The organism is Thermobacillus sp. (genome assembly GCF_003390775.1).
GTDB lineage: Bacteria > Bacillota > Bacilli > Paenibacillales > Paenibacillaceae > Thermobacillus > Thermobacillus xylanilyticus.
On sequence record NZ_QEWA01000038.1, the window covers coordinates 1 to 56,600 of the forward strand.

The following is a 56,600-nucleotide window of genomic DNA, read 5'->3' on the forward strand; positions in this document are numbered from 1 at the left end:
CCAGTTCCTTTTTCGTGACGTCGGCAAACACACGGCTGAGTGTGGAGATGGATGGAGCTTCCCGATCAAGCGAAAGTCCGCACTGATAGCGGAACCGAAGGTCCGTGCTCAACCGATGATGCAAAGCCGTTAAGGTAGCGATTCCTTCAAGAGGGGCGGCCAGAAGCGCACGTAAAATGCCCTGTCTGCAATGTCCGTCGGCGCCTCGGGGTGAACGGCTTCTTAATTCCTTGGCATAGGGTCTGAGATCCAGTGAGCTAAAGAAGATTGGCAATCGCTCTTTTGACTGCATTTTTAGCAATTCCTCGAAGGAAAACAAGTTTTCTTGGAGAATATACATCGTGACTTCACTCCTTAAGTTTTCTTGTTTGGTCACTTGAAAACTTCTCCAAGTTGGGGTGAAGTCCCTTTTTTATGTCCGAAAATCCTTACAAATCAAGGCCTTGGATTATTGCAAAACGCTCAAACTGAAAAAATGTCCGTACTATATATAAGCATTTTAAAGATCGGGTTTATTACTTGAGGTTGTTACACGATTGATCACACGATGCGGGAGTTGATCGATTGTGGGTTCCATGTCAGCGAAGGCCGGGCACGGCGAAGCGGGCCGAAGGGTTGCCGGCTCGCTGCTGCGCTGGGTCCGGCGCTACACGCCGTATTATGTCGCCACGGCGCTGATCGTCAGCGCCGCTTCCTTTGTTCCGGTCGGTCAGGCGGAGGCGCTGCGCCGACTGTTCGACGCGGTGTACGAAGGATCCGTGCCGCAGCTTCGGCAGGCGGCGGCATTCTATGGCGCCGTGTTTTTCGGCGGCCTGATCGTGCAGGTCGCACGCACCTGGCTGTCGCAACGACTGTACAACCGGTCGACGCTCGAACTTCAGCGGGAGGTGCTGCGCCGCATGTTCCGGCTTGATCTGAGGTTGCTGAACCGCTGGCACGTCGGCGACCAGATCCAGCGGATCGGCGACTCCGCCGTGGCGGCGCAGGACGGGGTGAACCGGCAAATTCCGGCGCTCATCGAGCGGCTGCTGTCGGTCATCCTGCTGTTTGTCTACCTCACGGTGCAATCCTGGCTGCTGATGGCCGGGGCGATCGCCGTGGCGCTGCTGATGCCGCTGGTCTCCAACCTGCTGGCCAAGCCGATTTACCGCGAGCAACAGCGGGCGAACGAAGCTCAGGCCGCGCAGGATGCGCTGCTGCAGGACCAGATGCAGGGCGCCGAGACCGTCCGCGCGTTTCAATTGCGAGAACGGTTCAACTTCCGCTGGCGCGAAGCCGTTCGGCGGACCTTTCGGCATCGCCTGCGCGGCCATCTCTGGACCGCGGCTTCCGGCATCTCGATTTTCCTCGGCTACTGGCTCGGCATCGCGTATATTTTCATCGCCGGCGCGTTGCTATTTGCGGACGGCGCGATCGAGATCGGCGTCATTGCGGCATTCGTCATTTCCTATGAGCATCTGGTTCGACCGCTCTCCCATCTGATGAACATCTGGGCGGCCGTGCAGAATGCGTTGGCCCACGCGACCCGCGTGTTCGAACTGGCCGATCCGACCGAACGGATCGAGAAGCTGCCTGCGGAGACCCGCATGCTGCCGGATGAAGGGGATCTGGTCATTGAAGGGGTTACGTTCGGCTACGATCCCGTGCAGCCGGTACTGCGCGATTTGAACCTTACGGTTCGCCGGGGAACCGTGACGGCGCTCGTTGGTCCGAGCGGCCAAGGCAAGAGCACCTTGCTCAAGCTGATCATGGGACTATACGCGCCGAACGCCGGCCGGATCATGCTGGGTGGCGTGCCGATCGATGGCAGCACAAATGCTGATTGGAGACGCCGGGCGGCCTATGTGCCGCAGGACATCGGCCTGTTCGACGCGTCGGTCGCCGACAATATCCGGGCCGGGTTGACGCATCTGGCGACTGAAGACCTGGAGGAAGCGGCGAGGCTCGCACGGGCCGACGGCTTCATCGGGAAGCTGCCGCACGGATATGAGACCCGGCTGGGAGAACGCGGACAGACGCTGTCCGGCGGCGAGCGGCAGCGACTCGCCATCGCGCGCGCCTATGCGCGGAACCCCGAATTTCTGCTGCTCGACGAGCCGACGTCCGCCCTCGACGGAGATAACGAGCGCCTGATGCAGGAGACATTGCGCAGTCTGATGGCGGGGCGGACGGTGATCGTCGCGGCCCATCGGTTGTCGACGGTCCGGCATGCGGACCAGATCGTCGTTATCGACGAAGGCCGGGTCGTCGAGACCGGGACGCACGATGAACTGATGGCGCTCGGCGGTCGCTATGCCGAACTGGTGCGGGTCGGAACATGGGCGGACCTGGACGAGACGCATGCGCCGGAGGAGGGGATTGAACCGTGAGCAAGCCGGCAACTGCACAACCGGGATTGTCCGATATTTGGGCGCTGACATGGCGGGGGCTCGGCCCGCGCAAGCTGGCCTATATCGCCGGACTCATCCTCAGCCTGTCGCAGTCTCTCATCATGATGCTGGATCCGCTCATTGTCAATCTCGTGTTCAACGCGCTGGAAGCCCGGGATTTCGCGGATGTCAGGCTCATCGTCGCGGCCGGGACGGCGGTCTTTTTCTTCCTGATCGGAACCTTCCTCGTCGGCGAATATTTGAAGCAGCACGCGATGAACGAACTGAGCGCCAACCTGATGGCGCGGGCGGCGGACGAAGCGCAGCGGCTGCCGCTCGAGCACGCGCAATCGGTCCATTCATCCGATCTGGTGCAGCGGACGGAGCACGATACCCAACGGATGGTGGGCATCCTGAATCTCCTCCTCGACCGGATGGCGGACCAGGCCGCGATGTTCGTGATGGCCGCCGCCTATCTGCTCGTGATCAACTGGCGGATCGCGCTGCCGCTGCTGGCGGTATCGCCGTTGATTCTGGCCGCCGGTCATCTGATCCGCAAGCGGCTCAAGGCCATCGGAAACGAAGTTGCCTGGCAGGAAGCGGCCGTCCGCCAATGCCTGCAGGACGTGTTGCAGAATATGGAAATCGTTCGCGCGCTTGGTGCGGAGGACTGGATGATGGAGCGGTTCGTGCGGGAGAGGACCCGCCTGAACCGGCTCTACGCGCGCCGGACCTGGTGGCAGCAGGCCGTCATGCTGACGACGACCTCCCTCTCGAATCTGATTATTCTGGTCACCATTCTGATCGTCGGTTGGCTGGCCATCCGGGGAGAAATGGCGCTCGGCTCGCTGATGGTCTATTTCACACTCGTCTGGCGGATCAACAGCCCGCTGGAGAGCATCGGCCAGCTCTGGGGACAGGCGCAGGAGCAGATCGGCGCTTCCGGTCGCGTGTTCCGTCTGCTGGAGGCCGAGAAGGAGCCGGGCCCCACGGCCGGCAAAACGCACGCGCCATCCCCCGCGCAAGGCGGATTGACCATGAAAGGCGTTTCGTTCCGATACCGGCGGTTTGCGGAATCGCTGCTTCCCGTCGAGTCGCCGGCGGAGGATGACGAATGGACGGTTCGCTCCATCGACCTGGAGCTCAAGCCCGGCACGTTCACGGCGCTCGTCGGGCCGAGCGGCTCGGGCAAATCGACCGCGGCGAAGGCGGCCGCCGGCCTCCTGTTTCCGCAATCGGGGCAGATCCGCGTCTTCGGACTTGATCCCCGTGAAAATGCCGATGCGGCCCGCTCGCTTGTCGCCTACGTTCCGCAGACGCCGCACATGTTCAGCGGGACGATCCGCGACAATATCGCGATCGGCCGGCCCGGCGCGTCCGATGATGAAGTGACGGAAGCCGCCCGGACGGCCATGGCCCATTCGTTCATCGTGAATCTCCCGGACGGTTACGAAACGGTCATTCGCGAGCACGGACGGACGCTGTCCGGCGGACAGAAGCAACGGATCGCCCTGGCGCGCGCCATATTGTCCGGCCGGCCGGTCTGGATTCTGGACGAGGCGACTTCCGCGCTTGACGCGGAGACGGAGCGCGAAATCGTCGGGATGCTGCACCGGTTCAAGGCGCAGGGACATGCGATTCTGTTCATCGCGCACCGGCTCACCGCCGTGACCGGCGCCGACGAGATCATTGTCATGCGGGAGGGCGCCGTCGCGCAGCGCGGCACGCATGAACAACTGCTGCGGGACCCGAACGGTCTGTACCGGCGGCTGTGGGAGAGCTTCGAACCGACAGCGGCCGCTTCGCCTTGACCCTCCGCCTTGCAAGAAACCGCCGGTTCAATCCGAACCGGCGGTTGTTCTCACGTCCGTATTTTGACCCGGAACTTGTTCACAAGGCCGGGGAGATGGCCGAAGCTCGCATAACCGGTCCTTGCGGAACGGACAGGCGTTATTTCGCCGTGACGCCGCCCGGTGAATCGCTGACGGAACCGAGCGCTCTTATTCGTCACCGGCAAGCGGTTGACAACCCGTTTCGACGCAAATAGCGTCCCCCGATTCCGTTGCAATTCCGACAAGCCTTCATTGATCACAAATTAAGCCTGTCTGTTCCGTTGCAGACCGACTCCTCCGACTCCCTTGCCCCTTGCCTCCGAAGCACGTGCATGACGCGGCCGCCCGGAGCGGTACAATCGTCTCAGTATGCCCTAAAATCCGCGATTCCACCGGGGACGATGGCGTTGTCCGCCGCGCAACCCGGCTTACGAGCCGAACGACTTATCCGCGGCATTCTTCCTCCCCCCGCGCTTTCTCCGCCATTTCCAACCGATGTAGCCCGCCGTCAGAAGGATGAACGCCGCCAGGACGTACGCCTGGTACTCCTCGATCGCGTCCATCGCCGCATCCCGGTCGCCGGGGTAAAATTTGCCCACGCTGAGCAGCACGAACGTGGACGGTGCGATGCCGAGCATCGTGAGCAGCGTGTACAGATGCAGCTTCATTCTGGACATGCCGGCGATGAACGGCACCGCGTTGCCCAGATGAAGCGGGCTGGCAATCGCGACGCTCCAGATGCCATATTTGCTGAAGGCGGCGGACACCTGCTCCAGCTGCTGCCGGCGGGCCGGGCTGAGCCGCTTCATGATGCCGCTTCCCAGCGCATACCCGATGAAATAGGGGATATAACTGCCAATGGCGTACAGGGCGCTTCCCAACGCGGAGATCCAGGCGATCTCCAGCCACGTCAGATCCATCACAAACCCGACCGTCACGATGAAAAACGTCCCGATAAACGGAAACGCGCTTCCCTCGATGAACAGCGAAGCGAGCACGCCCCATACGCCCCAATCATTGAGCCATTCCAGCAATAACTCTGCCACGCGCGTTCAACCTTTCTTGTCGGACCTTGAGTCCGGCGCGGAATTTCACCCATTCATTATAGTACAGCGCGGCGCGGACCGCATCAGCCGCCGGTCCAGGCCGGCACGCGGACGATGAAGCGGGTGCCGGCGCCATGCTCGCTCTCGGCTTCGATCGTGCCGCCGTGCGCCTGCACGAACGCTTTCGCGATCGATAGGCCGAGCCCCATGCCGCCCGTGTCCCGCGACCGGTCATCGCCCGCGCGGTAGAACCGGTCGAAGATGTGCGGCAGATGCTCCGGGTCGATGCCCGGGCCTTCGTCGGCGATCTTCGCGCGCAGCATGCGGCTTGCTCCGCCGGCGGCGGGTTCGCCCTGCAATGCGATGATGATCGTGCCGCCGTCCGGCGAATGGCGCACGGCGTTCATGACGATGTTGAGGAACACCTGCGTCATCCGGTGCGGGTCGACATGCGCGTCGGGCAGATCCGGCGCCGCATTCACCCGGATTCCGATGCCGCGCGCCGCCGCTTCCGTCCCGGCCCGATCCGCGACCCGCCGGAGCAGATCGGCCAGGTCGATCCGCTTCCGGTCCAGCCGCAGCTTGTTCGCTTCGGCCAGCGACAGATGATGCAGATCATCGACCAGCCGGGTAAGGCGGATCAGCTCGTCCTGCTAGGGGAGGAGCGTCTCGGGACGGACCGCTTCGTCGCGCAGCTGCAGCTCTTCGAGCTGCCCCCGCATGATCGCGAGCGGCGTGCGCAGCTCGTGCGCGATGATCGCCGACGCCGAGCTGAATGATCTTCAGTCTCGCGGCTTCTTCATCATAGTAGTATAAGTCGCCGATTCGCACGCCATCCCGCTCGACCCGTTCGTGCACGCCGAACCGCCGGATCATCCCGGCGCTCTCGTCGCCGGCATGCAGAACGACGCTGCCGTCCGCCGAGACCAGCAGCACGCTGCTGTCCTGCCGTTCGCCGAGGATGGCGGCCTCCAGCCGGCGGCCTTGCGCGGCACGAAGCCACGAATTCCCGTGTTCGGCATAAGCGTTTGCGGCCTGCTCCGCGATCGCCCGCACCTCTTCGCTCCGGTCCGCGATCGGGATATGGATGATGACGCCGCGCACGACGGTCAGCGTCAGCAAGGCGAAATGAGCCCCATCAGCGCGATCAGGCCGGCCATGGCGAGAAACAGTCGTCTCCGGATCGTCATGCGCCGCCTCCGAACCGATAGCCGAATCCGTATACGGTCTGGATGAATGCCGGTTTCGACGGATCGTCCTCGATTTTCTTCCTCAGCTTGCTGATATGGGCGTCGACGGTTCGCTCATCGTTCAGGTAATCGTCCTCCATCGCGGCCTGCAGCAGTTGAAGCCGGCTGTAGACGATGCCCGGTCTGGCCGCCAGCGCGGTGAGCAGCCGGAATTCGGTCGGCGTCAGGGCAATTTCGACCCCGCGCTTCCAGACGCGCATCTGCGACTCCGAGATCGTGAGGTCGCCCCGCTTGAGCAGCTTGTCCTGCGGCTCGCCGCGCCCTTCCAGCCGCCGGATCAGCGAGCGGACGCGGGCGTGCAGCTCGCGCAGCGAGAACGGCTTCGTCACATAATCGTCGGCGCCGACTTCCAGGCCGATGATTTTGTCCGTCTCATCGGCCCGCGCCGTCACCATGACGATGCCCGCGTTGCTTGTGCGGCGCAGCTCGCGGCAGACGTCGATGCCGCTCATCTTCAACATTTCCGCATCCGTTCTTCATATTTTCGCAACAATCATTTGCTACGTTAACGGCAATCCATGCGGAAAGGAAGATGTGCAAGATGAATAACGAGAAAAGGACGCGCGTTATGCGCAGCGGCTTTGCCGCCCTCGCCTGGCTGCTGACGGCCTGCATCGCCGTCCAGACGCTGCTGGCCGGAGCGGCGGTCTTCGTCGATCCGGCGTACTGGCGGAGCCACGTTGTATTCGTCCGCATCCTGGAATGGCTGCCGGTCCTCTTGCTGATCCTCGCGTTCCCGGGCAGATTCGCCGCCGCAATCAAATGGCGGGCTGCGGCGCTGTTCGGCCTCGTGATCCTGCAATACATGACGGCCAACATTCCGGGGATCGGCCTGTTGCATCCGGTCATCGCGCTGTTCATGTTCATGCTGGCCTGGCGGACGGCCGTGGCCGCGATGCGTCCGTAATCCGCATGCTTAGGATTCCCTCGTTCCGCTCTTGCGGCGGTGCTTCGGCAGAGTTATTGCAGCGGATCTTCGGAAAAAACCGTAAGGAATAATGTCAAATTCGTATAGGTTTGCGCCGAATAACCCACTATAATGGATAATGTAACCGATTACGAGGCATGAGAGGGAGAGAAGACTGTGAGGATGACGTTTCGCTGGTACGGCGAAGGCAACGACACGGTCACGCTGAGACAGATCCGTCAGATCCCCGGCGTCGAAGGCATCGTCTGGATGCTGCACGACGTGCCCGCCGGGGAAGTGTGGCCGATGGACAAGATCCGGCACTACAAGAAACTGGCGGACGAATACGGCTTTCACATCGAGGTCGTTGAAAGCGTAAACGTTCACGAAGATATCAAAATGGGGCTGCCGTCGCGGGACCGGTACATCGAAAATTACATCCAGACGATCAAAAACCTGGCGGAAGTCGGCGTGAAGGTGATCTGCTACAATTTCATGCCGGTGTTCGACTGGATGCGCACGGATTTGTTCAAAGAGATGGAAGACGGGGCGACGGCGCTCTTTTTCGAAAAAGCCAAGATCGACAACATGGATCCGCAGGAACTGATCCGCAAGATCGCCGAGATTCCGGACTTCACGATGCCCGGCTGGGAGCCGGAGCGGCTGAAGAAGGCCGGTCCGACGATCGAGGCGTACCAGAGCATCACGGAGGAAGATCTGTTCCGCAATCTGGAGTACTTCCTGAAGGCGGTCGTTCCGGTCGCGGAGCAGTATGACATCAAAATGGCCATCCATCCGGACGATCCGCCGTGGTCGGTGTTCGGCCTGCCGCGCATCATCACGAACCGGGACAACATCCGCCGCGTGCTGGACATGGTGGACAGCCCCTCCAACGGCATCACGTTGTGCAGCGGATCGCTCGGCGCGAATCCGGCGAACGACATCCCGGCCATGATCCGCGAGTTTGCGGGACGCATCCCGTTCGCGCACATCCGCAACGTGCGCGTGTATCCGAACGGCGATTTCATCGAAACGTCGCACCGCTCAAGCGACGGCTCCGTCGACATTGCCGAAGTGGTGCGGGCCTACCATGAGACCGGGTTCACGGGATACGCCCGTCCGGACCACGGACGCCACATCTGGGACGAGCAGTGCCGGCCCGGATACGGGCTGTACGACCGCGCGCTCGGCATCATGTACCTGTGGGGCGCCTGGGATGCGCTCGAACGCGTGAAGAAGGGATGAGGATATGCTGCCGATCCATGATAATCTGAAGGGCAAAGTCGCCGTCATCACCGGCGGCAGCGGCGTGCTCTGCTCGGCGATGGCGAGGGAGCTCGGCCGGCAGGGCGTGAAGGTGGCGATTCTGAACCGGACGGCGGAGAAGGGCGAGGCGGTCGCCGAAGCGATCCGCCGGTCGGGCGGCGAAGCGATCGCCGTTGCATGCGACGTGCTGGACGCAGCCGGCGTCGCGGAGGCGGCGGCCGTCGTCGCGGATAAGCTCGGCCCGTGCGACATTCTGATCAACGGGGCGGGCGGCAACCATCCGAAGGGCATTACGACGAATGAAATTTTCAAACCGGAAGATTTCGGCAAGGAAGGCGTGACGACGTTCTTCGATCTGACCCGCGAGGGCATCGAGTACGTCTTCAACCTGAACTTTATCGGATCGCTCCTTCCGACGCAGCATTTCGCGAAGCAGATGCTCGGCCGGGGCGGCGTCATCATCAACATTTCGTCGATGAGCGCGCCGAGTCCGATGACGAAGGTGCCGGCCTACAGCGCCGCCAAAGCCGCCATCGAGAACTTCACGCAGTGGCTGGCCGTCCACTTCGCGGAGGCCGGCATCCGCGTCAATGCGATCGCGCCCGGCTTCTTCCTGACGGAGCAGAACCGCAGCCTGCTGACAAATCCGGACGGATCGCTCACGGAGCGGGCGCATAAAATAATCACGCATACGCCGATGCGCCGGTTCGGCCAGCCCGAGGATCTGCTCGGAGCGCTGCTGTGGCTGGCCGACGATGCGACGGCGCGGTTCGTTACCGGCATCACGGTTCCCGTCGACGGCGGGTTTCTGGCATATTCCGGCGTGTAATCCGCATGCGTCAGCCATCCCGGAAGGGGTGGCTGCAATTGCGCTTGATTAAGGAGCCCGCGGCGCGGACAGGATGGAGGAATGGATATGATCGAGATTCGCCGGATGAGAGCGGAAGACGCCGGCATGATGCGGGAAGTTTTCCTGAAGCACGGCATTCGCCGGGATGAAGATTACTATGCGCGATGTTGGCGGGAGGACGAGGCGGGCGCGCGCATCACGCTGCTGGCGTTCCGGGACGGCGAATATGCGGGAAGCCTGCACCTGCTGGCGCGATCCGATTACCCGTACTTCGCGGAGAACGGCATTCCGGAGATCAACGACTTCAACGTGATCCCGCCGATGCGGCGGCAGGGCATCGGCGACGCGCTGCTCGACGCCGTCGAGAAGATCGCGCTGGAGAAGTACGGGATCGTCGGCATCGGCGTCGGACTGACGGCCAGCTACGGCCAGGCGCAGCGGCTGTACGCCCGGAGAGGGTATATCCCGGACGGCCGGGGGGTCGTGTATAAAGGCCGGCCCGTTCCATTTGGCGAGCAGGTCCCGGTGGATCACGACCTCAATCTGTTCTTCACGAAGACGGCGGAACGGTTGTGAAACGGTCTGCTGCGTTTTTTGCGGAGCCGACGGGGATTTTGGGGCTGTCGTAAATTGTGGAGCTTGTGGAGCGGAGGTAAGGCAGGACAATGCTGGTCTCGCTGCGTGCCCGGGACGAGGTGTTTGACCGTCCCGAATTTTTGCAGGACGAGGCGCGATTCCATCTGCTGGGCCAGCTCAGCGGTTTTTCGGATGCGCTCAGGATCAAATCGAGCGACGGCATGCTGCTCTATGCGCAGACGCCGGGCCGCAACGGCTGGCTGTGGGTGGACCCGTTCGCGGCGGAGGATGCCCGGCGCTCGCGCATCTGCGAGCTGGCGGAACGGCTCGACGATGTCGATCTGCCGGGCGTGATCGGCGATCCCGCCGCCGCGCGGGCGTTCGCCGACGCCTATGCGGCCAGGCGGCGGATGGCCTGGACGGAACGGCTGACGCTGGTGCCGTACGAGTGCCGGGCGCTGCGCCTTGCGGCATCCGCCGAAGGCTGCCTCCGCAAGGCCGGAAGCGCCGACCGGTATACGGCCGCCCTCTTTCTCGCCGGGTTCTCGCGGGACGCGTACGGCGAGCGCGTTCCCGCGTTCACGCAGCTTCCGGCGGCGGACCGGATGATCGAGGCGGGCGAACTGTTCTTCTGGACGGACGGGGACGAATGCGTGGCGATGGCGAACATCGCGTACCGCTCGGCGCGCCACGGGCGCATCAACGCGGTCTATACGCGGCCCGATGCGCGCAAGCGGGGCTACGGCAGCGCCATTACCGCGGAGCTGACGCTCAAGCTGCTCGATGAAGGCCTGACGCCGATCCTGTACGCCGACGCCGCCAATCCGGGGTCGAACCGGATGTACCGCCGGATCGGATATGAGCCGCTCCGGCCGATCGTCGAGATCGGCTTCCACCGGGAGTGGAGCGCATGACAAAAATCAGGAGGGAGACGGCGGCGCGCCGTCTCCCTCCTGATTAATGCTTTACGTATCGGCCGGGCAGTCCGACAGCTCCCAGCCGCGGGCGGACGGCCGGGCGGTGAACCGGCGGATCGCGCCGCATTCGTCCTCGGCTTCGACGAGCAGCCGCCCGCCCGGCTCGGGCCGGATGGTGTGAATCTCGCCGTCCGGCATCCGCTCCGTAACGAGCGGCGCCAGCACCGGGACGAGCGCGTCCTCGAGCCACATCCGCTCCAGATGCCAGAGGGGCGGATCAAGCGGCGGCGGGTAGCCGTCCGCCGGCGCGCCCAGCGCCCGGGCGAGCGCTTCCGGCTCGTTCGGCAGCGCCTTCGCCGCGCCGACGGCTGCCGTCCACCTGAGGCAGAGCTCGACGGTCCGCACAATCTCGTCATACTCGAGCGAGCCGTTCGCGTAACGGATCTCGACCGTTCCGTTGTCGTACCAGGCGCGGGCGTTGATGCCGCACCGGTGCGACTGCGGCCGCCCGGGATTGTGAAGCGCATTGCTGCCGGGCCGCGCCGCGTACCGCGCGCGCATTTCCGGCGTCACCGGCGGGCAGAAGACGAGCCGGTGATCGGCCGTGCGCATCAGCCGGCGCAGCGCGTCCTGCGTGCCCAGCGCCGCGTCGAGCAGCGGCGCGATGATGGATTCGCCCCAGGCCGACAGGTCGACATGGACATGGAGGCCGCAGCTCCAGTTCGCGGCCGCGCCGGTCGCCTTGAGCCGTTCCGTCATCAGACGGATCTGTTCCCGCTCATCCCAGGCGAGCGGCGGCGACGTCAATTCCGCTCCCGACGGCATGCCCCGTTCGTCAACCTGCAGTTCGTTCGTGAGCATCGACCATCCGGCCGGCAGCTCCACTTCCAACGGCTTGCCTTCAACGAACTCGATTTCCACGCCGCAGCGCAATCTTTTCCAATCGACATTAAGCGGGTAAGTCACTCCCTTTCATCCTCTCCGGTGTCTGATGGGGGTTCCAGGTCGACTTCCGGCGAGGAGGGGCACGGGATTACCAGGGGATTTTCATCATCGGCATGCCGCATCCTCCCTCGTCTTTGATGCGCATATCAACCATTTCGATGCGGAGGCGCAAAAACCTCTCTGGTATAAAACGGCTAAAATTGTTTTTTCGCTGCCAGTCCGAACCTTTGGCTGGTACAATAAAATTGTCGGGCCGACAAATCTGGATGAAAGGAGTTGATCCAGGCAATGCGGACAATGACAGAGGTGGCGAACGGTTAATCCGGATGCCGCCATGAACCGGGGGGCCGAAAGGCCTCCCTCCTTTATTTGGCGAATGGGACAGCGAGCGGCAGCTTGCCTGCTGAAAATGCTTTCAAGTATACTGGAATGGCAGACGGTTGAAAGGAGTGCGTTTCCATGCGCATCGAACAGGCGGTAGACCGGTAACCTTACAGCTTCGGCACGGGACAAACGAACAGTATACAGATTCGGCCGGATGGCGCAAGCCGCTTGATGCGGGCGGCTTCCGGCGGAACGGCAGCTGTGGAGCGGTCTCGTCCACGGTTTTTTTGTTTCACCCGCAATCCGCCCGGGGCGGATGCGAATTTTGCGAAAGGAGGATGAACCATGCTAACGCCATTTCGGATTGTCGGCATGAGCGGCGCTGCGGCAGCCGCCGAGGTGATGGAGAAGACGGCTTTTGGTTTGTTCATGAACGGGGAGGATTCGGGCTTTGAATTACAAAAATGGAAGAGATGTGCTTCCCCCTGGTCTGCTCTCCGAACTGCAGAAGTATATCCAGGGGGAACTGATCTATATCCCGAAACCGGCGAGCAAGCGGGCCGGCTGGGGCGAACTGAGCGGCGCGCGGAAATGGCTGGCCGAACGGAACCGGCAGATCATCCAGGACTACATGAGCGGCCGGTCGATCGCGGAGCTGGAACGGAAGTTCCATCTGTCCGCCCAGAGCATCCGCAAGATCGTCGGAAAATCGCGCCGAACGGCGAAATGATCACCAAACGGAAAACGCGGCTTTCAGGCTGCGTTTTTGTTTTGCCTCCCTTCCATCAATCCCCTGCCGCGGAATTCGCCGTTTCGATTGCAGGCCGCACGGCCGGTCAGTTATACTAGGAAAGTAATTTTACCTTTTAATGGAGGAAAGCAACATGGCTGAAACGATCAAGATCGGCGTCGTCGGGTACGGCAACCTGGGGCGCGGCGTTGTCCAGTCGATCAGGCAAAATCCGGACATGGAACTGGTTGCGGTATTCACGCGGCGCGATCCGGCGCAAATGAACGGGGAAGCGGGCATCCGCTTTGAACATATTTCCGCAGCCGAGCAGTACAAAGGCCGCATCGACGTCATGATCATGTGCGGCGGATCGGCGACGGATCTGCCCGAACAGACGCCGGCGATGGCGGCAATGTTCAACACGGTTGACAGCTTCGACACGCATGCGCGGATTCCGGAGTTCTACGAGGCGGTTGACGCGGCGGCGCGCAAAGCCGGCACGGTAAGCGTCATCTCGACCGGCTGGGATCCGGGGCTGTTCTCGCTCAACCGCCTTCTTGCGGAAGCCATCCTGCCGCAGGGCAAGGAATACACGTTCTGGGGCAAAGGGGTCAGCCAGGGTCATTCGGACGCCATCCGCCGCGTGCCCGGCGTGAAAGCCGGCGTTCAGTACACGATTCCGTCCGTCGAGGCGATCGAGCGCATCCGTTCGGGTGAGACCCCGGATCTTTCGACCCGGGAGAAGCATACCCGCCATTGCTATGTCGTGGCCGAAGAAGGCGCGGACAAAGCGGCGATCGAGAAGGCGATCGTCACGATGCCGAACTATTTTGCCGACTATGACACGACCGTCACGTTCATTACGGAAGAAGAACTGCGCCGGGACCATGCCGGCATGCCGCACGGCGGCTTCGTCATCCGCAGCGGCGTCACGGGTCAGGGAACGAAGCAGATCATCGAATTCAGCCTGAAGCTGGAGAGCAATCCGGAGTTCACGGCGAGCGTGCTGGTTGCCTATGCAAGAGCGGCGATCCGCCTGCATCGGGAAGGGCAATCGGGCGCGAAGACCGTATTTGACATTCCGTTCGGTCTCCTGTCGCCGAAATCGCCGGAGGAACTGCGCGCAACGCTGCTGTAACGCGGCGTTACGGAAGGTTTCCTAACATTAATTAGGCGTTTGTGTGAACCGATGTAACATTTTAGTGTTACGTAGGTTCACATTTTTTATGGAAAAAATAGTAATAAATTCATTTAATCGTGTTCGAAAAAAAGATTTATTGGCAATCCGGGCGGTCTATGCATTAGACTGTAGACTATCGCTGCGAGAGTGCAAATAAACAGCGGGATAATGCAAAGGAGAGTGAACGGATGAGCACGATTTTGTCAGATGAGAGCATGACGCAAGCCAAGGCGTATGTGGAGAAAGTTTACAAAACCGTCATCGCGCGTAACCCTTACGAAAGTGAATTCCATCAGGCGGTGAAGGAAATCCTCGAATCGCTCACGCCGGTGTTCGCGAAAGAGCCGCATTACATCAAGCACGGCATTCTGGAGCGGATCGTCGAGCCCGAGCGCGTCATCACCTTCCGGGTACCGTGGGTTGACGACAACGGCAACGTGCAGGTGAACCGCGGTTTCCGCGTACAATTCAACAGCGCGCTCGGTCCGTACAAGGGCGGACTGCGCTTCCACCCGTCCGTCAACGCGAGTATCATCAAGTTCCTCGGCTTCGAGCAAATCTTCAAGAACGCGCTCACCGGCCAGCCGATCGGCGGCGGCAAGGGCGGCTCGGACTTCGACCCGAAGGGCAAATCCGAACAGGAGATCATGCGGTTCACGCAAAGCTTCATGACGGAGCTGTACAAGTACATCGGTCAGGACGTCGACGTGCCCGCGGGCGACATCGGCGTAGGCGCGCGGGAGATCGGCTACATGTACGGCCAGTACAAGCGCATCCGCGGCAGCATCGAAGCCGGCGTGCTGACGGGCAAGGGCGTCGGCTACGGCGGCAGCCTGGGCCGCACCGAGGCGACGGGATACGGCTGCATCTATTTCGTCGAGGAAATGCTGAAGTCGAAGGGGCTCAGCTTCAAGGACGCGACGGTGGTCGTCTCCGGCTCCGGCAATGTCTCGATCTATGCGATCGAGAAGGCGCAGCAGCTCGGCGCGCGCGTCGTCGCGTGCAGCGACTCGAACGGCTATGTCTATGACCCGCAGGGCATCAATCTCGCGACCGTGAAGCGGATCAAGGAAGTCGAGCGGAAGCGGATCCACGAATATGTGAAAGAGCATCCGCATGCGACCTACACCGAAGGCTGCGAAGGCATCTGGTCGATTCCGTGCGACATCGCGCTGCCGTGCGCGACGCAGAACGAAATCTCCGAAGCGTCCGCCCGGCAGCTGGTGGCGAACGGTGTCAAGGCGGTCGGCGAAGGCGCGAACATGCCGTCGACGCTCGAAGCGATCGACGTCTTCCTGAAGAACGGCGTTCTCTTCGGACCGGCCAAGGCGGCCAATGCCGGCGGCGTTGCCGTCTCCGCGCTCGAAATGTCGCAGAACAGCATGCGCCTCTCCTGGACGTTCGAGGAAGTGGACGCGAAGCTGCATCAGATCATGAAGAACATTTACGAGAGCAGCGTGAAAGCGGCCGAAGCTTACGGCCATCCGGGCAACCTGGTCGTCGGCGCCAACATCGCCGGCTTCAAGCGGGTGGCGGACGCCATGATCGCGCAAGGCGTGGTATAATCCATCTTCATATTCTTCTCCCTTCGGGTGCGGTTGACGACCGCACCCGATTTTGTTATGGTCTGGGTAACAGGGGCATTCCGCCGCATCGGCGGAATGCCTTCGTCCATCTCAAGCTGTTTTGGAGGGGATTCGGATGAGGACCAGGGTTCATGGAAGATCTTTGGCGGCAAAGGACGGGATCTACAATGAACCATAGCGCATGGATCAACCCGCGGACGAAACGTGAGAAGGATACGAAGCCGCTCTTTCAGACGGAAGTTTGGGAGTGTGTGAGCGACGACTGTCCCTGCTGGATGCGCAAAGGGCTCACGTTCGAAGAGCAGCCGAAATGTCCGCTGTGCGGCTCGCCCATGACGCCCGGCGTGCGGATGCTGCCGCGCGTCAGCGACAAGGAGCCAAGGTGAGCGTCAGAATCAGGCCTGCCGGTGACGGCGGGCCTTTTTTGTCGCAGTTGTGACGGTTGGCCGGACGTTGTTGCAGTTGCGCCGGTGATCTTTTATAGTGGTAGTTACTTGAAAGAGGGGACGATTATGCGAGGAATTCGTGTGCCGCTCTGGCTGGCGGCGCTGCTCATCGCGCTGCTCGCCGCGGGCGGGCGGGCGGACGCGCACGCCGTGCTGGAGCGCTCCGCGCCGGAGCCCGGGGAAAGGCTCGCAACGGGCCCGGGCGAGGTCAGACTTGAATTCAACGAGCCGGTCGACGCGTCGATCGGCTTCCTGCGGGTGCTCGGCAGCCGGTCGGAACGGGTGGCGGACGGCGACCCGGCAGTCGAAGCCGGCGGCCGCACGCTCCGGCTATCGCTGCCCCGGCTCGGCGAAGGATTGTACACGGTGACCTACCGCGTGCTGTCGGCCGACGGCCATCCGGTCGAAGGCTCCTATGTGTTCGTTGTCGGCGATCCGCCCGAAGCGATCGACGCATCGGTTTTTGACCTGCACCGGCAGCTCGGGCATGAAGGACACGGGGAAGGAGCCGCGACGCAGCTGTCGACGGGGGAGTTTCTTCTGTACGTCGTGCGGGTTTTCTATTTCGGCGCGCTGCTGTCGGCAGCCGGATGGTTCATCTGGTCGGCCTGGGCGCCCCGGCGTTCGCGGTCGTTCGATGCCGGATTCCGCGACTGGAGCAGCCGGTGGGGATTGTGGACGGCGCGCGCTTTCCTCGTGGCAGCTCTCCTGTATGTATTCTTTCATGCCACGGAATTGATGGAGGGACAGCCGGGCTCCGAGTGGGGAACACTGTTCCTCGAGACGAATATCGGCCGCGGCTGGGCGGTCCTGTTGGTGCTGGCGCTGCTCGGCCCCCTGGCCCGGACCGCGTCGCGCGCGGTCGGCCTCATATGGGCCGGCGCGCTGCTGCTGGTCGAGAGCATGTCTGGACATGCCGCTGCCTATGAGCCGGCCTGGCTGACGATCGGCACGGATTTCATCCATTTGGCGGGGGCGGCCGTATGGGCCGGCGGCCTGGCGATGCTGGCGGGCCTATGGCTTGCGGATCGGAAAGAAGCGGCGCGTTTCGCGGCGGTGTTCAGCGGACCGGCGCTCTGGTCGATGATCGCGCTGGCGGCGAGCGGTCTCGTCACCGCGTGGATGTTCCTGCCGGGCCCGGACTATCTTTTCTACACCGGCTGGGGCACCCTGCTGCTGGTGAAGACGGGGCTCACGGTGCTGGCCGCGCTGGCGGGTGGCGCGATCCGGCTGCGGATGCGGCGGGGCGGCATGCCGCAGGGCGCGCTGCTGAAAGCCGATGCCGCCGTCATGGCCGCAATCGTGATCATCGTCGGCCTGTTCACCCATATCAGCCCGCTGCCGGCGAACGAACCGGTCTACGCCCACAAGATGGGCGAGGACATGCATCTGACGCTGCGCGTGTCGCCGAATGTTCCGGGGGACAACCGCTTCACCGTCAAGGTGTGGCTTCCGGAACCGGTCGGCGAGCCGAAGTCGGTCGTGCTGCGGCTTCGTTCGGAAGACCGGCCGGAAGCGGGGCCGATCGACGTGCCGCTCGAGCGTTACGAAGACGACGAGTTCGACCAGTTCTCCGGATTCGTCAAGACGGCGTACCGGGCGGAGGGGCCGTATCTTCCGTTCGCGGGGAAATGGACGGCGGAAATCCGCGTGACCGACAGCGAAGCCAACGAGAAGGTCCATCGCGAGACGTTCCGGAACTACTGATCGCCGCGGGGTGTTGCGATGAAGCTGTCATACCGAACGATCAAGCATCTGATCCTCTGGACGCCGACGATCACGATCGGGCTGTGGGAGTACCTGCGGCATACGGTGCTGCTGCCGTACGTGTCCATGGATCTCGGCAATTTGCTGGCGCCCGTGATCGTGTTCATTGTGACGGTGACGCTGCTGAGAAAACTGTTCGCGAAGCTTGAAGCGACGCAGGAAGAATTGCAGCGGGAGCGCATGCTGAAGGCGGCGCTCGAGGAGCGGGAGCAGCTCGCGCGGGAACTGCATGACGGCATCTCACAGTCGCTGTTTCTGTTGTCCGTCAAGCTGGACAAGCTGGACCGGGCGGATTGCAGCGAAGCGGCCCGCGAAGTCAGCGCGGGAATCCGCGAAACGATCCGCCGCGTCTACGACGACGTCCGCCAGTCCATTGCGAACCTGCGCACACTGCCGGCGCCGGGCGATTTCTCGTGGATGGCGTCCGTCGAAGCGCTCGGCGGCGAAGCGGCGGATGCCGGCATCCGGTTCGAGTGCGAAGGCCGGCTGCCGGACCGGCTGCTGACGAACAAGGAGAAGGTGGAGCTTCTCGCGATCGTGCGCGAAGCGGTGCTGAATGCGCGCAAGCATGCGAATGCGCGGACGATTCGCGTGACGATGGAACCGTCGGAAGGCGGGGGGTTCAGGTGCGAGATCGCGGACGACGGCGTCGGGCTCAACGAGTCGGACCTCAAGGCGTTCGACCGGTACGGAATCCGGATGATGCGCAGCCGGGCCGAAGAGATGGGCTGGAGGCTTGAGATCCGGTCTGCGCCCGGCGGCGGCACGACGGTGACGGTGGAGAAGGAGGATCGCGCGGCGCGGGATGACTCGCCGCGGACGAGGCTGGCATTTCACGAAAGGCGGAAAGGCGGAAGCAGGGCATGACGGCGTATGAAGGAAACGGCGCATCCGGCGGCAGCCGGCATCGCGTCCTGATCGTCGACGATCATCCGCACGGACGCGAAGGGATGCGGGACATCCTGGAAGCGGAACCGCGTTTTGAGGTCGTCGGCGAAGCGGCGTCAGGCGAGGAAGCGCTCGAAGCGGTCCGGCGCCTCGCGCCGGACATTGTGCTGATGGATGTGAACATGCCGGGCATCAGCGGGCTGGAGGCTGCGCAGATGGTCAAGCGCTGGGCTCCGGATGTCCGCATTGTCATGGTCACTGCGCATGACGAACCGGCGTTTCTGTTCGAAGCGCTGCGCTGCGGGGCGCAGGGCTTTCTGCCGAAGAACGTCCGGCCGTCCGTATGGCTGGACTATTTGCGTTCCATCGCGAATGACGAGACGCCGATGTCTTCGGAGATCGCCCGCATGCTGCTGAAGACGTTCACCGGCGGCGGGGTGCCGGGCGATGCCGCGGATGAAGGTGCCGCGGATCGGTGCGGGAACGCGGCGGACGCGGACCGGCCGCCGCGGCGGTCGTGGCTGTCCCGCAGGGCGCCATCCTCGCCTACGCCTTCCGCGCCGCAGTCCCGCGCCCGCCGGACGGCCTGCATTCTGACGCCGCTGACTGCCAGGGAGCGGGAAGTGCTCGAGCGCGTTGCAAGCGGCGAGTCGAACCGCGAGATTGCCGCAAGGCTAGGCCTGTCGGAGCATACGGTGAAGAATCATTTGAAGAACATTTTGCAGAAGCTGCATCTCGACAACCGGGTGCAGCTTGCGCGGTATGCGTATGAGACCGGCATTGTCGGCCGGGACGGAGGCGACGGGCCCGGGTCCGGCGGATCGGATTGAGCGCGACGCTGTGCACTCTGCAGGCGGCGCTTCTATGCGAGTGTCCGGTTGAACTTCCTCAACAGTTCTCCAAACTGATGACATTCCTCCTCGGAGCAACTCTCAAGCAGCTCCGCCAACCGGTCCAATCACGCTTGCTTGTGCAGGAATAATTCCCGGGTTCCCGTTTCCGTGAGCTGCAGCAAAAAAGATCTCTTGTCGGAAGGGTCCGGCGTTCGGCGTTCGGAAAATATATCCTTTCCTTTCGAGCGTTGCCGTCTGTCTGCTGGCTGTCGAGATGTCCAAACGGAAGGCGTCTGCCAGATGTTTCCGTGTTGTTTATCGCGCTGTCGTACAACCAGGTGAAGCACGTCGATCGCGTCCAATCCGCACACTGAGTCAGGAATCATCCGTTCCATTTTCCGATCCTGCCGGCAGTCAGACGCAAATTTGCAACATTTATAGCCCTTTCGCGTCATGTCCCCGTCCGTCCGGCGCGCTAAACTGGGAAAGGATGTCAACCGGAAAGGACGGGATTTGATTTGATGAAACGAATCATGGCGCTGACGGCGGGGATCGCCGTATTCCTGCTGGCGGCATTGCCGGCTTCGGCGCATGTGACGATCTGGCCGAACGAAGTGGAACAGGGAGCATACGTGGTGTTCACGGTGCGCGTTCCCAGCGAGAAGGAAGGGACCGAGACAACCGCCGTGCACGTTGTGTTCCCCGAAGCCGTGAACATTACCCGTTTCGAACCGAAACCGGGCTGGACCGTCGAGTTCGAACGAAACGCGGATCAGGTGATCACCGAGGTGTCGTGGACGGCTGAACCCGGACACGGACTGGATGTCACCGAGTTTGCGGAGTTCCGCATGTCCGGGCGCGTGCTGCCGGACGCCGACACCGAAAGTCTGCTCGTCTGGAAGGCGTACCAGACGTACGCGGACGGCAGCGTCGTCGAGTGGATCGGCGCTCCGGATACCGATTCGCCGACCCCGGCGCCGGCAATCGCCGTCGTGCCGGGCAACCCGGCCGATGACGGCCACGGCCACGGCGGGGAAACGCAGGCATCGGCTTCGTCTTCTTCGGCGAAGGAGGACGTTTCATACGACGCGCTGATCGTGGCGCTGATCATCGTCGCGTGGCTGCTGTCGATTACGGCGCTTACCCTGTCGCTGGTGCTTTTGCTGCAAAATCGCCGGAAGCAGCATTCCGCAAGGTAAGCCGTGCCCTGCAAAACGGGCGCCCGCACTTGCAAACCGAATCGGATTGTCTATAATAGAAATCAATGTTATCCAGCCAAATGCCATGACGGAGACAAGTAAGCAGCACTGGCCGCACAGGGAAGGGATGCCGGAGACTGAGAGCGTCCTTGCGACAACCGGCTGCCGAAATTCCCTCCGTAGCAGGCCGCTGAACGGGATGCCGATCACACGCAAATGCGGCGCCCCAGTAGGCTGTGCCCGGCGCGGTCCGTTATCCGCACATGAGCAGCCGTCGGCGGCGATCGCGAAAAGCGGTGCAAGCCGAACACGGCAAGCATGCGCACGGCCCCATCGAACCGGCCATATCTGCGCGCTTGTCCCGGCTGGAATAAGGGTGGTACCACGGTCCTCTCGTCCCTTGCGGGGCGGGAGGCTTTTATTTTGCACCCTGATATCAAGCCTGATCTGGAGGTATCGAATCGCGATGAAGGAACGTCTGGAGGCGCTTCGCGATGAAGCGCTGCGGGAGTTGGCCGAGGCCGCCGATCCCGCCCGTCTGAACGACCTCAGGGTCAAATATCTCGGCAAGAAAGGCGCGCTCACCGAAATTTTGCGCGGCATGGGCAGCCTCTCCGCCGAAGAGCGTCCGGTCGTCGGCCAGATCGCCAACGAAGTGCGGGGGGCGATCGAACAGACGATCGAAGAGAAGCAGCGGCTGTTCCAGGAGCAGGAGACGGAACGCCGGCTCAAGGCCGAAACGATTGACGTCACGCTGCCGGGCCGGAAACTGCCGACAGGCGCCATCCACCCGCTCACGAGAGTGGCGCGCGAGATCGAGGACGTGTTCCTCGGCATGGGCTATACGATCGCGGAAGGGCCGGAAGTCGAGACGGACTTCTTCAACTTCGAGGCGCTCAATCTGCCGAAGGACCATCCGGCGCGCGACATGCAGGATTCGTTCTATATCACGGACGAGATTCTGCTCCGCACGCAGACGTCGCCGGTCCAGATCCGCGCAATGCAGGCGATGAACGGGCAGACGCCGCTCAAGATCATTTGCCCGGGCAAAGTGTACCGCCGCGACGACGACGACGCGACGCACTCGTTCCAGTTCAATCAAGTGGAAGGGCTGGTCGTCGACAAAAACATCCGCATGAGCGACCTGAAGGGGACGCTGCTGACGTTCGCACGCGCGATGTTCGGTCCGCAGGCGCGCATCCGGCTCCGTCCGAGCTTCTTCCCGTTCACCGAGCCGAGCGTCGAAGTCGACGTGACGTGCGTGCAGTGCGGCGGCGACGGCTGCCGGATGTGCAAGCACACCGGCTGGCTTGAAATTTTGGGCGCCGGCATGGTGCATCCGCGCGTGCTCGAGTACGGCGGCTACGATCCGAACGAAGTGAGCGGATTCGCCTTCGGTCTCGGCATCGAACGGGTTGCGCTGCTGAAATACGGCGTGGACGACATCCGGTCTTTCTACCTGAACGACATGCGGTTCCTGCGCCAATTCGCGCGGATGTAGGGAAAGGGGCGGCTATTTACCGATGAGAGTTTCCTATCAATGGCTGAAAGAATACATCGATCTGTCGGGCGTGTCGCCGGAAGAGCTGGCCGAGCTGATGACGCGCGGCGGCATCGAGATCGATACGGTCGAACAGCGCAACCAGGGCGTCTCGAATGTCGTCGTCGGTCATGTGTTGGAAAAAGAAAAGCACCCGGACGCGGACAAACTGAGCGTGTGCAAGGTGGATGCCGGCACCGGCGAGACGCTGCAAATCGTCTGCGGCGCGCCGAACGTCGCCGCAGGGCAGAAGGTGCCCGTCGCGCTGATCGGCGCGAAGCTGCCGGGCGGCATCGCGATCAAGCGCGCCAAGCTGCGCGGCGTTGAGTCGCAGGGGATGATCTGCTCCGCGAAGGAGCTCGGCATCAATGACAAACTGCTGCCGAAGGACATGCAGGAGGGCATCCTCGTCCTGCCCGCAGACAGCGAAATCGGCACGCCGATCACGGAATATCTTGCGCTTGACGACGCGGTGCTCGAACTTGATCTGACGCCGAACCGTTCGGATTGCCTCAGCATGCTCGGCGTCGCTTATGAAGCGGCCGCGCTGACGGGACGGCAGGTGAAACTGCCGGATACCCGCGTGGAGAGCGGCGCTCTTAAGGCGGCCGACAAGATCGCCGTGACGATCAGCGCGCCGGAGCATTGCTTCCGCTATGCGGCCCGGTATGTGCAAGGGGTGAAGATCGGACCTTCCCCGCAATGGATGCAGAACCGGCTGATCGCGGCCGGCGTCCGTCCGATCAACAACATCGTCGATATTACGAACTACGTCATGCTGGAATACGGCCAGCCGCTGCACGCGTTCGACGCCGACAAGCTGGGCGGCCGGATCGAAGTCCGGCTGGCCCGGCCGGGCGAGACGATGGTGACGCTGGACGACCAGGAGCGCAAGCTGGATCCGGACATGCTGCTCATCACGGACGGCGAGCGTCCGGTCGCACTGGCCGGTGTGATGGGCGGCGCGAACACGGAAGTGTCGGATGAGACGGTGAACGTCGTGCTGGAGTCGGCCGAGTTCGACGCCGCAACGGTGCGCCGCACGTCCCGCCGCCTGGGTTTGCGCTCGGAGGCGAGCCTCCGCTTCGAGAAAGGCGTCGACCCGGCGCGCGTCGTGCCGGCGGTCGACCGCGCCGCCGCCCTGATGGCGCTCTATGCAGGCGGAACGGTCCTTGACGGCATCGTTCAGGCCGTCGTGCGCGAGGCGGAGCCGGCCGTGGTCAGCGTGACGCTGGCGAAGATCAACGGCCATCTCGGCACGTCGCTCACCGCTGTCGAGGTGCAGGAGATTTTCGCGCGGCTCGGATTCGAATCCGCAGTATCCGAAGGCGGCGTCTTCACCGTGAAGGTGCCGACCCGGCGCGGCGACATCTCCCGCGACGTCGACCTGATCGAGGAAGTCGCGCGGCTCCACGGCTACGACAACATTCCGTCGACGGCGATCGAGGGCAGCACGACGGCCGGCAGGCTGACCGGTCCCCAGGCGATCCGCCGGGCGCTCCGGGCGAAGCTGGCCGACGCGGGGCTGCAGGAGACGTTCACTTACTCGCTCACGCATCCGTCCCGCACGCGCATGTTCACGCTGCTCGCCGAAGGCGCGGTGCCGATCCGGGTCGCGATGCCGATGAGCGAAGACCGGAGCGAGCTGCGCACGAGCCTCGTGCCGAGCCTGATCGACGCCGCGATCTACAACCGGAACCGGAAGAACACCGATTTGAAGCTGTTCGAGATCGGCAGCGTCTTCCTGACGGACGAACAGACGCTGACGCGACTGCCGCAGGAACGCCACCGGATCGCGGGCCTGCTCACCGGCAGCCGGACGGACGTGCAATGGAACGTGAAGGCGGAGCCGGTCGATTTCTACGACGCGAAGGGCGTCGTGGAGACGATCTTTGATCTGCTCGGCGTAAGCGGGCGAATCCGCTACGAGGCGGCCGCGCTGGACAATCTGCATCCGGGCAGGTCGGCGAAGGTGCTGCTAGACACCGGCAGCGGCGAAATGCTGATCGGCTACGTCGGCCAGCTGCATCCGTCGGTCCAGCTGCAAGAGGAGCTGGACGACACCTACGTCTTCGAGCTGGCGCTGGAGCCGCTCTACGAACATGCGGACACCGCGATCATTCAGCAGCCGCTGCCGCGCTATCCATCGGTCGAGCGCGACCTCGCCGTTCTGGTCGACCGTTCGGTCGAAGCGGGCAGCCTGCTCGCCGCCATCCGCGAAGCGGGCGGCGATCTGCTCGAGTCGGTCAGCGTCTTCGACGTGTACGTTGACGACCGGCTCGGCGCGGACAAGAAGAGCGTCGCGTTCTCGCTCGTCTACCGCCATCCGGAGCGGACGCTTACGGATGATGAAGCGGCCGGGCGCCACGCCGCGGTCCTGGACCGTCTGGCGTCGGCTTTCGGCGCCGAATTGCGCAAGTAGGCAGGAAACGGGGAAAGCCGCATCGAAGTATTGTCGGAAGATGTTCGATGCGGCTTTCGGCTTGTCACGGGCATTCTTGCAAAAATGCCTGCTCCGCCGATTGCAGCATCACACAGGGAGGAACCACCGATCATGGACGCCGAACGCACCAGGGTGACCGTCGACATTTTCGGGCATCAATACCGTCTGACCGGCCATTCCAGCGCAGACCATATCAGGCGCGTGGCGGAAATGGTCGACGACAATATGAACCGGCTCGCGCGCCAATTCCCGCGGCTTGACATGCCGCGGATTGCCGTGCTCACCGCCGTCCATATGACCGACGAAGTCATCCGCCTCCGCCAGGAGACAGCCAAGCTGCGCCAGGAAGAAACGAAGCGCCTGAAGGCGGAACAGGAGCTCGCGGAGGCGCGGGCGGAACTGGAGAGGCTCAGGGCGGAGCGCGAACGCATGCAGCAGGAGATGGCCGCCGAACGGCAGAAGGCGCAGGCGGAAGCGGCGCAGCGCCGGCGCGAAGCGGATCAGCGGCTGGCGGCCGCCGAGGCGGACTGGCGGCGGATGTACGAGGAGCGGGAAGCCGAGCTGCGGCAGGAAGCGGAAGCGAGAGAAGCGCAATTCGAGCAGCAGGCTGCCGAACTGCGCGCACGGGCCGAAGCGGCGGAACGCGAGACGGGCGAGCAGCGCAAGCTGACCGAAGAGGCTGAACGCATCGCCGGTGAGTTGCGAAACCGGCTCCGGCAGCTGGAGCAGGAAGCGTCCGGACGCGCAAGCAAGCTGCGCGAGCTGCAGGATCGGATCGAGCGCCTGACCCGCGACCGCGACGAGCAGAAAGAACGCGGGATGCGGCTGATGGAGCGGATCCGCGAGCTGGAAGCCGCGGCCTCCGAAGCGGCCGATTGGCGCGCCAGGGCCGAAGCGCTTGAGGAAGAGCGCCGGGAGGCGGATGCGCGCGCCGCCGAATGGGCAGCCAGGTTCGAATCGGAAGCCGGACGCGCCCGCGCGGAAGCGGACGCGCTGCGCGAGAAGCTGGAGGCCATCGAGGGGCAGCTGGCGCAGGCGAAGGACGGCGCCGAGAGCCGGATCGCGGAGCTGCAGGAAGCTTACGACCGGCTGAACGTCGAGCACGTCCGGCTGCAGGACGAATACGCGAAGCTGCAGAACGAATTCAACGAATGGATCGAACTCATCGAATCGAACGGGTAATGAATATGGCCGGTCGGGAATCCCGGAATCCCGGGTTCCCGATGGGCCATTTTCTTTCAAGACAGAGAAATTTCAAGCGGAAATCCGGGAAATAGACGAAAAAAACTTCGCCTATTCTCCGGACGACGGCCGAAAATTCACCGTTTCCGGAAAATAGGCGAAAAACCTTCGCTTATTCAGGTTAAACTTGCGATCAATAAACAGTGCAGGTTCGCTCCCGCCGCCTCGTGCTTCACGCCTCGACGATCAGCTTCGCGAACATCTTGGTATGGCCGGTGCCGCAAGGAATGTTGCAGACGATCTCGTATTCGCCCGGGTTTTCGAAGGTAACCGTAACCGTCTGACCATCCCTGAGCTCGATGCCGGTCTTCGGAATCCGGATGCCGTGCACCCCTTCCTCGCTGACGAAGTGAAACTTGACGGCGCCGGTTTTCACCCGGTATTCGGTCTGGTCGAATTCGAAGTTCCTCGCCTTGACCTCGATCACGCTGTCCGCTTTCGTCTGGTTCGATTCGTCGATGACGATGCCCGGCGCGCTTCCCCCGTTCTTGCCGCCTCCGCACGCCGCCAGCAGGCCGGCCAGCACGACCGCGGCAGCCATGACCGCAAAGTTTCGTGTCCGCATCCCGTATCCCTCCGAAGGGTCAAAACCCCATTTTTTTTCGTGTATTGTGACATTAATCATTGTAACTGATTTTTCGGGACGGGACGTGACAAACTTATGGATGAAGATTGAACAAATCGTGAACGCAAAAAACAGCTTTTCCTGTGTGGAAAAGCTGCTTGCGGCGCGGCTCTGCGCGACTGCATGCGCCGCGGCGTCAGGATTTTTTGCCCGCTTCGTACGGCGAACTGATCGGGATGAACAGGTCGATGATCCCGATGACAAGCGCGGCAAGTATGGCGCCGAGCCAGGACACTTCCACATTGCCGACGATGAACTGGGCGAGCCAGATGACCGCCGCGCTGGCGAGAAATCCGACGATGCCCCGCCCGAACGGCGTGACTTTCTTGCCGAACAGGCCTTCGACAATCCAGCCGAGCACAGCGATTACGATGGCCAGAAGCAAGGCGCTCCAGAAGCCGCCGACGCTGAATCCGGGAACGATCCAATCCACCACCATCAGCACCAGCGCGGCGACGACGAAACGAACGACGGTTCCGATGATGTTCATGGCACTCTCCTCCTCAAATGCGAAATGGCTGCGTGGGTGCCGCTTAAAGTGCTCGGGGTTAGTGTTCCCACATTCGGAGGGTTCATGTTTGGCAGGTTTTGCATGGGCAAAATGGCGCGCGGCCAGCGCTTCGGCTATAATAGTGGGCTGAGAGGAGTTGTGGCGGGTTGGACGGCAAAGTATTGCACATCCTGGAATATCACAAAATCATCGAACGGCTCATGGAACAGGCCGCGACTTCGCTCGGCAGAGACCTGTGCGGCCGGCTTGAACCGAGCAGCGATCTCGAAGAAGTAAAGCTCAGGCTCCAGGCGACGGACGAGGCATCCGCCGCCGAGCGGCTGAAAGGAGCGCCTCCGTTCGGCGGCATCGCGGATGTCCGCGCCGCGCTCAAGCGGGCGAAAATCGGCGGCATGCTGAATCCGGCGGAACTGCTGGAGATCGCGTCGACGGCGCGCGGCGGCCGGCTGGTGAAACGCCATATCGCGCAGATTCACGAAGATCACCCGCTGCCGCTGCTTCACGGGCTGGCCGGGCAGCTGACCGAGCATCGCGCGCTCGAAGAGTCGATCGCCCGATGCATCGACGAGCAGGCTTATGTCGTCGACCAGGCCAGCCCGGAACTGGCGGCGATCCGCCGGGAACTCAGGGGCGGCGAAGCGCGGATCCGCGAGAAGCTCGAGCAGCTTGTCCGCTCGCCTTCCGTACAGAAAATGCTGCAGGACGCGATCATCACGATCCGCGGCGACCGGTTCGTCATCCCGGTGAAGCAGGAATACCGCGGACATTTCGGCGGCATCGTGCACGACCAGTCCGGTTCCGGAGCGACGCTGTTCATCGAGCCGGAGTCGATCGTGCAGATGAACAACAAGCTGCGCGAACTTAAGATGGCCGAGGAGCGGGAGATCGAACGCATCCTGCTGCGCCTGACGGCCGAAACGGCGGAGCACGCCGACGATCTGGCGGCGAATCTTGAGCTGCTCGGGCAGCTCGACTTTGCGTTCGCCAAGTCGCGGCTTGCGCGCGAGATGCGGGCGTCGCTGCCGCGGATGAACGACCGGGGCTTCCTCAAGCTGAAGCGCGGCCGCCATCCGCTGCTTCCGCCGGAATCCGTCGTGCCGCTGGATGTGGAACTTGGCAATTCCTATACGGCGATCATCATCACCGGGCCGAACACGGGCGGCAAGACGGTCACGCTCAAGACGATCGGCCTGCTCAGCCTGATGGCTATGTCCGGGCTGTTCGTGCCGGCGGACGACGGCAGCCAGCTCTGCGTATTCGACGCCATCTACGCCGACATCGGCGACGAACAGAGCATCGAGCAGAACCTGAGCACGTTCTCCGGCCACATGACGAACATCATCCGCATGCTGCGCGAGATGACGCCGAAGAGCCTCGTACTGCTCGACGAGCTCGGCGCCGGCACCGACCCGGCGGAAGGCTCGGCGCTGGCGATCGCGATTCTGGAACATATCCACCGGCTTGGCTGCCGGATCGTCGCCACGACGCATTACAGCGAGCTGAAAGCGTATGCTTACAACCGCAAGGGCATCATCAACGCCAGCATGGAATTCGACATCCAGACGCTCAGCCCGACTTACCGGCTGCTCGTCGGCGTGCCGGGCCGAAGCAACGCGTTCGCCATCGCCGAGCGGCTGGGCCTGCCGCAGTCGATCATCGAGCGCGCCCGCGGCGAAGTGAGTGAAGACGACCGGCGCGTCGAGGACATGATCGCGTCGCTCGAAGAAGACCGGCAGAGCGCGGAAGCGGAGCGTCAGACCGCGGAGTCGCTGCGCGCCGAGATGGAACGGCTGAAGGAGCGGCATGCCGCCGAACTGCGCAAGTTCGAGCAGCAGCGCGACCGGATGCTGGCGAAGGCGCAGGAAGAAGCGCGCGAAGCGGTGGCGAAGGCGCGCCGCGAAGCGGAAGCGATCATCGCGGACCTCAGGCGGATGGCGCTTGAGGAAGCGGCGTCGGTGAAGGAACACAAGCTGATCGAGGCGCGGCGCCGGCTGGACGAGGCGATTCCGGACCTCACGCCGAAGCCGTCGGCGCAGGGCGCTGCCCGGAAGCCGGTCCGGGTTGAACCGGGCGACGAAGTGACGGTGATCAGCCTGAACCAGAAGGGCGTCGTGCTGGAGACGGGCGAGACGGAAGCGCTCGTCCAGATCGGCATCCTGAAGATGAAAGTCGCCCTGTCCGATCTGGAGCGGATCAAGCAGCCGCCGCAGCCGAAACAGCCGCAGGCGGCGGCAAGTCTCAAGCGCACGAAGGGAGACCTGCGCATGGAACTGGATCTGCGCGGCAGCACGCTGGAGGACGCGATTCTGGAGGTCGACCGCTTCCTCGACGAAGCGTACCTTGCGAATCTCGGGCAGGTCACCATCATCCACGGCAAGGGAACGGGCGTGCTCCGTTCGGGCATCCGCGATTTCCTGCGCAGGCACCGCCTCGTCAAGTCGTTCCGCGACGGCGCGTACGGCGAGGGAGGAAACGGCGTCACCGTCGCCGAACTGAAATAGAAATCCAGGCGCCCTTCGGGCTGAAGAAGGGAGGATGATCCCCGATGGATCAAGCGTTGGACCGTTGGCTTGACAATCCGTATTTTGCTTCCATCGCCTTTTTCTCGGTCGCGATCCTGGCCCTGATCGTCTTCCTTTTCTGCTTTGAATTCGCGGTGCGGTACAAGACATGGGATGAGATCAAGAACGGCAACCTGGCGGTGGCGTTGGCGACGGGGGGCAAAATTTTCGGTATCTGCAACCTGTTCCGCTTCTCGATCCAGGCCGGCGATTCGCTGTACCAGTCGCTCGTATGGGCGGCTTTCGGCTTCGTGCTGCTGCTGGCCGCCTATTTTGTGTTCGAGTTTCTGACGCCCGTCTTTCGGATCGACGACGAGATCAAGCGGGACAATCGGGCGGTCGGATTTATCGCCATGATCATCTCGATTTCGCTGTCATACGTCATCGGCGCGACCGTGCTGTCCTGAGCGCGCCGGCGAGGAGGAGCAAGAGTGAAATATTTGTGGGGAACGCTGCTGGTCATCGCGGCAATTTTCATCATTCTGGGCGTGCTGTATTTGATGTAACTCAAGCCCGGCGGCTTGCGGCCGGCCGGAGCGCCAGGGAGGATATCGAATCAGATGGAGCAATCGACGGTATGTCCGTGGTGCCAGACGGAGATTACCTGGGACGAAGAGACCGGACCGGAGAACGTCTGCCCTTATTGTGAAAACGAACTCGGCGATTACCGGACGCTGAACGTTGAAATCGAACGCGATGACGATGCGGAAGACGGAAGCGGAGGAGACGGTGCGAAGAGCGCGCGCGCGGAAGGCGCGGCAATTCGCAGCCGGATATCGGACGACATGGACATGGACAGCTTCCGTCCGGTCAATCTGCGCCTGATCGCGCTGGAAGGGAAGCTCGAAGCGATCCTGAACGAGCAATTGGAAGTGCCGGAATGCCCGTCCTGCCGGGAATATATGATTGAAGCGGGCACGCAGACCGTGGGTGCGGCAGGCTGGGAGCCCGCCGTGCCTCCGGCGGTGAAGCGCGCGATTCTGCCTGCCCCGTTCCGGCTGGTCTGGTATATCTGTCCGAATTGTCATCACGCGCACAGCCGGCTCGCTCCGGACGACCGCGAGCGTTTGCTCGGCAATCTGGAAGGCGAAGATTGACGGCAAACCTACATTGCCCTGCGTCAATGTCAGATTCTGCAAGACATGTCTCCCCGTCCATACGGGCAACTTAGGGGAGATTCAAGTCTTGCGGGAGGCTGGCGATGGCGCAGGGCAAAATCATGTCTGCAGGGAATATGGCGAAAGCTGCGCGAAAGCCGCATGCGTCGGCGGGATGGATGTCCGGCGGCGCAACGCGGACGCCTTCCGCCGCGCTGGGCCGGCAGGCGGTCCTCCTGCTGGCGGTGCAGGGAATGTATGCGGCGGCGGGTGCGCTGTCCGGCACGTTCGTTCCGGTCTATCTGTGGAAGGCCAGCCAGTCGTTCGCGCTCATCGGCTGGTTCACCCTGGCGCAGCATCTCGCATCCGGCTGCGCGTTCTGGTTTGCCGGCGCGTGGGCCAAGCGGCATGACAAAATGATCGCCCTCAGGGCGGGACTCGTCGGCTCGGCACTCTTCTATCTGTCCGTCCTGCTGCTCGGGAATGCCGCCAGCCGGTGGGCGGCATGGCTCGGCGCATTGAACGGGCTGGCCGTCGGCCTGTTCTGGCTTGCTTATAACGTCGTCTATTTCGAGATTACGGAGCCCGAAAGCCGCGACCGGTTCAACGGCTGGGCCGGATTGCTCGGCTCGCTCGCCGGGATGACGGCTCCGTGGCTGTCGGGGACGTTCATCAGCCTGTCCGGCGGGATCAAAGGGTACCGGATCGTGTTCACGGTGTCGCTCGCCATGTTCGCGGCCGCGGCGGTGCTCAGTTTTTTTCTGAAACGGAGACGTTCGGGCGGTACATTCGCGTGGTCCTACGGCACAAGCCAGCTGCGGCAGCGGGGCAATCCATGGAGATCCGCGGTGCCGGCGCTCGCCGCGCAGGGGCTCAGGGAAGGCGTGTACCTGTTTCTGCTGGGACTGCTTGTCTACTTCGCGACAGGGCGGGAGCAGAGCCTCGGCAACTACACCTTCTGGACGTCGCTGACGTCGCTCCTGGCGTTCTGGCTGGCCGGCCGGCTGCTCCGCCCGCGATTCCGCCGCGCGGCCATGCTGCTGGGCGCGGCAAGCGTATCCGGTATGACGGCCATTCTGCTGGCAGACGTCGGGTACACGGCGCTGCTCATCGCCGGCATCGGTACGGCACTGTTCATGCCGCTGTATGTCATTCCGATGACGTCCGCCGTATTCGATCTGATCGGCAAGACGGACGAAGGCGTGAAGCGGCGCGAGGAGCTGATCGTGCTGCGGGAGACCGGCCTGATCGCCGGCCGGGTGTTGGGCCTTGTCATCTATCTGACCGTCGTCTCGCAAGTGCATTCTACCGCCGCGCTCGCCTGGCTGCTGCTCGCGATCGGCGCCGCTCCGCTGGCGGGCTGGCTGTTCATCCGCCGCAAACTGGCGGGCTAAGCGGCTATTCCCGCGTCGCGGATTGCCGCACAGCGGCAACGCGCGCGGCTTTTCCCGCACGGCGGACGCGCGTCCGTCTGCTGCCGGACAGACGGCCGAGTTCGCGCAGCACGTAGGCCCGCCGTCCGCGGATATAGCGCCGGATCAGCTGCGGTTCGTTCTGAAAGACGCGGTAATCGTACTTCCGCGTATCGTCCGTCCGTACGGCTGCCGCAATATTGTTCATCATCCGGCGGACGACGGGCATCAATTTCCGCTCGGTGAAAGCGCTGCCCAGCAGCCTCCCGAGCAGACGGAAATACTTCTCGCGGTATTCGCGGAATCCGAGCAGCTTGGCGGTCAGCGTGTTGTAGCCTGTAATCCGCACCTGGTTGACCGGGCAAATTTCCCCGTAGCAATTTCTTCCCCAGGTTCCCTCATAGTCCCACGGCAGAATGCGATACTTTCCGGAAGGCAAATGTTCATAGAGCGCGTAGTTTTGTTCGAACCCGTCATAGTTTCCGGTCAGGACGGCCCCCGCCAGCCATTTCAAGTATTGGTCGATGTCCAGCCGCCGGGCCAGCAAGCGCTTCAGCGCGATGCCATTGAGCCGATTCAGATCCCGGACGAAGGCTTCCAGCCGCTGCTTCGCCGCCGTTCCGCCGGCCACGAGCTCGTAGCCTTCGAACAGCGAACGTTTGGGGCCCCCGTTCTGAGGGGAGTTCAATCCGAAATGGGCGCTGTCGTTCGCCGCATAGATGATGGAGCGATACCGGATTTTCCGTTCCCGGAAAAACGCGGGCACGACCGCCTCGATCTCCAGGTAGACGCCGAGCGGCCGTCCGTTGACATATAGGCGGCAGTGGGTGGTCTTCGGAGCCGGCAGGCCGATCAGATTGAAAAAATAGAACGACAGGGCGTTGCGGATCAGCGAAGGATCGTCGTATTCGGCGTTCCAGTGAAACGTATGGCCGTTCACGATGCGAAGCTCATAGGAAGGCTTCGGATATCCCCGCGTATGGCCGCCGCGGATTTTCAGCTTCGCGGCGATCCTGCCGTCGACGAGAACGTCCGCTTCGTGATCCTCCCACGGATCGCGGTGAATGGCTTTCCACAATTCGGGATCGACTTGGATGCGGCGGCTGGGCAAGGATGCGGATGACATGGACATCGGTCCTCCCGGCTTGCGATTTGCGGTCCGAAATGGTGAAAAGCCTATCGTCATTCGACGATAGGCTATCTTCATTGTTACGCTATGCTGCCGGGGCTGTCCCGGTCACTGCCGGTTATTGCCTGCGGTTCTTCGCGGTAATATACCAGCCGGGCGGCCAATATTGGCCTTCATACGGCCATTCTGCATTGCGATGTTCCCGCTGCCCGCGCGTGCCTTGTTCACCGGCGCCCTGTTCGCCGGCGCCTTGTTCACCGGCGCCCTGTTCGCCGGTGCGCTGCCCGCGCGTGCGCTGTCCGGCGGTGCGCTGCCCGCGCGTGCGCTGTCCCGCGGTGCGCTGTCCGGCGGTGCGCTGCCCGCGCGTGCGCCCGCCCGCGGTGCGCTGTCCGGCGGTACGCTGCCCGGCGGTACGCTGCCCGCGCGTGCGCTGCCCGGCGGTACGCTGCCCGCGCGTGCGCTGTCCGGCGGTGCGCTGCCCGGCGGTGCGCTGTCCGCGCGTCCGCCTTCCCGCGGTGCGGCCGGCTCCCTCATCAGCAGCGCCGGCCGCTTGATTCGCACCAGTGTGATGCCTGTCCGGCATGCAGATCCCTCCTCTTACTGCGATTTAATACAAGCTATGACCGCCCCTCGCCGGCCGGACTGGCCTTGAACACAATTTGACAGGAAATGGTCGTTAATCTAGTACCGGTTGTCAACGGGATACATAAGCTTGTATTACATTTCATCCTTCATGACGACAGGCATGGGACAAGGACAGGAGTGATGTCCGCACAAGTCGGGACAAGGGAGGGATGGCAGTCACGTTGCAGTCCGGCATCCATTCATTCACAAGTTTGAAAATGGAGGGATAGGAATGTTTTATCCGATGTTCCGTTACGGCGGGCAGCATATAAGCTACCTGTTGTCGTTCATCGGCAAGCCCGTCAAGATCAACCGGGGCGGTCCGGAATCGATGGTCGGACGGCTGATCGCCGTGCATGCCGATTACATCGTGCTTCTGACGAAAGACGGTATCGTCTATGTCAATGCGGCGCACATCAAGAGCATCACGGAAGGCAAGGTTGCGCAATCGATCGGCCGCACCAAAGGCGGGCATACCGGTTATATCATGGCGCACAGCTTCAATGACGTGCTCCGCCGGCTGACCAAGCATTTCGTGCAGATCAACCAGGGCGGACCGGAGAAAGTGACCGGCTTCATCGTGGAAGTCGGCCACGATACGCTGCTGCTTGTATCCGGCAAGGAAGTTATCCGCATTCCGCTGTTCCATATCCGGACCGTGAGCCTTGCGCAGCGGAACGGCAGCCAGAATGGCAGCAGCGACAAATCCCAGGACAGCCAGCAACGTTCGCAAGGCCAGCGTTCGAGCGGAAGCCAGGACCGCAATCAGCGTTCGCAAGGGCAACGGTCCGGCAGCGCTGCCGGCGGTTCCCAGGGCCGCAGGCAGGACGGCGGCAGCCGGGGCGGCCGTCAAGGCAGCGGCGGACGACAAGGCGGCAGCCGCGGCCATCAAGGCAATCGGGGCCATCAAGGCAGCCGCGGTGCCGGCGGTTCCGGCGGCCGCAAGAGATAACCGGAGCTGTCCGCATCGCCTTTGAACCTTAACAAGCCTTGGGCCGGCCCTTCAGCCGGCCCGCAAGGGGGGGAATCACATGTTCGTGGCTCTGCTCATCCTTCTGGCCGGCATTCCGCTGTATGCGCTGATGAGGCTGCCTGCGGACCACAGACCCGAACCGGCTGCTGCCGAGCTCCGGGCGGAGCGGTTAGAACTCGCCGTCCCGAGCGAGGCGCGCGAGCATGCATGAGGCCCAGGCGTTCGGCGCATATGTGATCTTCGCCGCAACCATCGCCCTTCTCATATGGCGGCCGAGAGGGCTCAACGAAGCGTATCCGGCAACAGGCGGCGCTCTGGCATTGCTGCTGATCGGCATCGTCCGGCCGCAGGAGCTCGGCGAGGTGTTCGGGATTGTAAGCGGCGCCGTCGTAACCATTCTATGCACGATCGTCATGTCGATTGTGCTGGACAGTATCGGCTTTTTCCGGTGGTCGGCCTACAACGTCATCCGGTATGCGCGCGGCTCCGGTATAAGGCTTTACTGGGTCATCATGGCGTTATGCTTCCTGATGACCTTATTTTTTAACAACGACGGAAGCATCTTGATCACGACGCCCATCATCATTCAGGTCGCGAGGCTGCTCCGGCTCAAAATCCATCAGCAGATTCCCTATCTGATCGGCGGCGCGATGGTCGCAACCGCGGCCAGCGCACCGATCGGCGTCAGCAATCTCGCCAACCTGATCGCGCTCCGGATCGTCGGCCTCGATCTGAACACGTACGCCTGGCTGATGATTCCGCCGTCGATGGCCGGCATCGCGGTCATCGCCCTGCTGCTGCTCGCCATTCATTGGCGCGCCATTCCCCGGCGCATCGCCCGGCTGCCGGAGCGAAGGACATTCACGGATGATGCGGGTGAAGAAGGGTATATCATCGATTCGCAGACCGCTGCCGGCAGGTGGCTGCCCGAGTCGGCGCTTGAATCCGGAAAGACGCCGTTCCATCCGCTTCGCCGGGCTGACGCTTACGTGCCCGATTGGCGGCTCTTCCAGTTGTGCATCACGCTTGTCGTGCTGATCCGCGCGTCCTTCTTCGCCGGATCGGCAGCCGGCATTCCGATCGAGTGGATCGCGGCCGCCGGCGCAGTGTCGCTTATTTTTATACGCTGGAAATGGACGGGCATCGGTCCTGCGGATCTGATCCGCAAAACGCCGTGGCATATTCTCGCGTTCGCGTTCGGTGTCTACGTCGTCGTTACGGGCATGCGGAACGCGGGTCTGACGGATTGGATCACCGCGCAGGTTGAACCGTACATTGCGGCCGGCGGTTTGATGTCGATCATGTGGACAGGCGGGCTGCTCACCGTCATGTCGAATCTGATCAACAATCTTCCGTCCGTCATGATCGGGACGATGGCGCTGACGGATATGGGACTGGATGGGCGTACGCTGCAGATCGCCTATCTGGCGAACATCATCGGCAGCGACGTCGGGGCGCTGCTTACGCCGCTCGGTACGCTGGCGGCGCTCATCTGGATGTTCATTCTGAAACAGCACGGCATCCGCGTCAGCTGGGGAGCCTACATCCGGACCGCGCTGCTGGTCATTCCGGCGGGGCTGTTCGTCAGCCTGGCGGCACTGTATCTCTGGACACAATGGACCGGATAGGAAGGAGGAATGCAACATGAGCCATCCGCTGATGGGCAAACCCGTCGATGTGGAACTGTCGGGCAGGGCGGTGCCGGTGCACGGCATGCTGATCGATACGGGACCCGATATTCTCGTCATCCGCAGCGAAAGCCGGTACTATTATGTTCCGCTCGTTCATGTGCAGCAGCTCAGACCGGGCGAATCGGAAGAAACGGATGACGCTTCCGGCGAACCGCCGTTCGAGCCGCAGTCCGAACCGATCTCGTACCGCAAGGTGCTGCTCAACGCGAAGGGCATGTTCTCGGAGCTGTTCATCACGGGGAGCCAGTCGATCCACGGGTATGTGACCAGCGTGATGAACGATTATTTCGTCTTCTATTCACCCGTCTATCATTCCGTTGTCATCTCGCTTGACCATCTGAAATATTTGGTGCCCTATCCGCCGCACTCGACGCCTTACGGCATGTCGCCGGAACAGTTCCCGCTCAAGCCTTCCCCCGTCTCGCTCTCGCGCACGTTCGAACAGCAGGTGCGCAAGCTGATCGGGGAATTCGTCGTACTCGATCTCGGCGAACATCCGCACAAGATCGGCGTGCTGAAAGGATTGGACGACGGGATGCTGGCCATCGCGAACGCGTCCGGCCAGACCACCTATATCCACTTCAACCATGTCAAGACGATCCATCTGCCATAATGTGCGGCAGGACAGGGCTGAATCATGATCGCTGTATGGCGGCGGGTTTGCGCAACTGCGCAGGCACCGCCATTTTGTATGGGCCACGGGCATGTTCTCGCAGCGGACGGTATTCCGCTGCGTTTTTTTTTGTTTTACAGAACAAGCGGATCGGGTGTATGATATATCATTATTATCCGCTTGGGTGCGAGGAGGGTATGATATGGTCGAAGGATTGAAGCTGAAAATCCTCGAATTGCTGAAAGAAGACGCGCGAAGGTCGCCGGAGCTCATCGCGACGATGCTCGACGCCTCCGTGGAGGAAGTGAAGCGGGCGATCGACGAACTGGAGAAGGATCACGTGATCGTCAAATACGCGGCGGTCGTCAACTGGAGCAAAGTCGCGGATGACAAGGTGACGGCCCTGATCGAAGTACAGATCACGCCTGAGCGCGGCCGCGGCTTCGAAGGCATCGCCGAGCGGATCTACCAATATCCGGAAGTGAAATCGGTGTTCCTGATGTCGGGCGCCTACGATCTGCTGGTCGAAGTGGAAGGCAGGACGCTTCAGGAAGTCGCCTCCTTCGTATCGAACAAACTGTCGCCGATCGACGCCGTGCTTTCGACGAAGACGTTCTTCATTTTGAAAAAATATAAACAGGACGGCATCATCTTCGAAGAACGCGAAGGTGATCAGAGGCTTGTCATCTCGCCGTAAGGAGTGTCGCTTGTGATCAAGGACAAGGAGCAGACGACGGTCAGCCGGCCGGTCCGCCGCTCGATGGCGGATTATCTGTCGTCCGGCGTCCGCAGCATCAAGCCTTCGGGCATTCGAAAGTTTTTCGATCTCGTGCAAGGTCGCAAGGATGTCATTACGCTCGGCGTGGGCGAGCCGGACTTCGTCACGCCGTGGCACGTGCGCGAGGCGGCCGTTTACAGCCTGGAGAGGGGCAAGACGCAATACACATCCAACGCCGGCATGCCGGAGCTGCGCGAAGCGATCGCCGCCTATCTGGCGAACCGCTTCCATGTCAGCTATGATCCGGCGCGGGAAATTTTCGTGACCATCGGCGGCAGCGAAGCGATCGATCTGGCGCTTCGCGCGCTCATTGAACCGGGGGACGAAATTCTTATACCGGAACCGTGCTACATCTCGTATTCGCCGATCACGTCGCTGTCCGGCGGCGTGCCGGTCGGCGTCGAGACGCTGGCCGAAGACGCGTTCAAGCTGCGCGCCGACCGGCTGGAAGCCGCGATCACGCCGCGCACGAAGGTGCTCATTCTCTGCTACCCGAGCAATCCGACGGGCGGCATCATGACCTATGAGGACTGGCTGCCGATCGCGCGGATTGTGGAGAAATACGATCTGATCGTCATCGCGGACGAGATTTACGCCGAGCTGACCTACGGACCGCGTCATGTCAGTTTCGCATCGATGCCCGGCATGAAGGACCGGACGATTCTGGTCAGCGGCTTCTCGAAAGCGTTCGCGATGACCGGATGGCGGATGGGCTATGTCTGCGGCCATCCGGAGTTGATCGGCGCCATGCTGAAGATCCACCAATACACGGTCATGTGCGCGCCGATCATGGGGCAGATCGCGGCGCTCGAAGCGCTGACGAACGGCCTCGAAGAGATGGAGCGCATGGTCGAGTCGTACAATCAGCGGCGCAGGCTGGTCGTCAAGGGCTTTCGCGAAATCGGCCTCGACTGCCATGAGCCGCAGGGAGCGTTCTACGCGTTCCCGTCCATCCGATCGACGGGGCTCGATTCGAATACATTCGCCGAACGCCTGCTCATGGAAGCGCAGGTTGCCGTCGTGCCGGGCAATGTGTTCGGTCTCGGCGGCGAAGGGCATGTCCGCTGTTCGTACGCCACGTCCGTCGCGCAGCTTACGGAAGCGATCGAGCGAATCGGACGATTCGTCGAAAGACTGAAACAGGGTTGATCGCCCGGCCGCCGGATCGTTCCGATCCGGGAACGCGGCGGCAAGCCAATGAACGACCGGGCGACCGGAGGAAGGAGAGATAGCAGGGATGGCCGGCGGCTCAGGATATTCGAACGGTCACCAGGATCACAAGTTCAACGCCGGTCGGTTGACGAATCCCGCCGAAATGCTCGAAGACGAGATCTGCCGATTGCGGCAGCATATGGAGCGCACCTATCTGGAGGAAGATTCGCTCCGTTCGGAACGCGTGATTGAGGTCAGCCGCAAACTGGACAAAAAAATCAACGAGTACATGCGGTACAAACTGCGCTGCTGGAGCGGATAAGGCAGGCGCCCGTTGCCGCAGATCCGGAAGCCGGCGGAATCAGCCGGCTTCTTCCGTTTCGTTTTTGCCTGAAGCGGGATATGTGATATAGTGGAGCAAGATACGGAAGACATGCCATGGGACGGGAGATTGCATGAAGTGGTACACGCGCAAGGGCGATTCGGGCCGGACATCCATCATCGGCGGACGCGTCAGGAAAGATGATGTCCGGGTGGAAGCGTACGGGACGATCGACGAGTTGAACAGTTTCGTCGGCCTGGCGGAAGCCGCGCTTCGCCGCGAGGACCGTCTGGGCGATCTTGCGGATGAGCTGCTCCTGATCCAGCAGGAGCTGTTCGATTGCGGATCGGATCTTGCCTACGCGGACAAGCCGGAAGTCTTCAAGATGAGCATGGAGCCGGTGGAGCGCCTCGAGCGGCAGATCGACGCGCTTGACGGCGAGGCGCCTCCGCTCGCCCGGTTCATCCTCCCCGGCGGGTCGGAGGCGGCCGCGCTGCTGCACGTCTGCCGCACCGTCTGCCGGCGGGCGGAACGCCGCGCCGCGACGCTCGCCGCGGAGAAGCCGGTGAACGATGCGGTGCCGGCGTATCTGAACCGGCTGTCGGACTGGTTCTTCGTCGCGGCGCGCGCCGTCAATGCGCGGCTCGGCGTCCGCGACACGGAATACGCGCGCAGCGCGGACGTATTCCGCAGACCCGATCCGCCAAGCCCGGGGAAGTGAAATCCGGTGGATGATACGGTGTACAGCGATCCGATCGAACTGATCGTGCCGCAGGCGGACGACGGCCTTACCGTCCGGACGGTGCTTCAGAAGCGGCTCGGCGTCTCGCGCAGGCTGCTCACGCGACTCAAGCGGACGGAAGCGGGTCTGACGGTGAACGGCAGGCGCGCCTTCACATCGGACCGCGTGTCGGCGGGCGACCGGATCGCGCTGCGTATGGAAGCAGAAGAGGCGGATGATGTGCTCCCGCAGGAAATGCCGCTTTCCATCCTCCACGAAGATCCGCATCTGCTGGTGCTGGACAAGCCAGCCGGGATCGTCGTGCATCCGACGAAAGGGTATTACGTGAATACGCTGGCGAACGGTGTCGTCCATCATTGGTTGAAACAGGGGAAGGCGCACCGTTTCCGTCCGGTGCACCGGCTGGACAAGGATACGTCGGGCGTCATCGCCGTCGCCAAGAACGCGTATGTCCATCAGCAGCTCGCGGAGCAGATGAAGCGCGGCCGGATCGGCAAGCGCTACATCGCCTATGTCCGCGGCGCGCCGTCGCCGGCGGACGGCACGATCGACGCGCCGATCGACCGCGACCCTGCAGCGCCGCATCTGCGGATCGTGACGCCGGACGGCTATCCGTCCGTCACGCATTACAGGACGGAAGCCGTTTACGGCGGCGGACGGGCCGCCAAGGTGAGCCTCACGCTCGAGACCGGCAGGACGCATCAGATCCGCGTCCATATGCGGCACATCGGCTGTCCGCTCATCGCGGACGAGCTGTACGGCGGCCATGGAGCCGGCGATCCGGACTGGCTGGCGGCCGCCGTCAAGTCGGCGGGACGCCAGGCGCTGCACGCCGCCGAGCTGGAGCTGACGCATCCGATGACCGGCGAGCGGATGATTTTCGCATCGCCGCTGCCCGACGATTTGCTCCGTCTGGAGCGGTTGCTCAAGTCGCTGGATGATCGCGAATCGTGAACTTTTTTGCATGGGTGGGAATTGCCGTGGGGAATACGTTGAAGGTCTACTATTATCCGAAATGCGGGAGCTGCCGCAGCGCGCTGAAATTTCTGCAGGCGAAGGGCCATGAGCTCAAGCTGCAGGATCTGTTCGGGCAGCCGCCGACCGAAGAAGAGATCCGGGATTGGCTGCGCATCAGCGGACTGGGAATCCGCGCGTTCTTCAATACGTCGGGAGAAGTCTATCGCGAGATGAAATTGAAAGACAAGCTTCCGGAGATGAGCGAGGACGAACAAATCCGGCTGCTCGCGTCGAACGGCCGCCTGGTGAAGCGGCCCGTCGTGACGGACGGACGGAAGCTGACCGTCGGGTGGAAGGAAGACGTGTTCGAGGAGACGTGGGGTTGAAAATGGAATGGACCGGGCTTCTAGCGCCGGTCCATTTCATCCGGCATGCCCTGGTCGCCCGGATAATCGCGGTCCTGCCGTTCGTGCAGCGTCCGGTTCTCGTAGTCGAATCGGTTCGGATGGCGCTGATCGATCCGGTACGGTTCGCTTTTGCCGAGCGTCTCGGTCAGAAGGGATGAACCGTAGGCTCCCTCGGGAAATTCTTCGCTTGTCAGATCGTTGCGCTGCGATTCCACGACGGCAAGATCGGTATGTTCGCTGCGCTTTTCCGGTTTGAAGCCTTCCTTGCTCATGGCGGATGCCTCCCGGAGATGGTATTGTCTGCCGCCTTCAGTATGACCCGGGTCAGTCCGACATATGCGCCGGCCCGATTACGAGCTGCAGGAAAGCTCCAAGTTCCGCCGCTTCCTCTTCCGTCAGCCGGAACGTCTCTTCCAGATAGCCTTCTTCTTCCAGATCATCCGCTCCGATGATGGTCGTGATCCCTTTCTGCAGGTCGGTGACCAGTTTCTTGCCGTAGAACCGGTTCGTTTTTGTAATGGCCAGGTCGAAACGGTTGAGTTTCGGCGTAATGAACGTCACGAACCGCGTCGACGTCTCCTCGGTCGAATCCGAGATGAAATCGTAGTTCGGAAGCACCGCTGTCCCCTCCTGTCGCAATGCATATCGTCTATTATACCTTACGGGGACGGCCGCGAAAACGAACGAACGGGATCGGGTGTGACATCTTGTCACTCCAGGCACAATCTGGTATATTGAAGACAATCGGATAACCGGTCGGAGGAAGCACCTCGCATCATGCGAGGTGCTTTTTGTGTTGTTCTCGGGGTTCCGGCCGGCCGTTCCGAACATAATGCGGAGGTGCATGGTCATGCAGCTTGTTTTTCTGAACACGCTGGAGAAACAGTCCGATGAAGGGCGGGTCGTCACGGCGCAGGTGTCGATCGGCGAATCGCAGGGGACATGGTCCGTCGTCTGGACGGAGCCCGGCGGCGGGTCGGTCCGGACGGACATCTGGTACGAAGGCTCGTCATGGGAGGAAATGATCTCGACGTTCCGGCACGGCATCGCCGTCAAGCTCGGGGAAGGGTATGAGCCGGTGCTGGACGGCATGCTCGAGGACCGCAGGCCGTCGGCGGGAAGCTACATTTCGATGCTGCAATGCTACGGCGAACTGCATTGCCGGGAGGATCTGTATGGCGCGCTGCGGGAATGGCGCCGTACAAGAGCCGCAGCCGAACGGAAAGCGCCGTATGCGATCGCGCGGAACAATCTGCTCATGATGATCAGCGCGTTCGTGCCGCAGACGGAAGAAGAGCTGCGCTCCATTCCCGGCTGGGGCGAAGCCAAATCGGCCGCGTACGCCGAGGATGTGCTGACCATCACGCGCGGGTTCGAGCGGCGGACGACGTTCCCGCTGACCTGGGTGCAGGAAGTGCTCGATCCGAAAGCATATATGAAATGGCTGTACAAACAGAAAGAATTGAAATACAAGACGGAGATGGAGCGCCACCGCACGACGCGTTCGATTCTGCAGGCCGTGCAGGATGGCATGGGACTTGACGAACTGGCGCAGATGCTCGACATGGACCGGCGGCGGCTGGTGGAGCGGATCGAACAGCTCGATCGCGCGGGGTACGACATGAGTCCGTTGCTCGACAGGGAGATCAGCTCGCTTCCGGAGGATGAGCAGGTGCGAATCCAGGAAGCGATCCGGACGGTCGGCGACAAGTATCTGAAGCCGATCCTGCAGCAGATCTATTCGGAAGCCGACCTGGAGGGCAAGCCGCTCGATTCGATCTACGAGAAACTGCGTCTGATGCGGATGCGGCTGCGCAAGGACCAGACGCGCGAAGCGATGTGACTTAAAGGGGGATTGCGGCGGACAATAGGACGCCCAAGGCGCATGCCGCCTGGAGAGCGGTACCGCCTTGGGCGTCCTTCGCCGTTCAGTCTGTCAGCCATTGAGCGAATCGTCGGGGCGTGCGCCGCGGCCGTCCGGCCATATCGGGTCCGCGAAACGGATTTCGGCCGTGCCGCACGGAAGGCCGGTCTCGTAGGACCGGTTGCCGATCATTTCGGCCGTCCGCGCGCGCCATTCCGCGATGCGGGCGGGATCGCGGCCGCCATCATCCGCCCGCGCCTCGAGGCGCAGCCACTCCAGCACCGCGCGCATGATCGCGATGCTCTCCTCCATGGCACGTTCCCACATATCGTCGAACGTGTCGGCATGTCTGACCGAATCGTCCGTCGGATCCAGCCACGGTCTGCCCGCTTCGTTCAGCACATCGAGGTCCGGAATCCGGCGCTTGTAAACCAGCGGTTCGATTTTGCCGAACGTGAGGATGCGCCGGATGCCCGTCGGATCATGGAACAGCCGCTGCGCGCCGATCATGTCGCGGTAGGCCTGGTTCCAGTCTTCCCTGCGGATGCTGCCGGCCAGATCCGGATAGTACCGCGCGGCGATCCGCTCGAATGCATCGACGATGATTTCGGGAAGCGCGCCGCCCGCATCCAGTTCGCGCCATACCGTCGTGCGCCATGTCTCGATGCCGAGTTTCCGGCGGACGACGAGCGTGTCCATCATCACTTCGAACCGCTGGTGGTCCCATTTTCGGAATCCGGAACGGCTGAACACGTAAGGGTGCATGTTCCGGTCCAGCGTATGATGCAGCACGAATCCGAGCACGTAGACGACCGCGTCGTCCGGATTGCCGCGTTCGGCGGAACGGCCGGCCACGCCGTCCAGCAGTTCCATCAGGACCGGTCCGCAATGCCGGCTGTGCATTGCGCTCCCGAGCCGGTTCATCACATCTCCGCGTTTCCACGGCAAATAGTTGTGGTAGAACAGAAAATCCGGTCCCTGACATCCCATCTGAAACAGATTGCGCTTCCGCGTGTCTCCGATCATGTGCCGTTCGCCGATCCGCTCCAGCACTTCCCGGCCGAACAGCAGATGCGTCCAGATGTTGGGCATGCCGTCCCTCCTTCGCTGCGGCCGATCTGCAGCACGTCCCTTCGTGATCCGTCCTCCGATCGTCCTTGTACGCATCGTACCATGAATCCGGTGCCGTGTGGAGACCGCGGCGGCTAGTCAGCCGATTTCCCGGAAGGATCTTTTTATTTTTTCTTCGAAGAGTCAAACTTTTCATCCCACTCGTGCATCTAAGAGATAGTTAATAACCGTACGAGGTGTCACCAACGTATGACCGACGAGGAACGGATCATAAAAGCGCAGAAGGGCGACTACGAAAGCTTCGAGGCTGTTGTGTTGAAATTGAAAGACAAGGCTTATCACATCGCCTATTCCTATTTGCGGGACGAAGCGGACAGCATGGACGCTGTATGCGACGCGGTGGAGAAGGCGCTGACCAACCTGAAGCAGCTGAAAGAACCGAAATATTTCTCCACGTGGTTCATCCGGATCGTCATCAATGAATGCAAGACGCAGATGCGAAAGAGACGCAGCATTATCCGGCTCGCCGACGCTTTGTATGATCAAGGCGCCAGAACGACGGCAAACGACGAGGCCATGGATCTGGAACAGACGCTTGCCGCGCTTCCGCCTTTGGAAAGATTGCTGGTCAAGATGAAGTACGTGTTCGGGTACTCTTTCGAGGAGATTGCCGAGGTGACGGAATTGCCGACCAACACGGTCAAGTCGAAAGTTTACGCCACACTCCGTCAGATGCGGATCAAAATGGAGGTGAGATGACGATGCGGCGCAACCAGGACGACCATTTTCTGCGTGAAGACGAACTGGATATGTTTTTCCGCAAGCACATGGAGAATCGGCCGTTGAACGCGGAAGTGCCCGAGGAGCTGGAAGGTCGAATCCGATCCGTCATTCGCGAAACAGCCCGCCGGGAGCGAAGCAGACGCAGGGTCGTGCGGGCACTGTCCGCCGCGGCGGCATCCCTTTTCATCGTGTTGGTGTGCGGCATCACCTTGTCGCCGTCCATGTCCGCCTATGCCAAAGAGTGGCTGGGTTTGCGCGTTCCCGAGGCATGGCTGGACTTGTTCCAGCGGTACGCCGGCGTTAAGGAAGCGCGGGAACACCGTTATGAACCGATTCCGCCGGTAACGGTCGAGAAAGACGGGATCACCATCACGATCGAAAACATCTACCTGGAAGAGAACAAGTTGTCCTTCAGCGCAGCCATCAAAGGGGCATACGAAGCACAGACCGGATTCTTGATCGTCTCCGGCGATTTCCCCGACGCGGGCATGAGCTCAAGCATGTCATCCGTCAAAGGAGAAAACAGTGAAGTCATCGATGTCGCTTATGTCACGCAATCGCTGGACGAGCGGGAAGTGGACGAATTTTTGCGCAAGAAACCGAAACATCTGACGTTCAAGGTGACGCAGACACCGGGCAACAACAGGGAACAGCGGCATTTCATGAATATCGAGGTGCCGTTCGATGCCTCCATGATTTTGAGAAACAAGCACATCCCCATCGAATGGGAGCTTATCGTTGAAAATTTCACCGCCGTGTCGTTTGACAACCTGACCGTTTCGCCGACCGAGATGAGTTTGAATTACGAAGTCCGGGCTCCGGAAGGCATCGACGTATCGCTGATAGGTCCGTACGGGAGCGACGACAGCCCGTACATGACGGGTTCAGAGGGCAATGAATATGCTGCGTCGGACATGCGCAGTTCGAAAAACGTCATATCGTTCCACCCGTCCGCCTACTTCAAAGCCGGTGATGAGCTTAAGCTGCATATCAACAAAGTGTGGCTGACCGATCGAAACGCAAAGCAGTCGTTTGACATCCGGCTGGACGGGACGGAAAGCTACCCCAAGACGGTGCAATTCCGCGGCCAAACGATCACGGTGCTCGGTGCAAAATATGCGGAAGGTCATTTGTACCTGGATGTGCAAGTGGATGGCGCGCACGGCGATGAACATCAGCCATGGAAGATCGATTTCGATAACTATGCCGAGAAAATGAACAACGATCCTGAACTCTTCCGGTTATATCAGGAAGAATACAAAGTCTATTCCTTTAATGTGTACGGGCGCGCGCTGCCCAAGACAGACACGGAGGTCCGTGACAACGACGGCATGTATGAGGTCGTGATTATGGCCCCGAAGCAGAACCATTATACGCTTGATATTTACCGGTATGAAGATCCCGTGGAACTGAATTGGACCGTTACGTTCAAGGTTCCGTGATTCTGTTTCTGCAGACAAGAAAGTGATTGGACGATGTTCTATACCGACTGGTTGTATTGGACGTTCGTGGCCGTATGCTGCCTGTTGTATCACATGGTTCCCCGCGGGCTGCGTCCGTGGATTCTGGCTGCAGCCGGCATCAGTTTTTATTGCGCCCTGGCGGGCGCCTATGCCTTCGTGTTGCTGGCGGAAGCGGGGGCCGCATGTTTTCTCGCCGCGCTTCTTCGGAGGAACCGTTCGATCTGGCTGGCGGCTGGTGCGATCGTCGGCGTCGTGGCTGTACTCGGATATTTCAAGTACAGCGGCATGCTGATCCGGACGTGGACGGATCTGACGAACGCGCACGTTTCCGCTTTGCCCAGGGCGGAACAAATGATCATCCCGCTCGGCATCTCGTATTTCACATTCGAACTGATCCATTATCTGATCGAGTCGCGCAGGGGCGGGTTGCCGCCCCACGGACCGCCGCAGTTTTTCGCTTTCGTCTTCTTCTTTCCGACGATGGCGGCCGGGCCAATCAAGTCGTTTCCCCAATTTGTCCCCCAGCTGTGCGCGTCGTTTCAACCGATGAATGTGGTCACCGGCATCGCTCGAATCATCGTGGGATTGTTCAAGAAACTGGTACTGGCCGGTACGCTCGATCTGCTGACCCGTTCGCTTTATGCGCCGCATGCGGAGCATGTCGATGCGTCTCAACTGTGGCTTTCGCTGGTCGCGTATACGTTCGTCATCTATTTTGACTTTTCGGGATATTCGGATATGGCCATCGGCACGGCCAGGCTGTTCGGCATCACGCTGCCCGAAAACTTTCGAAATCCCTATTTCAGCCGGAATATTGCGGAGTTCTGGAACAGATGGCACATTTCGCTCGGCTCCTGGCTGACGAAGTATGTCTACTATCCGTTGGGAGGCAGCCGCAAATCCAAGGCGCGCACTTACGTTAACCTGATGGCGGTAATGGCCGTTTCGGGCATTTGGCACGGGGCGGCGTGGCATTTTGTGCTCTGGGGACTTATGCATGGGGCGATGCTGTGCATTCACCGGTTTTATGTCAAAGAGATCAGGCCGCTTCTGTTCCGCGCCGGTGAACCCGTCGGCTGCTCGCCGATCCGTACGGCGGGTGCCGTCGCATTCACTTTTTGCTGCGTTACAATGACCCGCGTGTTCTTCGTCTTGCCGGCGACGGAAGGATGGAATGTGTGGCTGCGAATGTTTTCATTATGAACAAGGTGAGTGTGGTGAAAAAGGAGATTTTGCTGAAATGCCACTTGACTGCAAGTCTCGTCCTGGCTTTGCTGGTGCTGATGGTATTGGATAGGGCGGCCGATTCAACGGTACAAGACATGAAAGCGCAGGTCGCCGCTTACGCGGAAAAAGAACTGCGCGTACCGCCGTACGATGCGGTCGTGTATACACCGTTGTGGATCGAACATTTGCGTGAACAGCCGAAGGAGCGGCCAACCGTCGCCTTTTTCGGCACATCCACCGTTTACGGCACGACGGTTATCAAAGGCGTCAATACCACGGCAGGCGTTCTGCAGGCGCACCGGCCCGATGTCCGGGTATTGAATCTGGGATTGTCCGGTGCGCGGTTCACCGAGACGTATGCCATTGTGTCTTCCATGATCGATCAATTCGATGTCGCCATATACGAGATCAATTACGGGATGACGGTTGTCATGGAGAACGAGGAGGAACCGGTGGTCTATCCCGCGCTCATCGGCAAGCTGGGAGGGATTCCCCGCGACTGGGTGTCCCGCTTCCCCCATAAACATGCTGACGCGCTTCCCAGCGGCGTGCACCGGTGGGTTGCCGATCACGCGTTGAACCGCTGGACGCTGTACCGTGATCGGGATGCGCTCAGCTACGCGCTATGGAAGACACGGACGCCCAAAGAGAAAATTCGCCGGGAGCTTTCAAAGCGGGACGAGGTGCGGACAGGTAATAAAAGGCCGGCAGATCCGCTTTACAAGCCGTATGACCAGATGACGGACGACAGCAAACGCCGGATCGACGAGGGATTCCGAAACTTGTACACCTGGAAGCGGCCGTTCGATGAAGAGAGCAGTTTCGGGCTGTTCATGATCGGCAAGACGCTGGATTTGCTGCGTGCGCACGGGAAAAAAGCGGTCTTTTACACGGCGCCGCTGGACCGCCAGCTGATTGACAACCGAAAGCTGATCCGCTGGGAGGAATACCGTCGGGTAATGAATGCATACCGGGAGCTTGTGGAATCGTACGGGTATCCGTTCATCGAATTCAACAGCGGCGGCAACATCGTGCCGCACCGGTATTACCGCGATCCCACGCATCTAACTGACGAGGGAAACCGGCTATTCGGAGAAACGTTGATCAAGCACATTCCGTCGGACATTTTGGGGTGAGGCACATGCGGTATATGCGGTTGGTACTGAAATATGTGCTGCTTGCGGTCTGCTGCGCGGTGTTCATCGTCCTCTCGATTCTCGGCATTTTGTTCTTCTCCTACGAACCGACGGAATTCATCTACATGAATTTTTAATGGATGATGTGAAACCTCCGTGCCTGGCAGTACGGAGGTTCTTTCATGCGACTTGAGTTTCGCCGTCCGCGGAGCTTTTTGCCAATCGGGCGCGGTTGCAGTACACTGTTCGCAGGAGGCGACCGATATGCTGAAAGACAAGATTGTCTGGATCACCGGCGCGGGCAGCGGCATCGGCGCCGAGACGGCGAAGCAGCTCGCAAGCCGGGGCGCGGTGCCGATATTGACCGGCCGGAATGAAGAGCGGCTGCGCAGGACGGCCGCGGAGATCGGCGCGGGATGCGGCGTCTACCGGCTGGATGTGACGGACAACGGACAGGTGCAGGACGTGGCGCGGCGGATCCAGGCGGATTTCGGCCCCGTCGACGTGCTGGTCAACAACGCCGGATTCGGCATTTTCGAAATGTTCCGGGATGCGCCGCTCGATCATATTGAATCGATGATGGATACGAATTACATGGGCATGGTCCGCTGCACGAAGGCGGTGCTGCCGTCATTCCTCGCGCGGCGGGAGGGACATATCGTCAACATCGCGTCCATCGCGGGCAAATTCGCCACGCCGAAATCGACCGGCTACACCGCCTCGAAACATGCGGTGCTCGGGTTCACGAACGCGCTCAGGCTGGAGCTCAGGGGGACCGGAATCGCCGTGTCGGCGGTCAACCCCGGTCCGATCGACACGCCGTTCTTCGAGATCGCCGATCCGGACGGCCATTATGTGCGCAATGTACGCCGGTTCATGTTGAAGCCGGAGAAGGTGGCGGCGAAGATCGTGAAGGTGATCGAGACGCGCAAGGCGGAGGTCGATCTGCCGCTGGCTGCGGCGTTCGGGGTCAAACTGTACCACATGTTTCCGCGAATCGGCGACAAGATCGCCGGCACATGGCTGAACCGCAAATAGCAACGGAACGGAAATTGACGGGAGGAACATCATGGAGAAGGAATGGACATCGCTCGGCGTGAGGCCGTCGCTGGCCGGACGGCTTGAGGAAGCCGGACTGACCGAACCGGCGCCGGTGCAGGCGGCGGCAATTCCGGTCATGCTGGAAGGCCGCGACGTCTGCGTCCGGTCGCATACGGGCAGCGGCAAGACGCTGGCCTATCTGCTGCCGGCGCTGCAGCGGATCGAGACGGACAAGCCGGAGCTGCAGGCGCTCGTCATGGCGCCGACGCAGGAACTGGCGATGCAGATCGTGCGCGAGGCCGAACGTTTCGGCGGCCCGGAAGGCGTGCGCGTGCAGCAGCTGATCGGCGGCGCGTCGGTGAGCCGCCAGATCGACGGACTGAAGCGCAAGCCGCATCTCGCCGTCGGGACGCCGGGCAGGCTGCATGAACTGCTCAAGATGCGCAAGCTCAAGCTGCACGGGACGAAGCTGGTCGTGCTGGATGAGGCGGACCAGATATTCGCGCTCGGCTCGACGAAGGAACTGGAAGCGGTGCTGGACGCCGTGTCCGGGGACCGGCAGCTCGCGTTCTTCTCGGCCACGCTGCCGCCGGAGACGTCGGCGCTGGCGGAGCGGTTGATGCGGGAGCCCGTCCGGATCGATCCGGCTCCGGAGAGCCGCCTGCCCGGCTCGATCCGGCACTATGCGGTGCGTGCGGAACGGCGCGCCCAATTCGATACGGTGAAGCGGCTGCTGCATGCGCTGCGCCCGTCATCGGCGCTGATCTTCTTCGATCAGACGGACCAGATCGCGCATTGGGAGGCGCGGCTGCGGTATGAAGGGTTTGCGGCCGGCGCATTGTACGGCGACGCGGACAAGCTGACCCGGTCACAGACACTCGACCGGCTGCGGGACGGCCGGCTGCGCATCGTGTTGACAACGGATGTCGCGGCCCGGGGCATTGACATCCCGGAGCTTGAGCTCGTCGTCAGCCTCGGCGTGCCGACGGATGCCGAGCGCTACATCCACCGCGCCGGGCGAACCGGCCGCATGGGCCGGGAAGGGACGGTCGTCTCGCTGGTCGATCCCCGCGATTGGCTCCGGGTCGGGAAGCTGATGCGCAAGCTCGGCATCGCGATCGAGGAGCGCAAGCTGTACGGCGGACAATTGATCGATCCGTCCGAGCGGAAGCGCGATGCGCATTCCCGACCGGCCGCGGGCAAACCCGCCGCGCGGCGGGCGGAGATGCAGCCGGTCAAGCCGGGCGAAGAGGCGGGAGAGAAGGGAGCGGGCGCAGAAGCGGCGAATGCGGCGGCCAGGCACCGTGCGGCGGTTTCCCGTCCGGAATCCCGCGCCGGCAAAGGCAAGTCAAGCCGGCGCGAACGCGAACTCGACCGGAAGAACAAAGGGGCTCCGCGGTGGCTGAAGGCGAAATGGGAGAGCGAGCGGCAATCGACGAAATGACATGATTTTTGCCCTCCCCCCTGAAAAGCTCGAATGGTTCCGAATGTTGTACACGAACGACCCGGCGCGCTGGTCGGATGAAACACACCATTCGATCAGGGAGGAGGATGCAGCAGCGATGCATAGCTCTGCATGGAGAAAAACGGTAATTTCGGCTCTGGCCGTCATGACATTATTCGGAGGTGCCGCTTCGGCTTTTGCGGACGGCAAAGGCAAGGGGCATGACAAAGACAACAAGGGACACAACGGCCATTCGCACGAAAAGAAGCCGTCGGATCGCAAAACTTCGAACGAGATCGTCATCCGGCTGCAGTTCAAAGACGAGCAGGAGATGAAATGGGCGCTGGTTCCGATCATGCGTCTGGCTTCGAAAGGCGTCTTCACCGGCTACGAAGACGGCACGTTCAAGCCGCATCAGACGGTCTCTCGCATCGAGGCGCTGACGGCCGCCGTCCGGATGATGGGGCTGCGCGAACAGGCCGAGTCTGAAGAAGAAATGCGCACGGAGCTGCATTTCAAGGACGCGAACAAGATCGTCAAGCAGTATCCGTGGGCTGTCGGATATGTGGCGGTCGCGGTGGAGAACGGGCTGTTCTCCGAAACGGAAGACAAGGTCCATCCCGACAAACCGGCCGACCGGCTGTGGGCGACCATGCTGCTGGTCAAGGCGCTCGGTCTGGAAGATGAAGCGCAGGCCAAGCACAATGCCTCGCTGCCGTTCCGCGATGCGAAGGACATTCCGGCTGGCGCAGTCGGCTATGTGGCCGTTGCCATCGAGAAAGGGCTGATCACCGGCTACCAGGACGGCACGTTCAAGCCGAACCGGCCGGTTACGCGGGCCGAACTCGCGGCGCTGCTTGACCGCACGGACAGCCAGATTCCGGATGAGCGGACGGTTTCCGGCGTGGTGAAGGCGGCGACGAACGGCGCCATCGTTGTCACCAAGTCGGACAATACCGATGTCGTGCTGCCGGTCGCTGCCAATGCGTTCATTTTCCGCGGCGGCGCGAAGGTTGATGCTTCCGCCCTGAGAGCGGGCGACAAGGTGTTTGTTCTCACTTACAACGGTGAGGCGGTGTTCATTGAAGTGACGCAGCCCGCTTCACAATCGAACGCGTTCACGGATGCCGGTATCCTGAATTCGGTCACCTTGAACGCGGAAGGCCGGCTGTCGACGATTTCGCTGACGAAGAATACCGACAGCGGCACACTTGCCGTCATATACAACGTGGCGAAGGACGTCCAGATTGTCGGCGACGCTTCGCAGCTTACCGCCGGACGTTACGTCGAGGTATCCGGCACGGATTCGACGGTGACGAAGATTACAATCAAAGCTTGAGAAAGCTCTCGAGCTGATGGAGTGAACAAGGGGCTGCCCGTCTGCCGTCCGCCCGCCGCGGACGAAGAAGGTGCAGCCTCTTGTGCTATGGATCATGCAAGCGATGCGGAAACTTGCGCTTCCATTTTTTGAACCGGCTGCACCAAGTTCGGTATAATGATGGAGACAAGGCAGGTGATCATATGGAGCCGCTTGTCAAGGTTGAGGAACTGTCGGGCGGTTACAGTCCGCGGCGGCCCGTGCTGCAAGGCTTGACCTTCACGGTCGCGCCGGGCGAGATCGTCGGGCTGATCGGACTCAACGGAGCCGGCAAGAGCACGACGATCCGCCATCTGCTCGGGTTGATGACACCGTTCGAGGGGACGGTCCGGATCGGCGGCGTCACGCTGGAGGAAGATGCGGAACGGTATCGCCGGTCTTTCGCCTATGTGCCGGAGACGCCGCTGCTGTTCGACGAACTGACGGTGCAGGAACATTTGCGGCTGACGGCGATGGCCTATGACATCGATGAATCGACATATGTCGACCGGGCGGAGCGGCTGCTCGGCGAATTCCGCATGGCGGACAAGCGTTCCGCTTTCGCGGCGCATTTGTCCAAAGGAATGAAGCAGAAAGTGATGATCATGAATGCGCTGCTCGCCGCGCCGCCGCTCTATATCATTGACGAGCCGTTCCTCGGGCTCGATCCGCTCGCCATGCGGTCGCTGCTCGAACGGTTGAACGAGGAGAAACGCTCCGGCTCCGCCATCCTGATGAGCTCCCACATCCTGTCGACGCTCGAAGCGTACTGCGACCGCTATCTGCTGCTTCACGACGGGCGGCTGCTCGCTTCGGGCACGCTTGAAACCTTAAGGGAAATGGCCGGAATGCCCGGCGCGTCGCTCGAACGGTTGTTTTTCCGGTTCATCGCCCCGGAAAGGAATGCGTATGGAAGCTGATTTGGAGGCGCTGCGCCGCAAGCGGGCGGAAGCATGGCGCAAGGCCGTGACTCCCTATGTCCGCGACATGGCGCGGAGCGGGTTTCCCTCGGTCGCGGTGCTGGCTGCGCTTGCGGCCTTGAGCGGCTATACGGCGTTTCTGGAAAATGTTCCGCCGGGTTTCCCGATAGCCGCCGTCGGAGCGGCGCTCATGACGCTGCTGCTCGTCCGGTCGCCGCTGCGCACCCATCTACGGCCGGCGGACGCCGTCTTCCTGATGCCGCGCGAGCGTGAGATGGAGCGGTACATGAAGGCCGCCAGGCGGAGCGGGTACCTCTCCGGCAGCGCGCTGACGCTCGCCGTCTGGCTGCTCTACGCGCCGCTCTACGGTCAGAGCGGCGCACCGACGGGGGCGGCTGCGCTCGTCCCGGCGCTGCTCGTCCTGAAGGCGGCGAATGACGCCGGCGCCTGGCAGGAGCGCCGCATGGCCCGCGAGACTGCGCGGCGGTTGTGCCGGCTGCTTCGCACGGCGCTGACGCTGGCGGCGGTCTGCGCGCTGCTTACGAAGCCGCTCATTGCCGCGCTCGGCTTCGCGGCCGCAGCCGCCGCGCTCCAGGCCGCCGTCTGCCGGCTGCCGGCCAGGCACCGGTTCCCGTGGCAGCGGCTGTTCGATGAAGAAGCGCGGACGCGACGGCTATATGAGCGATTTTTCCGCTCGTTCACCGATCTGCCGTCGGAAGCGGAAGCGCCGGCCCGGCGGCCGTACGCGGCCTGGATCGCCGGCGCCATCCGGCACGGCCGGCACAATACATACTTGATGCTTTATACGTTGACGCTCGTCCGCACCGACATCGGCGGCATGCTGATCCGGCTGACCGCTGTCGGCGCGCTGGCCGGCGCGGTCACCGGCGCAAGCGGAGCCCTGGCGGGCTGGGCGGGAGCGATTGTCGCCTGGCTGTTCGCGCTGGCAGCCGGGGTGCAGGCGGGAACGGTGCGCCATGCGCACCGGCACGCGGTGTGGCGGCATCTGTACCCGCTTCCCGAGGCCGGACGCAGGCGCGCCGCCGTGCGCGTCGCCGCGGCCGCGCACTTCGCCGGCGCCGTGCTGCTCGGCCTCGCCGCCGGGCTGTCTGCGGCGCTTGACGGCCGGTACGCGCCGGCCCTGGCGGCGCTGGCCGGCTGCCTGGCGCTCGTGCCGGCGACGGCGCTCCGCCTGCGCAGGAATATGGAGCGGGAGGCGGTGGAATAGACGCGCGGCCCGGCCGTCCGGGGACCGGGCGGTTTGGCGCCGCGTAACGGATGCTGGGCGCCTGACGGTGCGTGTAACGGAACGTGGTTCCGTTAGCGGGGGCCGCTGGTGCGAGCGGGCATGCTATAACAGAATGTGGTTCCGCTAATGGCGGCCGTCGTACGGGTCCGTCGACTTCGCGCCGCATTTAACGGCACGAGATGCCGTTAATGGGCCGGCGAAGAGGGTAAGCGTGCAAATAACGGCACGAAATGCCGTTAAACGCCGCCGCGGGCGTGCCCAGACGGCTCCGCGCCGTAATTAACGGCATGAGATGCCGTTATCGGACCCGGCAAAGCGGGTAAACAGGCAAATAACGGCACAAGATGCCGTTAATCACCGCCACCGGACGGCTCACCGTCGGCGTTCATACCCATAACGATTTCAAGGAGGCGTTCACATGCGCGATCCGCGAGTGGAACAGTTGGCCAAGGTGCTCGTCGGCCATTCGATCAAGGCGAAGCCCGGCGAGAAGGTGCTGATCATCGGTGCCGCCGAGACGTCGCCGCTGATCAAGGAGACGTACCGCCAGGTGCTGCGGGCGGGGGCCCATCCGATTCTGCAGGTGGGCCTTGCGGAGCTGGACAAAATCTTCTTCGACGAAGCAAGCGACGAGCAGCTTCAGGACATCGAAGTGATGGAATGGCTGTATCATCGGGCGGACGCCGTCATCCGCATTCTCGGCGGCGCCAACAACAAGGAGCTGACCGGCGTCGACCCGCAGAAACTGACCGCCCGCCGGCGCGCGACGGCGAAGCTGTCCGAATATTTGATGAAAGGCGGCGCGCGCTGGGTGTTGACGATGTTCCCGACGCAGGCGCAGGCGCAGGACGCCGAAATGTCGCTGGAGGAATACGAAGACTTCGTCTTCTCGGCGACCAACGTCGACTATGCGGAAATGGAGCGCTCGATGAAACAGGCGGCCGAGCGGTTCGACCGCGCGAACAAAGTGCGGATCGTCGGCAAGGAGACGGATCTGACCGTCGACATCGCGGGCCGCAAAGGCATCGTCTGCGCCGGGGAGCACAATGTGCCGGACGGCGAAATCTTCTATTCGCCGAACCATCTGCTCACCGAAGGCCATATTTACTATGATTGGCCGACCGTCTACAACGGCCGCGAGATCAGCGGCATCCGGCTCGTGTTCGAGAAGGGCCGCGTGACCCGGGCGTCCGCCGAGAAAGGCGAGGACGCGCTGCTGGCCGCGCTCGACACGGACGAAGGGGCGCGCTACCTCGGCGAGCTCGGCATCGGCATGAACTTCGGGATTACGCGTCCGACGAAGGACATCCTGTTC

The 56,600-nt window shown here is 62.1% G+C and carries 57 protein-coding genes and 1 pseudogene (1 of these 58 running past the window's edge); 45 read left to right on the forward strand and 13 right to left on the reverse strand.

Going from position 1 to position 56,600, the window contains the following annotated elements:
• Nucleotides 1-340, reverse strand: a 340-nt coding sequence (locus C6W55_RS09800) for a transposase (RefSeq protein WP_286892595.1), incomplete at its 3' end; no start/stop codon positions are given.
• Between the two features lie 235 nt (nt 341-575).
• Between C6W55_RS09800 and C6W55_RS09805 the strand changes: the two genes are divergently transcribed.
• Both C6W55_RS09805 and C6W55_RS09810 read left to right on the forward strand, forming a co-directional pair.
• Nucleotides 576-2,369 carry an ABC transporter ATP-binding protein gene (locus C6W55_RS09805; protein ID WP_286892596.1) on the forward strand — a complete coding sequence of 598 codons (1,794 nt, stop codon included), beginning with the start codon at nt 576-578 and terminating at the stop codon, nt 2,367-2,369.
• Nucleotides 2,366-4,180: an ABC transporter ATP-binding protein gene (locus tag C6W55_RS09810; RefSeq protein WP_286892514.1), complete on the forward strand. Its 1,815-nt coding sequence runs from the start codon at nt 2,366-2,368 to the stop codon at nt 4,178-4,180. The genes C6W55_RS09805 and C6W55_RS09810 overlap by 4 nt, the downstream gene beginning before the upstream one ends.
• Nucleotides 4,181-4,629: 449 nt before the next feature.
• Here the strand turns inward: C6W55_RS09810 and C6W55_RS09815 are convergent, their stop codons facing one another.
• The 4 genes and pseudogenes from C6W55_RS09815 to C6W55_RS09830 form a co-directional block, all read right to left on the reverse strand.
• On the reverse strand, nt 4,630-5,247 hold the full coding sequence (locus C6W55_RS09815; RefSeq protein WP_015254015.1) for a DedA family protein: 618 nt from the start codon (nt 5,245-5,247) through the stop codon (nt 4,630-4,632).
• Between the two features lie 83 nt (nt 5,248-5,330).
• Nucleotides 5,331-5,729 carry a sensor histidine kinase gene (locus C6W55_RS09820; RefSeq protein WP_052835835.1) on the reverse strand — a complete coding sequence of 133 codons (399 nt, stop codon included), beginning with the start codon at nt 5,727-5,729 and terminating at the stop codon, nt 5,331-5,333.
• 133 nt (nt 5,730-5,862) lie between these two features.
• Nucleotides 5,863-6,369 (reverse strand): hypothetical protein, encoded by a 507-nt coding sequence (locus tag C6W55_RS18280; RefSeq protein WP_286892515.1) that lies wholly within the window; start codon nt 6,367-6,369, stop codon nt 5,863-5,865.
• Between the two features lie 64 nt (nt 6,370-6,433).
• Nucleotides 6,434-6,967 (reverse strand): annotated as a pseudogene (locus C6W55_RS09830) (winged helix-turn-helix domain-containing protein); the annotation flags it as partial.
• 71 nt (nt 6,968-7,038) lie between these two features.
• Between C6W55_RS09830 and C6W55_RS09835 the strand changes: the two are divergent.
• The 5 genes from C6W55_RS09835 (at nt 7,039) to C6W55_RS09855 (ending at nt 11,010) form a co-directional block, all read left to right on the forward strand.
• On the forward strand, nt 7,039-7,404 hold the full coding sequence (locus C6W55_RS09835; protein ID WP_213485193.1) for a DUF6220 domain-containing protein: 366 nt from the start codon (nt 7,039-7,041) through the stop codon (nt 7,402-7,404).
• Nucleotides 7,405-7,581: 177 nt separating this feature from the next.
• Nucleotides 7,582-8,649 (forward strand): mannonate dehydratase, encoded by a 1,068-nt coding sequence (gene uxuA / locus C6W55_RS09840; protein WP_015254018.1) that lies wholly within the window; start codon nt 7,582-7,584, stop codon nt 8,647-8,649.
• 4 nt (nt 8,650-8,653) lie between these two features.
• Nucleotides 8,654-9,499, forward strand: coding sequence for an SDR family oxidoreductase (locus tag C6W55_RS09845; RefSeq protein ID WP_286892516.1), 846 nt, complete (start codon nt 8,654-8,656; stop codon nt 9,497-9,499).
• Between the two features lie 87 nt (nt 9,500-9,586).
• Entirely contained in the window at nt 9,587-10,096 is a 510-nt protein-coding gene (locus tag C6W55_RS09850; RefSeq protein WP_286892517.1) for a GNAT family N-acetyltransferase, read from the forward strand.
• A gap of 89 nt (nt 10,097-10,185) precedes the next feature.
• Nucleotides 10,186-11,010 carry a GNAT family N-acetyltransferase gene (locus C6W55_RS09855; RefSeq protein WP_213485196.1) on the forward strand — a complete coding sequence of 275 codons (825 nt, stop codon included), beginning with the start codon at nt 10,186-10,188 and terminating at the stop codon, nt 11,008-11,010.
• Between the two features lie 51 nt (nt 11,011-11,061).
• Here the strand turns inward: C6W55_RS09855 and C6W55_RS09860 are convergent, their stop codons facing one another.
• Nucleotides 11,062-11,979, reverse strand: coding sequence for an amidoligase family protein (locus tag C6W55_RS09860; RefSeq protein WP_286892518.1), 918 nt, complete (start codon nt 11,977-11,979; stop codon nt 11,062-11,064).
• Nucleotides 11,980-12,733: 754 nt separating this feature from the next.
• Between C6W55_RS09860 and C6W55_RS09865 the strand changes: the two genes are divergently transcribed.
• From C6W55_RS09865 to C6W55_RS09895, 7 genes are all read left to right on the forward strand, one after another.
• Nucleotides 12,734-13,012: a CD3324 family protein gene (locus C6W55_RS09865; protein WP_286892519.1), complete on the forward strand. Its 279-nt coding sequence runs from the start codon at nt 12,734-12,736 to the stop codon at nt 13,010-13,012.
• 154 nt (nt 13,013-13,166) lie between these two features.
• Nucleotides 13,167-14,150, forward strand: a complete 984-nt coding sequence (locus C6W55_RS09870; protein ID WP_286892520.1) for a diaminopimelate dehydrogenase — start codon at nt 13,167-13,169, stop codon at nt 14,148-14,150.
• Nucleotides 14,151-14,380: 230 nt separating this feature from the next.
• Nucleotides 14,381-15,757 carry an NADP-specific glutamate dehydrogenase gene (gene gdhA, locus C6W55_RS09875; RefSeq protein WP_015254026.1) on the forward strand — a complete coding sequence of 459 codons (1,377 nt, stop codon included), beginning with the start codon at nt 14,381-14,383 and terminating at the stop codon, nt 15,755-15,757.
• A gap of 188 nt (nt 15,758-15,945) precedes the next feature.
• Nucleotides 15,946-16,164 (forward strand): cold-shock protein, encoded by a 219-nt coding sequence (locus tag C6W55_RS09880; RefSeq protein WP_286892521.1) that lies wholly within the window; start codon nt 15,946-15,948, stop codon nt 16,162-16,164.
• Nucleotides 16,165-16,290: 126 nt separating this feature from the next.
• On the forward strand, nt 16,291-17,931 hold the full coding sequence (locus C6W55_RS09885; protein WP_286892522.1) for a copper resistance CopC/CopD family protein: 1,641 nt from the start codon (nt 16,291-16,293) through the stop codon (nt 17,929-17,931).
• Nucleotides 17,932-17,949: 18 nt separating this feature from the next.
• Entirely contained in the window at nt 17,950-18,858 is a 909-nt protein-coding gene (locus C6W55_RS09890; RefSeq protein ID WP_286892523.1) for a sensor histidine kinase, read from the forward strand.
• Nucleotides 18,855-19,709: a response regulator gene (locus C6W55_RS09895; RefSeq protein ID WP_286892524.1), complete on the forward strand. Its 855-nt coding sequence runs from the start codon at nt 18,855-18,857 to the stop codon at nt 19,707-19,709. Before C6W55_RS09890 ends, C6W55_RS09895 begins: the two co-directional genes overlap by 4 nt.
• Before the next feature lie 102 nt (nt 19,710-19,811).
• Here the strand turns inward: C6W55_RS09895 and C6W55_RS18120 are convergent, their stop codons facing one another.
• Complete coding sequence (locus tag C6W55_RS18120) at nt 19,812-19,994, reverse strand: hypothetical protein (protein ID WP_353682030.1); 183 nt, start codon at nt 19,992-19,994, stop codon at nt 19,812-19,814.
• Nucleotides 19,995-20,233: 239 nt separating this feature from the next.
• Here C6W55_RS18120 and C6W55_RS09900 point away from each other — a divergent pair, with 239 nt between their 5' ends.
• The 4 genes from C6W55_RS09900 to zapA all read left to right on the forward strand — a co-directional run bounded on the left by C6W55_RS09900 (nt 20,234) and on the right by zapA (nt 26,076).
• Nucleotides 20,234-20,911 (forward strand): YcnI family copper-binding membrane protein, encoded by a 678-nt coding sequence (locus tag C6W55_RS09900; protein WP_286892525.1) that lies wholly within the window; start codon nt 20,234-20,236, stop codon nt 20,909-20,911.
• Nucleotides 20,912-21,377: 466 nt separating this feature from the next.
• The gene (pheS, locus tag C6W55_RS09905; protein ID WP_213485210.1) at nt 21,378-22,412 is read left to right on the forward strand and encodes a phenylalanine--tRNA ligase subunit alpha; all 1,035 of its coding nucleotides are present in this window, start codon (nt 21,378-21,380) and stop codon (nt 22,410-22,412) included.
• 22 nt (nt 22,413-22,434) lie between these two features.
• Nucleotides 22,435-24,873, forward strand: coding sequence for a phenylalanine--tRNA ligase subunit beta (gene pheT / locus C6W55_RS09910; protein WP_286892526.1), 2,439 nt, complete (start codon nt 22,435-22,437; stop codon nt 24,871-24,873).
• 132 nt (nt 24,874-25,005) lie between these two features.
• Nucleotides 25,006-26,076, forward strand: coding sequence for a cell division protein ZapA (gene zapA, locus C6W55_RS09915; protein WP_015254034.1), 1,071 nt, complete (start codon nt 25,006-25,008; stop codon nt 26,074-26,076).
• Nucleotides 26,077-26,308: 232 nt separating this feature from the next.
• Here zapA and C6W55_RS09920 read toward each other — a convergent pair whose 3' ends face one another.
• Both C6W55_RS09920 and C6W55_RS09925 read right to left on the reverse strand, forming a co-directional pair.
• Nucleotides 26,309-26,701, reverse strand: coding sequence for a cupredoxin domain-containing protein (locus tag C6W55_RS09920; protein ID WP_286892527.1), 393 nt, complete (start codon nt 26,699-26,701; stop codon nt 26,309-26,311).
• Nucleotides 26,702-26,897: 196 nt separating this feature from the next.
• On the reverse strand, nt 26,898-27,251 hold the full coding sequence (locus C6W55_RS09925; protein ID WP_015254036.1) for a phage holin family protein: 354 nt from the start codon (nt 27,249-27,251) through the stop codon (nt 26,898-26,900).
• A gap of 167 nt (nt 27,252-27,418) precedes the next feature.
• Here C6W55_RS09925 and C6W55_RS09930 point away from each other — a divergent pair, with 167 nt between their 5' ends.
• The 4 genes from C6W55_RS09930 (at nt 27,419) to C6W55_RS09945 (ending at nt 32,324) form a co-directional block, all read left to right on the forward strand.
• The gene (locus tag C6W55_RS09930; protein WP_286892528.1) at nt 27,419-29,773 is read left to right on the forward strand and encodes an endonuclease MutS2; all 2,355 of its coding nucleotides are present in this window, start codon (nt 27,419-27,421) and stop codon (nt 29,771-29,773) included.
• A 44-nt stretch (nt 29,774-29,817) separates the two neighbouring features.
• Nucleotides 29,818-30,240 (forward strand): DUF350 domain-containing protein, encoded by a 423-nt coding sequence (locus C6W55_RS09935; protein WP_286892529.1) that lies wholly within the window; start codon nt 29,818-29,820, stop codon nt 30,238-30,240.
• 153 nt (nt 30,241-30,393) lie between these two features.
• The gene (locus C6W55_RS09940) at nt 30,394-30,930 is read left to right on the forward strand and encodes a hypothetical protein (protein WP_286892530.1); all 537 of its coding nucleotides are present in this window, start codon (nt 30,394-30,396) and stop codon (nt 30,928-30,930) included.
• A gap of 104 nt (nt 30,931-31,034) precedes the next feature.
• Complete coding sequence (locus C6W55_RS09945; RefSeq protein ID WP_286892531.1) at nt 31,035-32,324, forward strand: MFS transporter; 1,290 nt, start codon at nt 31,035-31,037, stop codon at nt 32,322-32,324.
• 4 nt (nt 32,325-32,328) lie between these two features.
• Here the strand turns inward: C6W55_RS09945 and C6W55_RS09950 are convergent, their stop codons facing one another.
• Entirely contained in the window at nt 32,329-33,468 is a 1,140-nt protein-coding gene (locus tag C6W55_RS09950) for a CotH kinase family protein (RefSeq protein ID WP_286892532.1), read from the reverse strand.
• A 169-nt stretch (nt 33,469-33,637) separates the two neighbouring features.
• Between C6W55_RS09950 and C6W55_RS09955 the strand changes: the two genes are divergently transcribed.
• From C6W55_RS09955 to C6W55_RS10005, 11 genes are all read left to right on the forward strand, one after another.
• Entirely contained in the window at nt 33,638-34,123 is a 486-nt protein-coding gene (locus C6W55_RS09955) for a hypothetical protein (RefSeq protein ID WP_286892533.1), read from the forward strand.
• A gap of 204 nt (nt 34,124-34,327) precedes the next feature.
• Nucleotides 34,328-35,047, forward strand: coding sequence for a hypothetical protein (locus C6W55_RS09960; protein WP_213485222.1), 720 nt, complete (start codon nt 34,328-34,330; stop codon nt 35,045-35,047).
• Nucleotides 35,048-35,126: 79 nt separating this feature from the next.
• Nucleotides 35,127-35,279, forward strand: a complete 153-nt coding sequence (locus C6W55_RS09965; protein WP_213485224.1) for a hypothetical protein — start codon at nt 35,127-35,129, stop codon at nt 35,277-35,279.
• The gene (locus C6W55_RS09970) at nt 35,272-36,696 is read left to right on the forward strand and encodes an arsenic transporter (RefSeq protein WP_213485226.1); all 1,425 of its coding nucleotides are present in this window, start codon (nt 35,272-35,274) and stop codon (nt 36,694-36,696) included. Before C6W55_RS09965 ends, C6W55_RS09970 begins: the two co-directional genes overlap by 8 nt.
• Before the next feature lie 16 nt (nt 36,697-36,712).
• Nucleotides 36,713-37,372 (forward strand): hypothetical protein, encoded by a 660-nt coding sequence (locus C6W55_RS09975; protein ID WP_015254044.1) that lies wholly within the window; start codon nt 36,713-36,715, stop codon nt 37,370-37,372.
• A 202-nt stretch (nt 37,373-37,574) separates the two neighbouring features.
• Nucleotides 37,575-38,069: an Lrp/AsnC family transcriptional regulator gene (locus tag C6W55_RS09980; RefSeq protein WP_015254045.1), complete on the forward strand. Its 495-nt coding sequence runs from the start codon at nt 37,575-37,577 to the stop codon at nt 38,067-38,069.
• A gap of 12 nt (nt 38,070-38,081) precedes the next feature.
• Complete coding sequence (locus C6W55_RS09985; protein ID WP_213485228.1) at nt 38,082-39,299, forward strand: aminotransferase class I/II-fold pyridoxal phosphate-dependent enzyme; 1,218 nt, start codon at nt 38,082-38,084, stop codon at nt 39,297-39,299.
• Nucleotides 39,300-39,387: 88 nt separating this feature from the next.
• On the forward strand, nt 39,388-39,624 hold the full coding sequence (locus C6W55_RS09990; protein WP_425315978.1) for an aspartyl-phosphate phosphatase Spo0E family protein: 237 nt from the start codon (nt 39,388-39,390) through the stop codon (nt 39,622-39,624).
• Between the two features lie 133 nt (nt 39,625-39,757).
• Nucleotides 39,758-40,345: a cob(I)yrinic acid a,c-diamide adenosyltransferase gene (locus C6W55_RS09995; protein WP_286892534.1), complete on the forward strand. Its 588-nt coding sequence runs from the start codon at nt 39,758-39,760 to the stop codon at nt 40,343-40,345.
• Nucleotides 40,346-40,351: 6 nt separating this feature from the next.
• The gene (locus C6W55_RS10000; RefSeq protein WP_286892535.1) at nt 40,352-41,320 is read left to right on the forward strand and encodes an RluA family pseudouridine synthase; all 969 of its coding nucleotides are present in this window, start codon (nt 40,352-40,354) and stop codon (nt 41,318-41,320) included.
• A gap of 26 nt (nt 41,321-41,346) precedes the next feature.
• Entirely contained in the window at nt 41,347-41,709 is a 363-nt protein-coding gene (locus C6W55_RS10005; protein WP_015254050.1) for an arsenate reductase family protein, read from the forward strand.
• 20 nt (nt 41,710-41,729) lie between these two features.
• Here C6W55_RS10005 and C6W55_RS10010 read toward each other — a convergent pair whose 3' ends face one another.
• Both C6W55_RS10010 and C6W55_RS10015 read right to left on the reverse strand, forming a co-directional pair.
• A complete protein-coding gene (locus C6W55_RS10010; protein WP_286892536.1) occupies nt 41,730-42,002 on the reverse strand; it encodes a hypothetical protein in 273 nt (90 codons plus the stop codon).
• 52 nt (nt 42,003-42,054) lie between these two features.
• A complete protein-coding gene (locus C6W55_RS10015; RefSeq protein WP_286892537.1) occupies nt 42,055-42,348 on the reverse strand; it encodes a DUF3055 domain-containing protein in 294 nt (97 codons plus the stop codon).
• 232 nt (nt 42,349-42,580) lie between these two features.
• Between C6W55_RS10015 and C6W55_RS10020 the strand changes: the two genes are divergently transcribed.
• A complete protein-coding gene (locus tag C6W55_RS10020) occupies nt 42,581-43,573 on the forward strand; it encodes an HRDC domain-containing protein (protein ID WP_286892538.1) in 993 nt (330 codons plus the stop codon).
• 93 nt (nt 43,574-43,666) lie between these two features.
• On the opposite strand, the gene C6W55_RS10025 is transcribed toward C6W55_RS10020, so the two are convergent.
• A complete protein-coding gene (locus C6W55_RS10025) occupies nt 43,667-44,686 on the reverse strand; it encodes a zinc dependent phospholipase C family protein (RefSeq protein WP_286892539.1) in 1,020 nt (339 codons plus the stop codon).
• Nucleotides 44,687-44,914: 228 nt separating this feature from the next.
• On the opposite strand from C6W55_RS10025, the gene C6W55_RS10030 reads away from it, so the two are divergent.
• The 11 genes from C6W55_RS10030 to C6W55_RS10080 all read left to right on the forward strand — a co-directional run.
• Complete coding sequence (locus C6W55_RS10030) at nt 44,915-45,424, forward strand: sigma-70 family RNA polymerase sigma factor (RefSeq protein ID WP_286892540.1); 510 nt, start codon at nt 44,915-44,917, stop codon at nt 45,422-45,424.
• Nucleotides 45,425-45,492: 68 nt separating this feature from the next.
• Nucleotides 45,493-46,890 carry a DUF4179 domain-containing protein gene (locus C6W55_RS10035; protein ID WP_286892597.1) on the forward strand — a complete coding sequence of 466 codons (1,398 nt, stop codon included), beginning with the start codon at nt 45,493-45,495 and terminating at the stop codon, nt 46,888-46,890.
• Between the two features lie 33 nt (nt 46,891-46,923).
• The gene (locus C6W55_RS10040) at nt 46,924-48,114 is read left to right on the forward strand and encodes an MBOAT family O-acyltransferase (protein ID WP_286892541.1); all 1,191 of its coding nucleotides are present in this window, start codon (nt 46,924-46,926) and stop codon (nt 48,112-48,114) included.
• A complete protein-coding gene (locus C6W55_RS10045) occupies nt 48,111-49,274 on the forward strand; it encodes an SGNH/GDSL hydrolase family protein (RefSeq protein ID WP_286892542.1) in 1,164 nt (387 codons plus the stop codon). The genes C6W55_RS10040 and C6W55_RS10045 overlap by 4 nt, the downstream gene beginning before the upstream one ends.
• Nucleotides 49,275-49,288: 14 nt before the next feature.
• Nucleotides 49,289-49,411: a hypothetical protein gene (locus C6W55_RS10050; RefSeq protein ID WP_286892543.1), complete on the forward strand. Its 123-nt coding sequence runs from the start codon at nt 49,289-49,291 to the stop codon at nt 49,409-49,411.
• Nucleotides 49,412-49,538: 127 nt separating this feature from the next.
• On the forward strand, nt 49,539-50,312 hold the full coding sequence (locus C6W55_RS10055; RefSeq protein WP_213485240.1) for an SDR family NAD(P)-dependent oxidoreductase: 774 nt from the start codon (nt 49,539-49,541) through the stop codon (nt 50,310-50,312).
• A 31-nt stretch (nt 50,313-50,343) separates the two neighbouring features.
• Entirely contained in the window at nt 50,344-51,759 is a 1,416-nt protein-coding gene (locus tag C6W55_RS10060; protein ID WP_286892544.1) for a DEAD/DEAH box helicase, read from the forward strand.
• Nucleotides 51,760-51,877: 118 nt separating this feature from the next.
• Nucleotides 51,878-53,098 carry an S-layer homology domain-containing protein gene (locus C6W55_RS10065; protein WP_286892545.1) on the forward strand — a complete coding sequence of 407 codons (1,221 nt, stop codon included), beginning with the start codon at nt 51,878-51,880 and terminating at the stop codon, nt 53,096-53,098.
• A 182-nt stretch (nt 53,099-53,280) separates the two neighbouring features.
• The gene (locus C6W55_RS10070) at nt 53,281-54,036 is read left to right on the forward strand and encodes an ABC transporter ATP-binding protein (RefSeq protein ID WP_286892546.1); all 756 of its coding nucleotides are present in this window, start codon (nt 53,281-53,283) and stop codon (nt 54,034-54,036) included.
• A complete protein-coding gene (locus tag C6W55_RS10075) occupies nt 54,026-55,264 on the forward strand; it encodes an ABC transporter permease (RefSeq protein WP_286892547.1) in 1,239 nt (412 codons plus the stop codon). Before C6W55_RS10070 ends, C6W55_RS10075 begins: the two co-directional genes overlap by 11 nt.
• Before the next feature lie 439 nt (nt 55,265-55,703).
• Nucleotides 55,704-56,600, forward strand: the 5' portion of a protein-coding gene (locus C6W55_RS10080; RefSeq protein ID WP_286892548.1) for an aminopeptidase. It continues 171 nt past the right edge of the window; only the first 897 of its 1,068 coding nucleotides appear in the window; its start codon is at nt 55,704-55,706; the stop codon falls past the right edge of the window.

Excerpts from the sequence above, each read along its gene's own strand:
- C6W55_RS09805 (WP_286892596.1), top strand. The coding sequence starts at position 576 with ATGTCAGCGAAGGCCGGGCACGGCGAAGCGGGCCGAAGGGTTGCCGGC.
- C6W55_RS09835 (WP_213485193.1), top strand. The coding sequence starts at position 7,039 with ATGAATAACGAGAAAAGGACGCGCGTTATGCGCAGCGGCTTTGCCGCC.
- C6W55_RS09845 (WP_286892516.1), top strand. The coding sequence starts at position 8,654 with ATGCTGCCGATCCATGATAATCTGAAGGGCAAAGTCGCCGTCATCACC.
- C6W55_RS09850 (WP_286892517.1), top strand. The coding sequence starts at position 9,587 with ATGATCGAGATTCGCCGGATGAGAGCGGAAGACGCCGGCATGATGCGG.
- C6W55_RS09855 (WP_213485196.1), top strand. The coding sequence starts at position 10,186 with ATGCTGGTCTCGCTGCGTGCCCGGGACGAGGTGTTTGACCGTCCCGAA.
- C6W55_RS09870 (WP_286892520.1), top strand. The coding sequence starts at position 13,167 with ATGGCTGAAACGATCAAGATCGGCGTCGTCGGGTACGGCAACCTGGGG.
- gdhA (WP_015254026.1), top strand. The coding sequence starts at position 14,381 with ATGAGCACGATTTTGTCAGATGAGAGCATGACGCAAGCCAAGGCGTAT.
- C6W55_RS09880 (WP_286892521.1), top strand. The coding sequence starts at position 15,946 with ATGAACCATAGCGCATGGATCAACCCGCGGACGAAACGTGAGAAGGAT.
- C6W55_RS09885 (WP_286892522.1), top strand. The coding sequence starts at position 16,291 with ATGCGAGGAATTCGTGTGCCGCTCTGGCTGGCGGCGCTGCTCATCGCG.
- C6W55_RS09890 (WP_286892523.1), top strand. The coding sequence starts at position 17,950 with ATGAAGCTGTCATACCGAACGATCAAGCATCTGATCCTCTGGACGCCG.
- C6W55_RS09895 (WP_286892524.1), top strand. The coding sequence starts at position 18,855 with ATGACGGCGTATGAAGGAAACGGCGCATCCGGCGGCAGCCGGCATCGC.
- C6W55_RS09900 (WP_286892525.1), top strand. The coding sequence starts at position 20,234 with ATGAAACGAATCATGGCGCTGACGGCGGGGATCGCCGTATTCCTGCTG.
- pheS (WP_213485210.1), top strand. The coding sequence starts at position 21,378 with ATGAAGGAACGTCTGGAGGCGCTTCGCGATGAAGCGCTGCGGGAGTTG.
- pheT (WP_286892526.1), top strand. The coding sequence starts at position 22,435 with ATGAGAGTTTCCTATCAATGGCTGAAAGAATACATCGATCTGTCGGGC.
- zapA (WP_015254034.1), top strand. The coding sequence starts at position 25,006 with ATGGACGCCGAACGCACCAGGGTGACCGTCGACATTTTCGGGCATCAA.
- C6W55_RS09920 (WP_286892527.1), bottom strand. The coding sequence starts at position 26,701 with ATGCGGACACGAAACTTTGCGGTCATGGCTGCCGCGGTCGTGCTGGCC.
- C6W55_RS09925 (WP_015254036.1), bottom strand. The coding sequence starts at position 27,251 with ATGAACATCATCGGAACCGTCGTTCGTTTCGTCGTCGCCGCGCTGGTG.
- C6W55_RS09935 (WP_286892529.1), top strand. The coding sequence starts at position 29,818 with ATGGATCAAGCGTTGGACCGTTGGCTTGACAATCCGTATTTTGCTTCC.
- C6W55_RS09940 (WP_286892530.1), top strand. The coding sequence starts at position 30,394 with ATGGAGCAATCGACGGTATGTCCGTGGTGCCAGACGGAGATTACCTGG.
- C6W55_RS09945 (WP_286892531.1), top strand. The coding sequence starts at position 31,035 with ATGGCGCAGGGCAAAATCATGTCTGCAGGGAATATGGCGAAAGCTGCG.
- C6W55_RS09950 (WP_286892532.1), bottom strand. The coding sequence starts at position 33,468 with ATGTCATCCGCATCCTTGCCCAGCCGCCGCATCCAAGTCGATCCCGAA.
- C6W55_RS09960 (WP_213485222.1), top strand. The coding sequence starts at position 34,328 with ATGTTTTATCCGATGTTCCGTTACGGCGGGCAGCATATAAGCTACCTG.
- C6W55_RS09965 (WP_213485224.1), top strand. The coding sequence starts at position 35,127 with ATGTTCGTGGCTCTGCTCATCCTTCTGGCCGGCATTCCGCTGTATGCG.
- C6W55_RS09970 (WP_213485226.1), top strand. The coding sequence starts at position 35,272 with ATGCATGAGGCCCAGGCGTTCGGCGCATATGTGATCTTCGCCGCAACC.
- C6W55_RS09975 (WP_015254044.1), top strand. The coding sequence starts at position 36,713 with ATGAGCCATCCGCTGATGGGCAAACCCGTCGATGTGGAACTGTCGGGC.
- C6W55_RS09980 (WP_015254045.1), top strand. The coding sequence starts at position 37,575 with ATGGTCGAAGGATTGAAGCTGAAAATCCTCGAATTGCTGAAAGAAGAC.
- C6W55_RS09990 (WP_425315978.1), top strand. The coding sequence starts at position 39,388 with ATGGCCGGCGGCTCAGGATATTCGAACGGTCACCAGGATCACAAGTTC.
- C6W55_RS09995 (WP_286892534.1), top strand. The coding sequence starts at position 39,758 with ATGAAGTGGTACACGCGCAAGGGCGATTCGGGCCGGACATCCATCATC.
- C6W55_RS10010 (WP_286892536.1), bottom strand. The coding sequence starts at position 42,002 with ATGAGCAAGGAAGGCTTCAAACCGGAAAAGCGCAGCGAACATACCGAT.
- C6W55_RS10020 (WP_286892538.1), top strand. The coding sequence starts at position 42,581 with ATGCAGCTTGTTTTTCTGAACACGCTGGAGAAACAGTCCGATGAAGGG.
- C6W55_RS10025 (WP_286892539.1), bottom strand. The coding sequence starts at position 44,686 with ATGCCCAACATCTGGACGCATCTGCTGTTCGGCCGGGAAGTGCTGGAG.
- C6W55_RS10030 (WP_286892540.1), top strand. The coding sequence starts at position 44,915 with ATGACCGACGAGGAACGGATCATAAAAGCGCAGAAGGGCGACTACGAA.
- C6W55_RS10035 (WP_286892597.1), top strand. The coding sequence starts at position 45,493 with ATGGAGAATCGGCCGTTGAACGCGGAAGTGCCCGAGGAGCTGGAAGGT.
- C6W55_RS10040 (WP_286892541.1), top strand. The coding sequence starts at position 46,924 with ATGTTCTATACCGACTGGTTGTATTGGACGTTCGTGGCCGTATGCTGC.
- C6W55_RS10045 (WP_286892542.1), top strand. The coding sequence starts at position 48,111 with ATGAACAAGGTGAGTGTGGTGAAAAAGGAGATTTTGCTGAAATGCCAC.
- C6W55_RS10050 (WP_286892543.1), top strand. The coding sequence starts at position 49,289 with ATGCGGTTGGTACTGAAATATGTGCTGCTTGCGGTCTGCTGCGCGGTG.
- C6W55_RS10055 (WP_213485240.1), top strand. The coding sequence starts at position 49,539 with ATGCTGAAAGACAAGATTGTCTGGATCACCGGCGCGGGCAGCGGCATC.
- C6W55_RS10060 (WP_286892544.1), top strand. The coding sequence starts at position 50,344 with ATGGAGAAGGAATGGACATCGCTCGGCGTGAGGCCGTCGCTGGCCGGA.
- C6W55_RS10065 (WP_286892545.1), top strand. The coding sequence starts at position 51,878 with ATGCATAGCTCTGCATGGAGAAAAACGGTAATTTCGGCTCTGGCCGTC.
- C6W55_RS10070 (WP_286892546.1), top strand. The coding sequence starts at position 53,281 with ATGGAGCCGCTTGTCAAGGTTGAGGAACTGTCGGGCGGTTACAGTCCG.
- C6W55_RS10075 (WP_286892547.1), top strand. The coding sequence starts at position 54,026 with ATGGAAGCTGATTTGGAGGCGCTGCGCCGCAAGCGGGCGGAAGCATGG.